Annotated in this window: 41 protein-coding genes, 1 other RNA gene and 2 pseudogenes (1 of these 44 only partly in view); 13 read left to right on the top strand and 31 right to left on the bottom strand. The window is 37.9% G+C overall.

The window, feature by feature from the left end; genetic code table 11:
• Positions 1 to 480: 480 nt before the first annotated feature.
• The 3 genes from GHC26_RS10350 to GHC26_RS10340 all read right to left on the bottom strand — a co-directional run bounded on the left by GHC26_RS10350 (position 481) and on the right by GHC26_RS10340 (position 4,479).
• Positions 481 to 1,437: an alpha/beta hydrolase gene (locus GHC26_RS10350; RefSeq protein ID WP_163971186.1), complete on the bottom strand. Its 957-nt coding sequence runs from the start codon at positions 1,435 to 1,437 to the stop codon at positions 481 to 483.
• Between the two features lie 90 nt (positions 1,438 to 1,527).
• Positions 1,528 to 2,346 carry a cytochrome c oxidase assembly protein gene (locus tag GHC26_RS10345; RefSeq protein WP_163971185.1) on the bottom strand — a complete coding sequence of 273 codons (819 nt, stop codon included), beginning with the start codon at positions 2,344 to 2,346 and terminating at the stop codon, positions 1,528 to 1,530.
• 834 nt (positions 2,347 to 3,180) lie between these two features.
• Positions 3,181 to 4,479: a M20 family metallo-hydrolase gene (locus tag GHC26_RS10340; protein ID WP_163971184.1), complete on the bottom strand. Its 1,299-nt coding sequence runs from the start codon at positions 4,477 to 4,479 to the stop codon at positions 3,181 to 3,183.
• Between the two features lie 527 nt (positions 4,480 to 5,006).
• Here GHC26_RS10340 and GHC26_RS10335 point away from each other — a divergent pair.
• Entirely contained in the window at positions 5,007 to 7,106 is a 2,100-nt protein-coding gene (locus GHC26_RS10335) for a metallophosphoesterase family protein (protein WP_163971183.1), read from the top strand.
• Between the two features lie 98 nt (positions 7,107 to 7,204).
• Here the strand turns inward: GHC26_RS10335 and GHC26_RS16220 are convergent.
• The 15 genes and pseudogenes from GHC26_RS16220 to sspL form a co-directional block, all read right to left on the bottom strand.
• Positions 7,205 to 7,267 (bottom strand): annotated as a pseudogene (locus GHC26_RS16220) (DUF6958 family protein); the annotation flags it as partial.
• A 72-nt stretch (positions 7,268 to 7,339) separates the two neighbouring features.
• On the bottom strand, positions 7,340 to 8,200 hold the full coding sequence (locus GHC26_RS10330; protein ID WP_163971182.1) for an alpha/beta hydrolase: 861 nt from the start codon (positions 8,198 to 8,200) through the stop codon (positions 7,340 to 7,342).
• 23 nt (positions 8,201 to 8,223) lie between these two features.
• Complete coding sequence (locus GHC26_RS10325; RefSeq protein ID WP_163971181.1) at positions 8,224 to 8,502, bottom strand: hypothetical protein; 279 nt, start codon at positions 8,500 to 8,502, stop codon at positions 8,224 to 8,226.
• A gap of 36 nt (positions 8,503 to 8,538) precedes the next feature.
• A complete protein-coding gene (locus GHC26_RS10320) occupies positions 8,539 to 8,799 on the bottom strand; it encodes a DUF4190 domain-containing protein (RefSeq protein ID WP_163971180.1) in 261 nt (86 codons plus the stop codon).
• 27 nt (positions 8,800 to 8,826) lie between these two features.
• Positions 8,827 to 9,066, bottom strand: a complete 240-nt coding sequence (locus tag GHC26_RS10315; protein ID WP_163971179.1) for a DUF3953 domain-containing protein — start codon at positions 9,064 to 9,066, stop codon at positions 8,827 to 8,829.
• Between the two features lie 16 nt (positions 9,067 to 9,082).
• Positions 9,083 to 9,412: a chaperone CsaA gene (csaA, locus tag GHC26_RS10310; RefSeq protein WP_163971178.1), complete on the bottom strand. Its 330-nt coding sequence runs from the start codon at positions 9,410 to 9,412 to the stop codon at positions 9,083 to 9,085.
• An 82-nt stretch (positions 9,413 to 9,494) separates the two neighbouring features.
• Positions 9,495 to 9,971 carry a GyrI-like domain-containing protein gene (locus tag GHC26_RS10305; protein WP_163971177.1) on the bottom strand — a complete coding sequence of 159 codons (477 nt, stop codon included), beginning with the start codon at positions 9,969 to 9,971 and terminating at the stop codon, positions 9,495 to 9,497.
• A gap of 81 nt (positions 9,972 to 10,052) precedes the next feature.
• Positions 10,053 to 10,277: a hypothetical protein gene (locus GHC26_RS10300; RefSeq protein ID WP_163971176.1), complete on the bottom strand. Its 225-nt coding sequence runs from the start codon at positions 10,275 to 10,277 to the stop codon at positions 10,053 to 10,055.
• 120 nt (positions 10,278 to 10,397) lie between these two features.
• Positions 10,398 to 10,802 (bottom strand): hypothetical protein, encoded by a 405-nt coding sequence (locus GHC26_RS10295; protein WP_163971175.1) that lies wholly within the window; start codon positions 10,800 to 10,802, stop codon positions 10,398 to 10,400.
• 16 nt (positions 10,803 to 10,818) lie between these two features.
• Positions 10,819 to 11,475, bottom strand: a complete 657-nt coding sequence (locus GHC26_RS10290; protein WP_163971174.1) for a hypothetical protein — start codon at positions 11,473 to 11,475, stop codon at positions 10,819 to 10,821.
• A 197-nt stretch (positions 11,476 to 11,672) separates the two neighbouring features.
• A complete protein-coding gene (locus GHC26_RS10285) occupies positions 11,673 to 12,641 on the bottom strand; it encodes a phosphotransferase (protein ID WP_163971173.1) in 969 nt (322 codons plus the stop codon).
• A gap of 975 nt (positions 12,642 to 13,616) precedes the next feature.
• Positions 13,617 to 15,051, bottom strand: a pseudogene (locus GHC26_RS10280) (DHA2 family efflux MFS transporter permease subunit).
• A gap of 287 nt (positions 15,052 to 15,338) precedes the next feature.
• Positions 15,339 to 15,523: non-coding RNA, 6S RNA (gene ssrS / locus GHC26_RS10275), on the bottom strand.
• Between the two features lie 53 nt (positions 15,524 to 15,576).
• The gene (locus GHC26_RS10270; RefSeq protein WP_404821785.1) at positions 15,577 to 15,828 is read right to left on the bottom strand and encodes a sporulation protein; all 252 of its coding nucleotides are present in this window, start codon (positions 15,826 to 15,828) and stop codon (positions 15,577 to 15,579) included.
• 30 nt (positions 15,829 to 15,858) lie between these two features.
• Positions 15,859 to 15,993 carry a small, acid-soluble spore protein L gene (sspL, locus tag GHC26_RS10265; RefSeq protein WP_163971172.1) on the bottom strand — a complete coding sequence of 45 codons (135 nt, stop codon included), beginning with the start codon at positions 15,991 to 15,993 and terminating at the stop codon, positions 15,859 to 15,861.
• A 692-nt stretch (positions 15,994 to 16,685) separates the two neighbouring features.
• Between sspL and GHC26_RS10260 the strand changes: the two genes are divergently transcribed.
• On the top strand, positions 16,686 to 17,171 hold the full coding sequence (locus tag GHC26_RS10260) for a spore coat protein (RefSeq protein WP_163971198.1): 486 nt from the start codon (positions 16,686 to 16,688) through the stop codon (positions 17,169 to 17,171).
• 273 nt (positions 17,172 to 17,444) lie between these two features.
• Here the strand turns inward: GHC26_RS10260 and GHC26_RS10255 are convergent, their stop codons facing one another.
• Both GHC26_RS10255 and GHC26_RS10250 read right to left on the bottom strand, forming a co-directional pair.
• Entirely contained in the window at positions 17,445 to 17,984 is a 540-nt protein-coding gene (locus GHC26_RS10255; RefSeq protein WP_163971171.1) for a nitroreductase family protein, read from the bottom strand.
• A gap of 114 nt (positions 17,985 to 18,098) precedes the next feature.
• Positions 18,099 to 19,532: a DHA2 family efflux MFS transporter permease subunit gene (locus GHC26_RS10250; RefSeq protein WP_163971170.1), complete on the bottom strand. Its 1,434-nt coding sequence runs from the start codon at positions 19,530 to 19,532 to the stop codon at positions 18,099 to 18,101.
• Positions 19,533 to 19,951: 419 nt separating this feature from the next.
• Between GHC26_RS10250 and GHC26_RS10245 the strand changes: the two genes are divergently transcribed.
• Genes GHC26_RS10245 through cydS form a run of 3 tightly spaced genes read left to right on the top strand, consistent with a single transcriptional unit; the run spans position 19,952 to position 22,426 of the window.
• Entirely contained in the window at positions 19,952 to 21,319 is a 1,368-nt protein-coding gene (locus GHC26_RS10245) for a cytochrome ubiquinol oxidase subunit I (RefSeq protein ID WP_163971197.1), read from the top strand.
• Positions 21,316 to 22,356, top strand: coding sequence for a cytochrome d ubiquinol oxidase subunit II (locus tag GHC26_RS10240; RefSeq protein WP_163971169.1), 1,041 nt, complete (start codon positions 21,316 to 21,318; stop codon positions 22,354 to 22,356). Before GHC26_RS10245 ends, GHC26_RS10240 begins: the two co-directional genes overlap by 4 nt.
• Entirely contained in the window at positions 22,349 to 22,426 is a 78-nt protein-coding gene (gene cydS / locus GHC26_RS16215; protein WP_404821783.1) for a cytochrome bd oxidase small subunit CydS, read from the top strand. Before GHC26_RS10240 ends, cydS begins: the two co-directional genes overlap by 8 nt.
• 68 nt (positions 22,427 to 22,494) lie before the next feature.
• Here the strand turns inward: cydS and cydC are convergent, their stop codons facing one another.
• Both cydC and cydD read right to left on the bottom strand, forming a co-directional pair.
• Positions 22,495 to 24,228, bottom strand: coding sequence for a thiol reductant ABC exporter subunit CydC (gene cydC, locus GHC26_RS10235; RefSeq protein WP_163971168.1), 1,734 nt, complete (start codon positions 24,226 to 24,228; stop codon positions 22,495 to 22,497).
• Positions 24,225 to 25,955 (bottom strand): thiol reductant ABC exporter subunit CydD, encoded by a 1,731-nt coding sequence (gene cydD / locus GHC26_RS10230; protein ID WP_226376914.1) that lies wholly within the window; start codon positions 25,953 to 25,955, stop codon positions 24,225 to 24,227. The genes cydC and cydD overlap by 4 nt, the downstream gene beginning before the upstream one ends.
• A 320-nt stretch (positions 25,956 to 26,275) precedes the next feature.
• Here cydD and GHC26_RS10225 point away from each other — a divergent pair, with 320 nt between their 5' ends.
• Positions 26,276 to 27,040 carry an NRDE family protein gene (locus tag GHC26_RS10225; RefSeq protein ID WP_163971166.1) on the top strand — a complete coding sequence of 255 codons (765 nt, stop codon included), beginning with the start codon at positions 26,276 to 26,278 and terminating at the stop codon, positions 27,038 to 27,040.
• Positions 27,041 to 27,093: 53 nt separating this feature from the next.
• Here the strand turns inward: GHC26_RS10225 and GHC26_RS10220 are convergent, their stop codons facing one another.
• The 3 genes from GHC26_RS10220 to GHC26_RS10210 form a co-directional block, all read right to left on the bottom strand.
• Positions 27,094 to 28,539 carry an MDR family MFS transporter gene (locus GHC26_RS10220; protein ID WP_163971165.1) on the bottom strand — a complete coding sequence of 482 codons (1,446 nt, stop codon included), beginning with the start codon at positions 28,537 to 28,539 and terminating at the stop codon, positions 27,094 to 27,096.
• Positions 28,540 to 28,591: 52 nt separating this feature from the next.
• Entirely contained in the window at positions 28,592 to 29,458 is an 867-nt protein-coding gene (locus GHC26_RS10215) for a TetR/AcrR family transcriptional regulator (RefSeq protein ID WP_163971164.1), read from the bottom strand.
• Positions 29,459 to 29,641: 183 nt separating this feature from the next.
• Positions 29,642 to 30,400 carry an SDR family oxidoreductase gene (locus tag GHC26_RS10210; RefSeq protein ID WP_163971163.1) on the bottom strand — a complete coding sequence of 253 codons (759 nt, stop codon included), beginning with the start codon at positions 30,398 to 30,400 and terminating at the stop codon, positions 29,642 to 29,644.
• A 189-nt stretch (positions 30,401 to 30,589) separates the two neighbouring features.
• Here GHC26_RS10210 and GHC26_RS10205 point away from each other — a divergent pair, with 189 nt between their 5' ends.
• Positions 30,590 to 31,198 (top strand): TetR/AcrR family transcriptional regulator, encoded by a 609-nt coding sequence (locus tag GHC26_RS10205; protein WP_163971162.1) that lies wholly within the window; start codon positions 30,590 to 30,592, stop codon positions 31,196 to 31,198.
• 690 nt (positions 31,199 to 31,888) lie between these two features.
• On the opposite strand, the gene GHC26_RS10200 is transcribed toward GHC26_RS10205, so the two are convergent.
• The 3 genes from GHC26_RS10200 to GHC26_RS10190 are packed head-to-tail and all read right to left on the bottom strand — an operon-like array spanning position 31,889 to position 34,027.
• Complete coding sequence (locus tag GHC26_RS10200; RefSeq protein WP_163971161.1) at positions 31,889 to 32,830, bottom strand: nucleoside hydrolase; 942 nt, start codon at positions 32,828 to 32,830, stop codon at positions 31,889 to 31,891.
• A 42-nt stretch (positions 32,831 to 32,872) separates the two neighbouring features.
• The gene (gene rbsK, locus GHC26_RS10195; RefSeq protein WP_163971160.1) at positions 32,873 to 33,766 is read right to left on the bottom strand and encodes a ribokinase; all 894 of its coding nucleotides are present in this window, start codon (positions 33,764 to 33,766) and stop codon (positions 32,873 to 32,875) included.
• A 24-nt stretch (positions 33,767 to 33,790) separates the two neighbouring features.
• Positions 33,791 to 34,027: a hypothetical protein gene (locus tag GHC26_RS10190; RefSeq protein WP_226376913.1), complete on the bottom strand. Its 237-nt coding sequence runs from the start codon at positions 34,025 to 34,027 to the stop codon at positions 33,791 to 33,793.
• A gap of 270 nt (positions 34,028 to 34,297) precedes the next feature.
• On the opposite strand from GHC26_RS10190, the gene GHC26_RS10185 reads away from it, so the two are divergent.
• Positions 34,298 to 35,074 (top strand): SDR family NAD(P)-dependent oxidoreductase, encoded by a 777-nt coding sequence (locus GHC26_RS10185; protein ID WP_163971159.1) that lies wholly within the window; start codon positions 34,298 to 34,300, stop codon positions 35,072 to 35,074.
• A 54-nt stretch (positions 35,075 to 35,128) separates the two neighbouring features.
• On the opposite strand, the gene GHC26_RS10180 is transcribed toward GHC26_RS10185, so the two are convergent.
• The gene (locus GHC26_RS10180) at positions 35,129 to 35,563 is read right to left on the bottom strand and encodes a universal stress protein (protein ID WP_163971158.1); all 435 of its coding nucleotides are present in this window, start codon (positions 35,561 to 35,563) and stop codon (positions 35,129 to 35,131) included.
• A gap of 367 nt (positions 35,564 to 35,930) precedes the next feature.
• Between GHC26_RS10180 and GHC26_RS10175 the strand changes: the two genes are divergently transcribed.
• Entirely contained in the window at positions 35,931 to 36,530 is a 600-nt protein-coding gene (locus GHC26_RS10175) for a class I SAM-dependent methyltransferase (RefSeq protein ID WP_163971157.1), read from the top strand.
• A gap of 356 nt (positions 36,531 to 36,886) precedes the next feature.
• On the opposite strand, the gene GHC26_RS10170 is transcribed toward GHC26_RS10175, so the two are convergent.
• Both GHC26_RS10170 and GHC26_RS10165 read right to left on the bottom strand, forming a co-directional pair.
• Positions 36,887 to 37,585, bottom strand: coding sequence for a CBS domain-containing protein (locus tag GHC26_RS10170; protein WP_163971156.1), 699 nt, complete (start codon positions 37,583 to 37,585; stop codon positions 36,887 to 36,889).
• A 536-nt stretch (positions 37,586 to 38,121) separates the two neighbouring features.
• Positions 38,122 to 39,189: a YkvI family membrane protein gene (locus GHC26_RS10165; RefSeq protein WP_163971155.1), complete on the bottom strand. Its 1,068-nt coding sequence runs from the start codon at positions 39,187 to 39,189 to the stop codon at positions 38,122 to 38,124.
• A gap of 334 nt (positions 39,190 to 39,523) precedes the next feature.
• Between GHC26_RS10165 and GHC26_RS10160 the strand changes: the two genes are divergently transcribed.
• The 4 genes from GHC26_RS10160 to GHC26_RS10145 form a co-directional block, all read left to right on the top strand.
• Positions 39,524 to 40,771 carry a PucR family transcriptional regulator gene (locus tag GHC26_RS10160; RefSeq protein ID WP_226376912.1) on the top strand — a complete coding sequence of 416 codons (1,248 nt, stop codon included), beginning with the start codon at positions 39,524 to 39,526 and terminating at the stop codon, positions 40,769 to 40,771.
• A 105-nt stretch (positions 40,772 to 40,876) separates the two neighbouring features.
• Positions 40,877 to 41,995, top strand: a complete 1,119-nt coding sequence (gene ald, locus GHC26_RS10155; protein WP_163971153.1) for an alanine dehydrogenase — start codon at positions 40,877 to 40,879, stop codon at positions 41,993 to 41,995.
• A gap of 905 nt (positions 41,996 to 42,900) precedes the next feature.
• Positions 42,901 to 44,076 carry an alanine racemase gene (gene alr / locus GHC26_RS10150; RefSeq protein ID WP_163971195.1) on the top strand — a complete coding sequence of 392 codons (1,176 nt, stop codon included), beginning with the start codon at positions 42,901 to 42,903 and terminating at the stop codon, positions 44,074 to 44,076.
• 499 nt (positions 44,077 to 44,575) lie between these two features.
• Positions 44,576 to 44,941, top strand: the 5' portion of a protein-coding gene (locus tag GHC26_RS10145) for a LysE family transporter (RefSeq protein ID WP_163971152.1). 264 nt of this gene lie beyond the right edge of the window; only the first 366 of its 630 coding nucleotides appear in the window; it begins with the start codon at positions 44,576 to 44,578; its stop codon lies off the right edge, out of view.

Raw genomic sequence — 44,941 nt, 5'->3', positions numbered from 1 at the left:
CAAGCCAAGTTTTCTAATCGGGTGTGACCAAGGCGCTTACGTTTTTCTATGAGGAGGCTGAAGCGTTCCCGGAGGGAAAGAAAACACTGTGAAAACGACCGTTGGGAGTTTGAACAGATGTTGCCCTTGTGCCCATGGTGAAAGCGAGTGTTTTCCGCTGCGATGGTTGACCACTCATCCTATAAAGGATATAAGGAAACATGTTAAAACTATTGCGCATAATACATCTTATATGCAAGACATTTCATACTAGAAAGCAACAATCTTTTAGAAAACAGCCTTAAAAATAAATAAAATCCAGAAGTATTTTTTAAACATCCACGACTTATTAGAACAACTCGCACTCGCTCGTCCTTTAACGAATGTGTTAGTTTTTCTTAATTAAAATTTTAGCAACGTCGAGTCTTCTTCTTAGTTAAAATTTTATACTTTCCTAACGTGAAACAAAAAACTTCCTGCCATCTATGACAGGAAGTTGAACTATTTCATATATGTTTGTAAAAAACTTGTTAATTCTTCAATATAACGTTCTTGATGAATGACAAATGCTTCGCCATGACTAGATCCATCAAATAATACTAAGTCAGCCTCACTACCTGTGTGTTTATATAGTGTTTTGGCATTTTCAGTGGGAACAAATGTGTCGTCATTTCCATGAATATATAAGATTGGTACTTCTGCTTTTTTCACCTGATCTAAGGCAGAGGCCTCTGTTAACGAGTAACCCGCACGTAGTTTGGTTACCAAGCTCGTAGTTGGTAATACAGGGAAGTCAGGCAAATGAAACATTCGTTCAAGCTGATAGGAGAAAAGTTCTTTCACGTTTGTATAAGGACTATCTGCAACGATCGCTTGGACATTTGCTGGCAAGTCTTCCCCACTTGTCATTAATACGGTCGCTGCTCCCATTGATACACCATGAAGAATAATTTCTGAATCTGAACCAACCTTTTCGATTACTTGATCAATCCAATCCAAATAGTCTAAACGATCATGCCAACCAAAGCCGATATAATCTCCGCCACTTTGACCATGACCACGAGCATCTGGCATCAATAGATTATACCCTAGCTCTTCATAATAATGCTGACCATAAAGACCCATCTGCTTTGCATTCCCAAGATAGCCATGTGCTAATATAACCGTTTTATTCGTTGGCTCTTTTGCCTCTAGATAATAGCCTTTTAATGTTAGGTCATCATAAGAGGTGATTTCCCACTCGTCGAAATCTTGTTCACCGACCCAATCACGCCAAGTTCCTTCTGTAAATTCACTCATGGCTTCTGCAGATACTTCTAAATCTTCATTTCCATTTAAGAAATCTTTCGGACCACGCTCAATCGCTAAAGTATAAAAATAAAAACTCGCAATACCATTTATGATAAATAATAGAATTATAATCCCGATTCCAATTTTCCACCAAATTTTACGTTTCACAAACGCACTCCTTCCTAATAATAAACTTTCTTATTATAATTCTATTATACAGAAAACTAAGAAAGAATAGGGGAAACAATATTTGGTAGATTACATTTCCTCCTTATTAAACTTATTGATAAAAAATAACAATCCATTAAATAATAGGATCTGAATAATAAGGAATATCCCTCCACCTAATCGTTGCTCATAAACAGGTGCGATTGGTAATAATGCTTCCACATATTCTACAGGCAATGTCTCTCCTGGTGGCAAACAATATTCAAGGGAGGCAACAAATTCCGAGAAATCCGTGTATACGTTATAGAGACTGGTATTCATCATAAGTAACCATACACTAAACGGAATCAATAAGATACTTGTTGTGATACCATAAATCCCTTTTTGCTTTCGTGTTAATCTAGTCTGACTAATTAATGGATACCAGAGTAATAGTGCGCCAATAAATAACGCTAATAAATAGAAATAATTTAAAAATAGATCTACTCTAGCATTATCAAATACAAACGGGATATGGTATCCGTAAAACAAAACGTTAAACAATATAAGTGTAAAGACTGGGGACGTTATAATTCTTTTTATCTTTTCTACCACTGGATTTTTTAAAAATGATGCTGGTATTTTTGTTTTTAGTCCAAGTAATATTAATGGAGGAGCAACTAATAATAACAAAATAACCTGTCCGATATGATAGCTAAACAGTAACCTTCCGTAAATATTCAATGGGCTACCAACTGCAGCAAACAGAATGATTAGGCCACTAATGAAGAGAATAATCCTCTTCCATGAGTGATTTTTACTAGCTGGTAAAAGTAAAACATATATAATAGCAGAAAAGCTTAAAAATAAAAAGATTCCCCCATTCCACAATGAAGAAAAATGAAACTCATCCAATATTACATCGATCATCAATTTCGGACACCTACTTCCCTATACTTCTACCTCCAGTATAAAGGATTGAGGAATGAATGGATGATTAAGATATCACAATTTATTGAACAGACAATGTCGCATAATTCATATTATGCGCAATAACTAGGATATGAACATAGCTTCGCTACGGAAAAACACTACGCTTTCACCAGGGGCATAAGTGCGACATCTGTTCAAACTTATGTTTTCACAGTGTCTTCTTTACCGCGGGGGAGTGGTGAGCCTCCTCGGACTAGCGTCCTGTGGGGTCTCACCGATCTCCCACTTCCCGCAGGAGTCTACGTGTTTTTCCTTCGCTGATTTGAGCAGCGGACAGTCAACTTCTATTTTTGAAGAGACTCGCATTTTCCAGATCTTAGTATAATTTTTTTCTGGCTTAAGTAAGATGAACTTCACGACATGTTAATTTCATGGGTTTTAATTAATTCTTGATTAGAAAACCTCTACTAGTGGAGGCAGAATACGTAGACTCCTATGGAAACAACACGTGTCCGAAGACCCCGGAAGAAGCGGTTTTTGCTTCTGAGGAGGCTGAGGTCGTGTCCATGGTAAAGAAGACACTGTGAAAACGAACAAGTTTGAACAGATGTCGCACTTATGCCCATGGTGAAAGCGAAGTATTCAGCCGGAACGAATTCAAACGCTTGACCCTTATTGAATGAGCAAAAGTGAGTGTCCGAAGCGGAAATCAACAGCACTTTTTTATTGCGTATAATCCATCTATTATTCATTAAATCTTATACTTAAAGGAGCGAAAACTGCCTAGAAAAAAAGATAAAGCTCTGTGTTCGAACTTTATCTTTTTTTCTATCATTGTGCATTTTCGAGAAATCGTTTTAACACATGAACGGTCTGAACACAATCGGCTAAATCGGACCATTCCTCAGGATTGTGGCTAAGACCGTCTTTACTCTTTGTAAACAACATCGCGATTGGTAGTTTTCCCCCAACAATCTGTGCATCATGGCCTGCACCACTTGGCAATTTATAGGCTGACATTCCCTTATCCTGAAATGACTTTTCTAATAATTGTTGCGTTTCTTCGGCAATTGGTACAGGAGAAACACGCATTTTCACAAAATGATCAACGTCTATATTATGTTTTTTAGCGATATCATCTCCTAGTGCTAATACTCGATTGACGACTTCATCTCTAGAGTCTAGATAAATATCACGAATATCAACATAGAGTTTCACTTCACCAGGAATAACATTGACACCATTTGGTTTCACATGTAGCTTTCCAATTGTCGCAACTGCAGAATCGCTTACTTGAGACGGGATTTTTTCTGTTTCAAAAATAAACTCACTAGCAGCAACAAGAGCATCGTTTCGATCATTCATTGGAGTATTTCCCGCGTGTCCTGCTTCTCCACTGAATGTAAACTCAATCCAGCTTGGTCCTGCAATCCCGGTTACAATTCCACATGGCAAGTTTTCTTTTTCCAACCGTTTTCCTTGTTCAATATGTACCTCTACAAACATTTCAAGCTCATCTAGATTTCGTTTTGAAGCCTTGTATCCTTCAACACTTAAACCAACATCTTCTAATACCTCTGCAAAACGTAGACCATTTGTATCCGTCAATTCTAACTTTTCATTAATATCACCAGTACCCATCATTCCTTCACTACCATGAAGACCACCATTAAATCGTGCACCTTCCTCATCAGAGAAAATAACGACTTCAAATGGTTTTTCAGGCTGATATCCTGTTTCTTTCCAAGCCTCTACTACTTCTAAAGCGGATAGGACTCCAAGCACGCCATCAAAATGCCCACCATTTGGAACACTATCAACATGAGAACCACTCATAATCGCTTTTGCGTCATTTTGTTTGCCAGCTAATCGACCAAACACATTTCCAGCTCCATCATGTCGTACCTCTAAGCCAGCTTCTTCCATCCATTTAGCAACTAAATCTTTCGCTTGTTTTTCTTCATGTGAGAAACCAGGACGATTAGAACCATTATCTTCGGTTAACCCAATTTTAGATATTGCATCTAAACGTTCCGCTAACCGGTTACCAGAAACTCCATCGCCATCCTGTTGCCCATTATAATCGTTTAATAACAACTCTTTTAACGAAAAACTATTCTCATCACTCATCTCTCATCCTCCTTGTCTATGCTAATAGTTTACCAGATAAAGAATAAGTTTGAAATTGTATACTCTTCACACGTTTTAGATGTTTTTTAGTTATATCGTACTACGATTAACCGAATCGTATTAAATCATTGGATTAATAGGAGTAAAAACATAAATAAAGTAACGAGGATTACAAACCACACTCCAAACATGGGTTTTTCGGCAAATAACGGAATGACGATTCACCCATAAAACTAGGCGGTTTCTCGTTCCGCTATGTTAATAAAGTGAAACTTCAATCAGTGGGGTTTCCTTTCCTCCCCCACTGATTGTTAGTTGAACGAATCGGACATTTACGGGCAGTTTGATCCAACACTTATCTTTCTTGGATCTCCTAAGAAATCTTGAAGTGGGGGTCTTACTGCCCGTTACATGCGGAATAAAGGTCATATATTACGATTATCTGTTCCAATCACCTAAACAATCCATACCACCAAAACATAGAATAGTATAGTATAACTTCTTTCATCAGAAAGTGGTGGTATATCATGCAACTTCCCACATTACTAACAGGACCAATACTACGACGAGTAGAACCAACCAATATTTATATATGGATTGCGACTAGTGAGTTCTTCCAAATCGAAGCAGCACTTTATCATGTGAAAACAAACAGTGATACGAAAGAATATGTCCAGCTTGAAACCAAAACAAAAACAGAAACCATGCAATCAGGAGAAAACCTATATATTCATTTAATAAATGTTGTTCCTGTAAAAGGTTTATTTCCAACCGATGTGTTGTTAGGCTATAATCTATATTTCTCAAACTATATGGAAACGGTGGATCTAGATAATTATCAGCTCCTTTCACCTGATAATCCATACTCGATAGTTTATCATGACTTCAAATACCCAACCTTCTATATTAATGAACAGGAGCAGCAAACCATTCTTTATGGCTCATGTCGAAAACCCCATGGCAAGGGAGATGACAGTTTTACAAGTGCTGACTTAACGATTCGACAACATGCGAATAATTTAAAAGATCGACCTAGCTATCTCTTTTTAATGGGGGATCAAATATACGCTGATGATGTGGCAGATCCCATATTTTATTTCATTTCAAAATGGAGTGACCAACTAGCAGGATCAAAATCAGAAAAGCTTCACCATATAGACAAACGACTTACCAAAAAGCCATTCAAACATGGAATAAGGCAAATCCATGGAAGACAATATATTTCAGACGAATTCTGTCAGTTCACTTCTAATCATGCAGCCAATCATCTTATGACATTTCATGAATTTGCGACCATGTATCTCTTGACATGGAGCCCCTCTATTTGGGAAGCAAATTTAGAAAATAATGCGTTTCCAACCTTTGAAGATTTAATGGAAGAGGATGCTTATTATTTCATCTATCCAAATCAGAAGCATTACGAAAAAGACCGTAAAAAAGAGCGGAAACAACACTATAAGCGATACGAAGAAGAAAAAAGAGAAGTCACTCATTTTCTTAGAGTACTCCCACTTGTACGAAGAGTACTAGCTAATACACCGACGTATATGATTTTTGATGATCATGATGTAACAGATGATTGGAATATTTCCTCTGATTGGAAGGAACGTGTTTATGATTCACCATTAGGAAGGCATATCATTGCAAATGGATTAACTGCCTATTGGCTATTTCAAGGTTGGGGGAATGATCCAGAAACTTTTGAAAAGCCGTTCATCCACACAATAGCTCGTTATTCTGAAACATTTTCAGTAGAATCTACCATCTACGAGGAATGGATTGATCGATTATGGCATTTTAATCGCTGGAGCTTTGTTGCACCTACCTATCCTTCGAGTCTATTTCTAGACACCCGAACAATGCGATCCTTTGAATTAAAACCACAACCAGTACGTATTGGAAATATCATCGATGAAGGCAAACACACTGCACAATTAATCTCTGAAGAAGGGTGGAAAATCATTAATCAAACAGTAACACGAAGTCATTGGACTAAAGGGGATCCACTTATCATTATTTCGCCGACCCCGCTTTATGGGATTGGTATTACGGAATCTTTTTTATATCGATATGTCTATCCTTTTCGTATTCTTGGCATCCCAATACAGTATGACCTAGACTTTGAAGCATGGAAATATAATGGCAAAGGGTTTAATCAATTTCTTCAGCAGCTGACCGAATGGAATCCAGCAAATTGTTTCATCTTATCTGGAGATGTCCATTATGCAAATGCTGTCCAATCCAACGTATCGTTTCAAAATAAAAAGCAATTAACCATTAATCAATTCACCAGTAGCCCGATTCACAATATGAGCTTTTCTGGTATCTGGGGATTATTATTAAAAATAATGGTTTGGTTTAATAGTTTAAAACGGAAAAACCGTACACTATTCCGTTGTTGTGATACGCACAATAATCTGATAAATCATGATGGTAGGCATCAACAGGATATGAAATGGTATGAAGAAATTAACTATCAAATGAATAGTCGTGGTTCCATCATGGAGACAGATAATAATATTGGACTTCTATCCATTCAGCAATCTTATGTGACAAATAAACTTCTGCAATATCGTAATAATCAGAAACAAGAAGTCACCTATGATTCTATTTCCTTATCTGATTAGTAAAACAAAGGCATTCTCTACATTTCACAGGGAATGCCTTTGTTAGTTATCTGCCTTATTTTTGGAAACCAGTTGCAATTGCTGTGGATTAGATTGATTCACTCTATTACCTTTCTAGTCTCTAAATCTAATTTAACTGCCGTACAATACCAAGATGGAGATCCATTACGGCACCTTTTTTATTTGGATCTGAATTTAACAACTGTATTTTTCTGACATCTCTACACCTCAACTTATGTCGTCCCTTTTTCTAGACGGTAAATGTTTTCTGTTTGTTCGTCTAGCCAACTTACCATATCTTGCAAGAACGTTTCTTTATCTGTGTCATCAAACGGACGATGTTTAACACTTTGATATTCATATTTTTCCTTTTCATCTGATCCAACTTCCTCAAAAAATGTTCGTAATATCTCAGGTGGTGTAATAGTATCATCTAGACCGAATTGCAGTAAAAAAGGAATTCTAATCGTTTTTACTTGTTCCATCATGCGAGGTAATGTCTTCATGAGGCTTTTTCCTAATCCAGGTGTAACGGTACTATGACGTAGAGTATCATTTTTTAGAGGTTGTAATTCATTTTCATCCTTTGTTAAGTACGCTAAATCATCACCTTGATCAATCGTATAATCTGATTTCAACTTTCCCATTACCGTTATTAACAACTTTTCCATAAAAGATGTTTCATAGGATATTGCGGGCGATATGGTAATTAGTCCTCCTAATTTACTAGCATTATTTATTGCATAATCAACTGCAATAACACCACCAATGCTATGCCCAATTAAATATACTGGTAAATCTGGATTGATTTCTGTTACTAATTTACAGAATGCGTGTAAATCATTTCGATATTCTTCCCAATCTCGAATAAACCCACGTGTACCAGGACTTTTTCCGTGTCCACGTAAATCATGTACATAGGAACGATACCCATTCTCGACTAATGCTTCACACAAATTACGAATTCCACCACTATGATCCCCAAGACCGTGAACAATAATGACGACACCTTTTGGATCTTTTTCTGGGGAAAATTCCCGATAAAATATCGTTAATTCTTGAAAACCTTGAAATGTTCCTTCCGTTACCTTCATCCAAACACCTCCTACAAGGTGTACTACCCAAAACTAATCACTAAAGAATATCGCCATGACCAATACCAAACGAGAACAATACTAACGCAAATCGTAAATAGGAAAAAGCCTTTATTTTTATCTAATCGGTACTTTTCCAGACCAGATAAAAAAATAATCACAGCGACTAAATAGTTTGCAGAAACAATAAATTCTGGTTGATAATCACGTATCCATCCGATAATGACTAGAATGATAGCGATAATGCCTAACAAAGCTTGTACGATAAACATGGATTTTAATCGATGTTGGAAAAACTTCATATTACTCATCACTTTCTATTGAAAACTAAGTCCCTGTTAAAAGGTCAAAAATAACACAACACCTAACACAACAAAACATATAAGAAGGGTTTGCAAGCAAATGCCTACTATACTACAAACCCTTCCAGCCACAGCTATGCCTCTCCCCGTCTGATTAGCATGGTTATCTATCTCGCGTAATCCTTTCGTTCCTAAAACGATACCAATAATCCCTAATACCAATCCGATATACGGGATCACAATCGATAAGATCCCAAGAATTAGGGCAGCAATGGACTTTTGATTGGTTTCTTCCATTCCGATAACACCTTCTTCAACTATGACCTACATGTATAAAAAACTTTGTATTGAAACAAAAAATACAAATAGGGAAACAATAATACTGGTATATCCCCAGTGTTTATTTTGTTTTCGCTGCAGTTCATCAAAGCCAACGGATAACAATAAAAACCCTAAGGATAGCATCATTAGTGGCATTAACGCTTGATTCCCACTTATTAAAATATAACCAGATAGGAGGACACCAATGAATGCAAATACCAAACGACTACTTTTCCAAAACATCTATATCACTCCTTCATTAGGAAATAGGAGTTCCATTTGGTACCTGTTCATCTGGTCCTAATAGCACAACATCTTCCTTATCTGGTGTCCCGCCAATGACTAATACCTCTGATTTATAGCCAGCAACACGCATAGGAGGGAAATTGACAACCCCTACCACTTGCCTGCCAATCAATGTTTCCGGATCATATCGCTTTGTAATTTGTGCAGATGATTGTTTAATGCCCAACTCACCGAAATCAATTTCTAGCTTTATCGCTGGTTTACGTGCTTCTGGAAATGGTTCTGCTTTTACAACCGTTCCAATCCGTAGATCTAATTCCATAAAATCCTCTATCGTTGCCACCATGATTACCTCCATTTTTCAATGATCTTATGCTTAATCGTACCAAAATTCCGAACAAGAGCGCAAACCCTGCAGATGGAAGTTAGAGCATTATTGTTGCAATATACATCTCCGCCTCACCTGAAAGGACATCTTCCGGCTCCCAGCATTCCATATCATAGCCTAACGGAATCAATCTATTTTCCTTCAACCACTCTCCATAAATATATCCTAGTTGGTTTATTACATTCCGTTCTGTCCCTTTATGAGTATAGCTTGCGTAATTACCACTAGGCATGGTATGACTGATCGCACCATCTGGTAATTCTTCTACATTCTCTACTTCATACCCTATTATTTGTGTAAACTTATCCTGCAAGAAATCAAAGTCTTCCTTCATTGGATAAATTCGAATAATGTAAATGGTATCCCCGACTCGATTTGGGATGTTAGCTTGGTTTGCTTGTAACCTTTCTAATGTTTCCTTTTCAATATTGTTTCTACGTATTTCATTGGTATTGGCAACAAAGTGGTAACCGATCACCTGAAAGGCATCTTTTGACACAATCGTTGGATCCAATAAAAATCCTCCCTTTTCGTGAATGTATTTTACTTAGATGGTATTCACAGTCGAAGAGAGATATCCTTCCATACACCACATTTATGTTTGTCCATCATGCTTTTTTTCTATATATGCTTCATAGGCCTGTTCTACCTTATCAGACTGAGTAGGTAAATTATTATAAATCTGTTGAAGCAAATATAATCCTCTAACAATACACCCTAAAACAATTCCGAAAGCCAAGAAACCTCCAACAAGTGGTCCTGACATAAATAAGATAAAGCCCAATAGCGTGCACAATACAATCGATAATGCTAAATACATCTATTTCCCTCCCTTTTCTACTTCAATTTTGTCCCGCATGTAACGGGTATTAAGACCTCCATTCAAGATTTCAAGGAGAAACAAGAAAGATAAGTGGCGCACCCACTGATTGAAGTCACTTTATAATAAGAGATCTTTTAACTGCTCTGTTGCTTCGTCTGTTAACGTATAAATGGTGTGGGTGTCATCAACATGCATGATGATCCCTGACTCCAACTCATCAGCCAACCATAAGTGGAAGCCGTCTTCTGTTCCATCATCCAGTATGATCCGTATATCAAAATCACCGCGAGCAATATCTACTGAACCATCTTCTTTATGCGCAGTATTTAGAGCAGTAACAAATAGGTTGATTTCATCCTCACTGGTATAGACCTCTTCGTCTGATCCATTAATCTGACCGAAATCTTCAAACTCTGAGACTCTAATTTCTGTTACATCCTCCTCTTCAAAGCCAAATGGTGACATGCATCCAACAATAAGTACTAGCATCAACAGAATCACTATCGTTTTTGGTAACCTCAATTTATTCATTTCCTTTCTATAACTCTCGTATTCTATTTTGATCAGAATAAATGCGAATGTGCACGCCATTTGTTGTTCCATTCTCTATCACATTTTCTAGTTCAGAGACATCCAAATTGGTTTCCAATCTTACATTTTTCTGTTCATTTCCTTTAACGGACACCTCATATGGTGCATGTTCGTTCATTAATGTTTCCATCTTCACACTACTCGGATATGGATCACGAAACTCCAACAAGAATGTAACCTCTTCTTGACTATGATTTTCAAAAGAGAGAAAGCATTCCCCATGAAGAGTTGTGGCAGCAACCTTATCAAACACACAATGACTAGATTCACGTTCATATCCAATAGCATAAATATCCGAAGCGAATGTTTTTTGATATAAATCCGCTAACGATTGGGGCATGATGCTAACTAAAACAAGTGTTAATACCACCATTCGTACATGATATTTTTTTAACGCCATCATGAGAAAATACAATCCAATAATAACGAGTAAAAGTGAAAATAACCCGATAACATAGAATCCATTTGTTGTCCGCACAGGTACCCCTAATATCCATGCTACTGTTTCACCCAATGGCTCATGATGAGGAAATGGAATATTTAAGCCCACCGCTACAACTAATATAAGAATCGCTCCATATAACGTCTTTTTTTGTTCAATCATGCTAACAACTCCCACTTATTGCTAGACAGTTTTATCCCGCATGTAACGGGCAGTAAGACCCCCACTTCAAGATTTCTTAGGAGATCCAAGAAAGATAAGTGGGGGATCAAACTGCCCGTAAATGTCCGATTCGTTCAACTAACAATCAGTGGGGGAGGAAAGGAACCCCCCACTGATTGAAGTTTCACTTTATCTTATTAATCTCTTATTCGATCTCCTTTTAAATGTAATAAAAATAATTCAAACACATTCTTACTCATCCAATTGGTACCCCGAATCATTTCTTCTTCAACCATTGTACCTAATAGCCATACTCTTCTAGTTGTAATGAGTAGTGGAATTGTTTTAAGAGCATCATCAGATAAAGGTCGTTGTGCAAGATATCCATTAAGAAAGGCTTCATAACTTGGCTTTTCGTCTGCTTGATAATTAGCATGCAAATTCCACCACGCTACAGCCACATCGTAAAGGCGATAGCCAATAGCACAATGATTAAATCCAAATACCTCCAACTTATTCTCATGCTTATGCATATGATGCGGATAAAAATTACCATGGCAAAATCCTACCTCGAGACTTTTTCCATCTAAGGTGGTTTTCAACTCATCAACCCTTTCATTCATTACCTGTACTGCACTTTCCCCTAAATATCGTTCGATCACAGGGGCTAATGATGCACATGGTTGATCCAACAAATAGTCTGTATCAATTTGAAATGCACGTTGATAATTGGATTCAAATGTCTGTGATGCGTTATGTAAATAACCAAGCGTATCCCCGATCAACCAGGCATTTTCTTCATTAACTGGTGGGCGTATTCCTTCTGCAAACGAAAATAAAACACCATAACGAACTCCTTCAGGTACTTGGATTTCACATATATAGGATCCGTCTTTTTTAGGAATGGGATAGGAAACAGGTAGTCCCGCTTGTTGTAAATGGAGAATGGCTTCCAATTCAAATAGGATAGAAGCTTCATCTCGGTAATCTTGTCGATATATTCTAAAAATATAACAATCTTCTTTTGTTGTAATTTTATATGTATCATGTGTGTGCCGCGACAACAGCTTACAATCCTCAATTGGTGCTAAGTCATATTCGACAAACACCTCTTGGATAGAACTAGGGTGAATAATACTATGTGCTATTTTCATAATGTGCTTCATATTTCCCTCCAGATTGTAAAATTATTGCTCCTAACCATTTCGTGACACTAGAAAATGTATCCTGCTTTTACATGAGAAAACTTGCTACTTGAAAAAATTTAGAGATAAAAAGCATCAAATAAGAGGGGATCTCGACTCCCTTTTGAAGACTTACAGGCTAATCTTGACATTGAAAGGCACGCCCGATTTACTTTTAGTATCCCCTCTTTTTGACTTTTGATCTGACATGCGTGCTCAGTTCACTTTTAGTGCGTGTTCAAAAAGGAGGATTAAAAGGACCGAGTCGGCTAAGGTCTCAGCCGTCCTGTTACAACGCCGACACTAGTACGTCCTGTACGTCGGAAGTTCGAGGCAGCGTAGCTTTGAGTAACGGACTTCCACAGGATGTGGTGACTTCTACGTTGGTCACAGGACGTGGACGGTTTTAGTAGAAGTTCCTTAGTTCGTTTAATACATGAGTAACGGAAAAGCAAGCTAACGAAGAAATTCGATGTGTCATTTTCACCGGACTTTTTGAACAACCTCTTTTACATCTTTTCTTTCTGATTTTTGTATCGACAAACATTCTCGATTCACTTTCACATCTCATCATGATAATTTGTGTACTGACAAGCACTTTCGATTAACATTCTTCCTCTCTTACCACTTATTTACAAACCGATCATATCATTTAATGCTTAAAATCAAGAACAAAAGCGCAAGCGCCTTGATCACCCCCGATTAGAAAACTAGGCTTTTCGCCGAGTTCTTATGGCAAAAGCCTTAGTTGCACTTATGCAGTAAGAACGTTTTGTTTCCTATCTGCCAAGTATAAACCAAGCCTCGACGTGGCGTTTTTTGCTCGTAATGTGGATTGACTTATGACCTCGAGGGGGTAGGCGCTGGAGCTGGACATGGCCTTTCCTATATAAGACAGTAATGAGGCCAACTTTTTATACTTACTCCCTAACGTGCAAAAAAAATCGTTAAGCCTCTTTAGGCATAACGATTTTTTCTTTTTTCTAATTCTAATTCTGTTTTGGCTACCCTAGCACGATCTTCAGCTGGCGTTGAACGCTTAATATAAAAAGATAATACGAGTGCAACCGCCGTTAAAAAAGTTGCTACATAAAAAGCAATGTTAACGCCGCGAATCATATCATTCGGATTTGTGCTTGCACCAGTATCCAGTTGGGTTGCCGTCATTACGGTGATTAAAATAGCTGTTCCAATGGAAGCTGCTACCTGGCGCATCGTATTGTTCATCGCTGTACCATGTGGGATAAGACGTTTTGGTAACTGATTCAACCCAGCTGTAGTTACAGGCATCATGACCATCGACATCCCTAACATTCGTATCGTAAATACAATCGTTAAATAAGTTAAAGACGTATTAGCTGTTAGATTAGTAAACATAAACGTTGTTATCGTCATGATGCTTAGACCAATAATCGCTAAATAACGAGCTCCTATCTTATCAAATATCCGACCAGTTAACGGAGACATCATTCCCATTATTAGAGCCCCTGGCATGATCATAATACCTGTTTCAAATGCAGAGAATCCTGCCATTTTTTGCATATAAATTGGTAAAATCGTTTCTGAACTAATTAATCCCATGAACACAATCATCCCAATAACGGTCGTAATCGTGAATATTTTATTTTGAAATACCCGAAATTCTAAGATAGGCTGCGCTAACTGAAATTGTCTTAGAATAAACGAAACTAAGGATATGGGTCCAATCACAAGTGGGACAATAACATATGGACTAGACCATCCATAATCACCAGCACTACTAAAGCCAAATAATAACCCACCAAAACCGATGGTAGATAAAATGATAGAAGGAATATCCACCTTTTGGGAATGTTCGCTCTGTTACATTTTTCAACACAAAGTAGGAAATGATGATATCAATAATCGCCAAAGGCAAAATGATATAAAAAAGAGCTCTCCATGGGTATTGCTCTACAATCCACCCAGAAAGAGTTGGGCCTATAGCTGGTGCAAACGATATAATTAACCCTACCGTTCCCATTGCAGTACCTCTACGTTCCACTGGAAAAATTAATAAAAAGATCGTCATCATTAAAGGAAGCATAATTCCAGCACCAGCAGCTTGAACGACCCTCCCCGTCATTAACAATGAAAAATTAGGGGAAATTGCACAAATAAGTGTTCCAACTGCAAAAATGCTCATTGCAGTTAAAAATAATCTTCTTGTCGTAAAAGTTTCAATTAAAAAAGCTGTTATTGGAATCATAATACCATTAACGAGCATAAAAATTGTTGTTAACCATTGTGCCGTATTCTCCGTAAGATGTAAATCTTCCATAATTGGTGGAATAGCAGTAGCTAACAACGTTTGGTTTAAGATTGCTAAAAACGCTCCAGCTAATAGCACAGCAACAACCGGAAGCTTATTCATCTGATTTATATTTTCAGAATTACTCACAATCCACACTCCCTTCGACGCATAGCACGTGCTAGTACTGGCGTTGTGATTGACGTGACGGTCTATAGCCAATAGTCAAATAGGTCGATCTATACTTTCTGGCCTGCTAAAGAAATACAGTGTACTGAAATTATATGGAAGATTCACCTGAAAAGCAATATTTGAAATTTTTTGGGCAAGCCTTTTTTTCCAAGGTATATGTAGTTTAAACAATTTAAAAAACCAGCCTCTCTTTAGAGAAACTGGTTTCATTATCTAAGTAAGTAGCCACAATTGCCGTATTTGTTAATAAAAAGTTTTAAACCACCACTTCACAAAGTGGGTGTTTGCAGAAACTTTCCTGTCTTCCGCTCACAGACGGCACGACATTAGAGTTCCAATGTAAAACTCCCTATTATCCAATTAGAGGTTAAAACTTAATTAAATACGAACATCGTAGCTTGTACTTATATACTATATCTTTTCCCATTAGATTTCAATGGTAATTTTAACCTACTGTTAAAACAGGAGTTCATATACCTCGGTTAGCTCTTTTACACGAATATCATTTTCTACATTTTTTGCATATCTCAATTCTCGTTCTAACATACTATCCAAATATTCCATTTCCTTGTCATCCAACGCTGTGACAAACTCTTCTTCACTTTCATAGTCATGATTTTCGATTTTTTCCACTATTTCTTGACATAAGTCATGTTCCATATAATTAGATAACGATTCCCGTAAGTAGTTTAACGTATTATCGATGATATTCACCCTCTATCAAAGAAAATTTCACGTTTAAATTTTGGTATTTTTCTTTTTGGCACGTTGTTCTAATTGAGACTTTGGACGTTGGTTTGCTCGATCTTCAGATAACCCTTGTGGATTAACACTAGAATGTTCTTGTCTATTTCGATTATTTTTTTTACTCATCAAAACACCTCCATCCCTATTATTTCTCTAAGTCATGACTTTATCCAAGGTTCTTTTCGTATACTTTGTTGTATTCTACGTCGCATAATCCATATTATGTGCAATAGTTAGGATATGCACATTGCTTCGCTACGGAAAAACACTACGCTTTCCGCGGGGGAGTGGTGAGCCTCCTCGGGCTAGCGCCCTGTGGGGTCTCACCTATCTCCTACTTCCCGCAGGAGTCTTCGTGTTTTTCCTTCGCTGATGTGTGCTGTCCTCTTTCTAATCATTGCTATTGCTAATATACTAGTTGATTGGAGTGTAGGACTGTCGACTCCTGCAGGAACAGCACGCATCTAGACCTGAGCAGGAAGTGGTTTTCTTCCGAGGAGGCTGAGGCCGTGCTTGCGGTTAAGTAGACACTGTGAAACGTAAAGTTTGAACAGATGTCGCACTTATGCCCATGGTGAAAGCGAAATTTATTTCCGTAGCGGTATTCATAGATAAAACTATTGCGCATAATCCATCTTATATGCATGACGTTTCATACTAGAAAGCAACAATCTTTTAGAAAACAGCCTATTCCAAAAAGGATTGCTTTCTCAACTTCACCACTGACAACTGCCTAATTTGTTTTGTACTTGTTTCGTACTTGAACCAAATGAATATAGTATAATTGACTAATTTTAGGAGGGATACGTATGGAACAAATGGATAACAAACAACATTTAGCATGGCACGAAACACTTGAAATACATGAGTTGGTTGCATTTCAATCAATTGGATTAATGAAATTAAAAAAGTCAATTAAAGATATACAAGATAATAACCTCAGAACCATTTATGAAAATTCTATTAAACAACTTGAACAACATATTGGAGAACTCCTTCAGTTCTATTCGACTGCACCACGAGAAAAGGATCAAGACGAGGAATTTCGTCAAGTTAGTACTGATTTTTTTGCTGGGGATTTATTGGCTTTTTGCAAAACAGCAGTCCGTAATTATGCGATAGCCATAACGGAAACGGCGACCCCAGTACTCCGTCGAACATTGAATAATCATTTACAAAACGCGATCAAGAGTCATGAGCAAATTTTTAATTATATGTATCAAAAAGGCCTATATCCATCCTATGATTTAGGTGAGTTACTAAAAAGCGATCAAAAACTGGCAAATAAAGCACTAAACATGTAAGTCTAAAAGAACAAGACCTAGAAGTACTAAGCACGCCACATCCCTATGTCTAATTCCCGTTGTTTTAGTTTGTCCAAAGGTCTATTTTAGCAGATAGGAAAGTATAAAAAATTTTCCTACTGTATAAGTGCAACTAAGGCATTCGCTCGTCCTTTAGCGAATGTGTTCGTTTTTCTTATACTTGGGACATTAAAATTTTAGCAACGTCGAGTCTTCTTCTTAGCTAAAATGTTATACTTTCCTAACGTGAAAAAAAGGAGAGAAGTGTCACCACTACTCTCCTTTTTCATTAGATACAGATTCATAAAAAACAACTTGGTCCCGAGGTGTATGCTTCTTAGGTTTAGGCTCTTCTTTCGGATATCCTAACCCTAATCCTGCAACAACGTGATCTTCCTCAGGTATGTTCAAAAGATTTCTAACATAGGATTCTCTTTTCTCTGACTCCCGTTCATCATGCGCATTATATACTGCTCCAAATGCTGAACCTAACCCCACTTCGACAGCCTCAAGCCAAATAAAGGCACAAGCTATCGAAGCATCCTGCAGCCAATACTTACTTATGTGTGACTTTCCAGTAACAACAATAGCTGCAGGAGCTTGTTCCAACCATTTCATATAAGGGGTTGTTTTTGCTAACTGGTCCAAGGTTTTACGATCTTGCACAACAATGATATTCTTTGAAGGTAAATTATTTCCAGTTGGTGCAAAAACGCCCGCATCTACCACTTTTTCTAATACGTCACGTTCAATCTCCTGTTCAGTATATGCAGTTATTTCACGTCTTGCTTGAATAGCATCAAACACATCCATTCTATCGCTCCCTTTCATATAAAGTTTATCACTAATAACAAATTATTCCAATGTGTTTACTTTGAATAGAAAAACGAAAAACGACTACAATAATGTAGCCGTTTAAGATACTGTTTATTTCGTAGTTATGGACTTAATATCGTCAACCCCAGGTCGAGAGTTTTTAACAAAAAATGCTAATATCAATCCAATGATGGCTGCTACACCTGCAACAATAAAGGACACATTCACACCATGGATCGCGCCACTAACTCCTTCATCTGGAATCGCATTATTTGTCATAACGGTTACTAATAGCGCAGTTCCTACTGCACCAGCAATTTGTCGCATCGTATTGTTCATTGCTGTACCATGTGGCATTAAATTAGATGGAAGCTGATTTAATCCTGCTGTGGTTACTGGCATCATAACCATCGCAACCCCTAGCATACGAACTGCATTTACCGTAGCAATATATGCAAAGGTTGTTTCAATACTAATGACCGTAAATAGAAACGTTGTAATTACAACAATGGTTAACCCAATAATAGCCAGCCATCTTGCACCAAATTTATCAAATAGTCTTCCTGTAATTGGATTCATTAACCCCATCAAAATGGCACCTGGTAGTAAAGCAAGTCCTGATTCTAATGCAGAGAACCCAAGCATGTTTTGCATTAATAATGGAAGGATTACCGCACCACCAATCATCGCGATAAACACAACCATACCAAGTGCAGTCGTTAATGTAAATATCGTATATTTAAATATCCGAAATTCTAGTATTGGATGATCTAATTTTAGCTGTCGGTTAATAAATAAAATAAGTGTAATAGCACCGACAATTAACGATGCAATAACAGGTGTACTTCCCCAACCAGTTCCACCAGCTGAACTGAAGCCATATAATAATCCACCAAACCCTAAGGTAGACAAGATAATGGAAATAACATCCACTTTTGGAAAGGTTTGTTTTGTAACATTTTTTAAAATGAAATAAGCAACAATAATATCTATTATTGCGATCGGTAAGACAATATAAAATAAACTACGCCACGGGAATTGATCCACCAGATACCCAGATAAACTTGGTCCAATTGCTGGTGCAAACGCAATGACTAATCCAAACATCCCCATAGCTGTTCCTCGTTTTTCAATTGGATAAACCAAAAATAAAATGGTCTGCATCAATGGCAGCATAATTCCTGCGCCAGCTGCTTGTGCGACTCTTCCTACCATTAAAAAGGAGAAATTTGGGGATAGGGCACATATTAGCGTCCCAATCGCAAAGAAACTCATCGCACTAAGAAATAATCCCCTTGTTGTAAACCGTTCGATTAAGAATGCCGTGATAGGTATCATAATTCCATTTACAAGCATGAAGATAGATTGTAACCATTGGACCGTATTCTCATCTAAATTCAAATCTTCCATAATAGGCGGTAATGCCGTACCTAACAGTGTTTGGTTGAGAATTGCCACAAAAGCTCCTGAAATTAACACCATCATGAGTGGTCCACGATTAACAGTGGTAGGGTCTGTTTGTTCTTGTGTCTGTTGATTAACCATCTTTTTTTCCTTCTTTCTATTAAATCACCTTAAAATATACTCATTTTATCGATACCCCAGAAAACACTTATTATGACAAAATATAATCGTAGTTGATGACTAGGATTTTGATACACAATAATTCATACTATCACATTCCACTTCATGCGAAAAGAAATTGGTTTGTAGATGTAATGAATATGACGAATAAACACTGAAGACATACATAGTCCCATTATAGATTTACACCCTGCCGACAAAATTCGGGTAGTGACAGGCACCTTTTGTTATAAAATTGTCATAAGATTGGGGTGCCAGGGAGGGTGTTCGAGGTTAAAATAGGTTAATAAGATGGTTATAGTGAAAACTCATATTACAGACTTTTCAAGTACCTAGCGGATATCACTATGCCATCGATTCCAGGATTATTCAAGGAATCAATGTTAGTTCATATAAAGGAGAGATGGCATGTGTTTTTTGACGACCCGGTAATTAGCAGTCGGATGTTGACCTTGCTCACCCTGTCATTTCATATCATTTACGCCACGATTGGTGTTGGAGTACCCCTTATGATAATGATTGCGCAATGGGTAGGCATCAAGAAGAACGACCAGCATTATATTCTTTTAGCAAGACGGTGGGCACGTGGATTTGTTGTAACCGTTGCTGTCGGGGTAGTAACAGGTACAGCGATAGCACTGCAATTATCCCTCTTATGGCCGAATTTTATGGAACTGGCAGGGAACGTCATTGCACTCCCATTATTTATGGAAGTCTTTGCATTCTTTTTTGAAGCTATTTTCCTTGGAATTTATTTATATACATGGGATCGATTTGAAGATCAGCGCAAGCATTTAATGCTATTGATTCCCGTTGCTATTGGTGCAGCGATGTCTGCATTTTTCATCACAACCGTTAACGCTTTTATGAACGCACCACAAGGGTTTGAAATGGTGAATGGAGAATTGGTCAATGTCAATCCTTTAGCCGCCATGTTTAACCCAGCCACTCCAACAAAAATTGCACATGTTATATCAACAGCGTTTATGACATCAGCGTTTGTGCTTGCTTCCATTGCAGCATTCCGTTTAGTTAAAGGTTCGAATCACGATTACCATAAAAAAGCACTCTTTTTAACAATGAAAGTCGGGCTTGTTTTTTCTATAGCAACCGTAATAATAGGTGATTTTTCTGGAAAATACTTAGCAGAATACCAGCCTGAAAAACTCGCTGCTGCTGAATGGCATTTTGAAACAGAAGAACATGCACCACTCATTTTGTTTGGGATATTAAACGAAGAGTATGAAACTAGGTATGCAATAGAAATCCCATCCGCATTAAGTATATTGGCACACGGAAATCCATCAAGAGAGGTAATTGGGCTGAACGAGTTTCCTGAAGAAGAAACTCCTCCCCTATTTATCCATTATCTTTTCGATCTTATGGTAATGATTGGGATGTTTATGATTGGCTTGTCCTTATTCTATTGGATTGGCGTAAAACGAAATTGGTCATTTATTCAAACCAAACCATTTCGCTGGCTTCTCGTTCTAGGCGGACCATTATCACTCCTTGCAATTGAAGCTGGCTGGTGGATGACAGAATTTGGGCGTCAGCCATGGATTCTTCGTGGAATCATGACGACAAGTGAGGCTGCTACAACTAGTGATCACGTCGGGATAATGTTTATTCTGTTCGCTGGTCTTTATGCGATTCTTGGAATTGGTACAGTTGTGATTTTGACACGAATGTTTCGCCATCATCCCGTGGAAAAAGAACTTGCCAAACAAGGTGGTGGAGCCAAATGAGCCTTGAAATTATAGGAATCTCGGTACTCTGGACATTTTTATTTGGTTATGTCATTGTCGCATCCATTGATTTTGGTGCAGGATTTTTTAATGCCTATAGTTCGTTTACTGGAAAAAAACATATCCTAACAAAAATTATTCAGCGCTATCTATCACCTGTCTGGGAAATTACCAACGTATTTCTCGTATTCTTTTTTGTGGGTATTGTAGGCTTTTTTCCTAAAACCGCATTTTACTATGGAACAACCTTACTAGTCCCTGTCAGTATTGCCATCATCTTGCTGGCTATTCGCGGCTCCTACTACGCTTTTGAAACATATGGTTCAAAGGGCCATCGTGGATATGCCTTTATGTATGGATTATCTGGATTATTCCTGCCAGCTTCCTTATCCGTTGTTTTAACCATTTCAGAAGGCGGATTTATAACCATGGTAGATGGTGCTCCTGTTTTAGATTACTGGGCTTTATTCACAAGTCCTTTAACATGGAGCATCGTTGTATTAAGTGTCACTGCTGTCCTATATATATCAGCTGTCTTTCTTACATGGTATGCCAACCAAGCTGGGGATAAACATGCAGCCAATCTGCTGCGAAAATACGCTTTATTCTGGTCGTTACCAACCATTATTACAGCAGGTGGGATTATTTATGAGTTGCGCTTTCATAATGAAGCACATTTTGAGCAGCTCATGAATGTCGGATGGATGTTCGGCATCTCCTTTCTATTATTTATCGGTACCGTTTGGCTCATATGGAAACGACGTCATTATGGGATTGCATTTGGACTGTTAGTTGGCCAATTTGCATTTGCGTTTTACGGCTATGGGATTTCCCATTATCCGTATTTACTGTACCCCCATTTAACGATTTATGATGGGTTCACAAATGAAACAATGGCCATATCGTTAATTATAGCGTTCTTAGCAGGGTTTCTATTACTGATACCTTCTCTTTATTTAGTGTTACGTCTGTTCCTGTTTGATAAAGATTATGTAAAGGGATTGTCTGAAACGAAAGGTGGGAGCCAGAATGAATGATTTCCTAATATTTATCGCTCCAATACTGGTCTTAATCGCTGCCATCATCATCGCCTTCCGCATCGCATAGGTGCCTGTCACCACCCGAAATTTGTCGAAATAAAAAGAAGCAAGCACTTGAAATCTGCTCGCTTCTTTTTACATGGTAAAGACATCTTTTTCGATTTGTTTCAATTCATATAAATATCCTTTTTTGGTCATTAACGTTTTATACGACCCTTGTTCAACGATCCGTCCCTGCTCCATCACAATAATTTGATCCATCTGCTCCAGACTAGTTAATCGATGACTGACCAATACGAGTGTGTTTTCATTTGCAGCTTCTCGGAAATGCTGAAAAACTGTCTGCTCTGTTACTGCATCAATGGAAGAGGTTGGCTCATCCAATAACCAAAGACTGGCCTTTCGTAATAGCACCCTTGCTATCGCTAGCCTCTGCTTTTCTCCACCGGATAAATTTTCACCTTTCTCTAGAACAGCATCATCTAACCCTACATACTCAAGCTCCACTTTGTTTAATATACGTTTCATCTCATCGTCACTTGCGCGCTCATTTGCAAGTAGCAAATTCTCCCGTACGGTTCCATAAAAGAAATGATTCTTTTGGAGAACGACATTCGTATGAGACCATAATGTCTCTTCTTGTATCCTGTCTATATTTTGCTTATTGAAAAAAATTGCTCCTTCTGTCGGGGAATACATCTGCAGCAGCAAATACAATAAGGTTGATTTACCGGAACCACTTGGTCCTACAATTGCTGTTTTTGATCCAGGTGGTATGGTTACACTAACATGATCAATGGTTGGACGTGGATCATTTGGATACGAAAATGAGACATTTTCCATTTTCACTTCTATCCCCTCACCATCCGCAAAAATAGATTTCCTTTCTTCTCGTTCATCCACTCCCTCTTGTAAAGGTTCTTTTTCCACTACGGAAAACAATCGGGTTGCAGCTTGGCGACTATCTTCTAGGTGGCTCGGCAAAACAGCCATTGCACCTGTATTTTCAAATACTGTTAACGAGATCATAACTAACATTGCCAAGAAGATGCCATCCAATTGTCCTTCCGCTACATAAAAAGCTCCTAGTGCAATGACAAACCACGACACAAGAAATGAAACTAACTGATTTACAGACTCCCCCAAGATATGCTGGGTACTTTCTTTTTCCTGTTCTTGAATATAGCCATCTGACATACGCATCAATTGCTTTTTCTTTTGCCCTAATTGCTGATATAACTTTAAATCACGAAAACCATATAAGAACTCAGTTACCTCTGTAGACAGATTTCCTCGACTCTTCCGTACATGCTGGTCCACTTTCCGCTGTCTCCAAGCAAAAAATACTGGAATGACAAACGATGTCAAGACCATTCCAATCAATAATATGAACGCAATAGCAACTGAGAAGTAAGCAGTAAAGAAAATCGTACTTAAGAAAACGATCACTAACACAATTGGTGGATATAAAACACGTAAGAAGAAATTCTGCAGTGTTTCCACATCGCCGACAATTCGTGCTAATAAATCTCCACTTCGATAACGTTGAAAAATGGTAGCAGCTAACGGCTCCAGCCGCTTGTAAAAGTAAACGCGAATATGACTTAAGAGACTAAAGGTTGCACGATGGGAGAAATAACGTTCTCCATAACGACTAAACGCTCGAGTCATTCCCAATAGCTTTACACTGGCAATGACAATAGTCAACGTATATAAAGGGGGTGCTAATGCTGCCTTGGAAATTAAATACCCACTTGAGGCGAACAATCCAACAGCAGCAAGACCTGTAACGACACCAAAAAGAATGGAAAGCAAAATATCCTTCTTCTCGGTCATGACTAAACTTATGACATATAAAAGTTCCTTCACGTGATCGCACCTCCCCGCTGGATTGTTACCATCTTATGATAGGCCCCCACTTGCTTAAGTAACTCCGAATGTGTACCAACAGCTAACAGTTTCCCATCTTCCAAAAACATAATCTGATCAGCTTGCTGAATCGTATGAAGACGATGCGCAACCGTGATCATCGTTGCTTCTTTTGCTAGTTCTGCTATAGACACCTGTAAAATACGTTCAGTTTCCAGGTCAAGGCCTGTTGTTGGTTCATCAAATAACACGACAGATGGCTGTTTGAGAAACGCTCTTGCTAATGCAATTCGCTGTTTTTCGCCTCCTGATAACCCTCTTCCCCCTTCACCAATTGTCGTATCCAGACCCTGATCTAGTGACACAACAAAACGCATGATGCCAGCTTTTTCTGCTGCTCTTTGCACCTCATGGCGAGATGCCTTTCTGGTTGTCCCAATTGAAATGTTTTCTTCAATCGTTCCCGAAAAGAGATAAGGATCTTGTGAAATATAACTTATTGCATCAAACCAATCTGCTTCCTGATAAATAGAGCGAGGTCTATCATTGATGAAATAATCCCCTTCCATTGGTGTCACAACTCCAGCTAATACTTGGAGCAATGTCGTTTTACCAGAACCACTTTTTCCAACAATTGCAACTTGCTGATAGGGCAAAATATCTGCACGAATCTGCTGTAATGCAAATCCTCCCTCCTGATATTGAAATGATACATTCTGTAGACTAAGTTTTGGAGGCTGTACAGCCGTATCCAGTTGTCGATTTCCCCAACTAACCGCTTCATCAGACAGCTCTAATTCAGCTTGTATTTTTTCGGCTGCTCCCATACTTCCACGGCCTGCATGAAAAGCGTTCCCTAATTCTTTTAAGGCTGTATAAAATTCAGGCGCAAGCACCAGCATAAAGAAAGCTGTAAAAAAGGAAATATCCTGGAATATAATAAGCCGAATAGCCACTTCAAGTGCTATAAGTCCCATACTAAGCATGGATATTAACTCAAGCATTAATGAATTGGTAAAAGCAACTTTCAAAACATCCATGGTCGCTTCTTTAAAACCATTACTCGCCTTTTCTATTGACTTTTCCTGTTGCTTCGATCTTCCAAATAACCTCAAGGTCATAATCCCTTGCAATGTATCTAAAAACTGCCCCGAAAACGAAGCCATTTCATCCATTTTCTCGACAGACTTATCATTGGTTTTCTTACCAATTAAGAACATAAACAGTGGAATGAATGGAGCAGTAATCAAGATAATAATACCTGTATAGATATGCTGTGTGAATGCAACGATCAGTATAATTAATGGAATGATAGAAGTTTGAATAACCTGTGGAATATAGGTTTTAAAATAACTGTCCAGTTCATCTACGACATCCATTACAAGACTAACCCGCTGTCCAGATTGACCTTGTAAGGCTGCTTGAATTGGATTCTTGGTATAATGGCGAATGAGACTCTCTCGAATATGCTGTTTTGCTTGACTGGCTAGTTGAATGCCCATTTTCCCATTCACAAAATGAAAGACAGCTCGGAGCAGTAATACGACAAGTAAGCCAATTAACAATGGGATAATTGCTTGAAAACTTTCCTGCTGCAAAAAAACATGATCAACAATGGCTACCATATAATACGCTTGCATGACAATTGCTAATCCAGTTAATAGTGCAAACAAAATAAGAGGATATAACAATCTCTTTTGCCGAATGACTAAATCCTTTAATTGCACGCCAATACACCTTCTCATTATCGCTTATTGTAAAAATACTTTCGCATAAGTATACAGTATCACCGCGTTATTCGTAAATCATAAGAGCACCGTCTAGGATAACTGTCGATTTTCCGTCAAAATTAAAAATGACCCAAGGAAATTTTATCCTTGGATCGTATTGGAAAGTTGTGGATACATATGCTGTTGGCAAATTTGCTGGATTTGTTATAACTGAATTTGAATCCATGCTAATAGCAGTAATATGGTAAAAAGCAACAAAAGTGATTGAATTGCATGTATAATAAAGAATAATGAATTAAAATAAAGGGGAAATAACGATGTGCTTAATTAATCTACATTTTCAGGATCATCCAACTTATAAATTGATTGTTGCCGCAAATCGGGATGAATTTTACAAACGGCCGACTGCACCTGCACATTTCTGGGAAGATGAGCCAAACATATTAGCTGGACGTGATTTAGAGCATAAAGGAACATGGCTCGGAATAACAAAAAGTGGACGCTTTGCAGCATTAACCAATTACCGGAATCCGAAGCAGCCAATAAAAGGTAAGATATCCCGTGGTGCGATTGTCCGAAATTATTTGTCTGGCCACGATGCACCAGAAGATTATGTTAAAACACTTCACAAAAACAAGGATAACTATGTAGGATTTAATGTAATTGTCGGCACCCCAGACCAATTAGTGTACTACAATAACATTCAACAGGGGATCACCACTTTGTCACCTGGTACTCACAGCCTTAGTAATCAATTTTTAAATACGCAATGGCCTAAAGTCGTAAAGGGAAAAAATATGTTGCATACCTATGTGAAAAACAATGATCAGCTGCATGCAGATGCTTTATTTGAAATCACATCAGATGCAGAAGAAGCGCAGGATGATGAATTGCCACAAACAGGAATTGGAATCGAATTGGAACGGAAATTATCACCTCTATTTATCCAAACACCTGATTATGGAACTCGATCTTCCACAGTGGTTTTGGTTGACCATCATAATCGTGTAACCTTTATAGAACGAACGTTTCAACATGGCCAATTTGAGAAAGAAGCATCCTTTTCTTTCGATATACAATAACTCCCCGTCAACCTTCCTCTTGTAAAGGAAGTGATGGGGAGTTTCTATAACAGTTATGCTTGTTGTGCCTCTTTGCTTTCAACCGTTTCCTCTTTTGCTGTTTCTATATTTTTGGGCTTAATAAAGAATGTCATGACAAGACCAATAATTGCAAACATACCAGCCACTATAAATGATACGTTCACCCCATGTACAAGTCCCTCTACACCTTGATCTGGTTGTGAACTAGTTGTCATTACCGTTACGAGTAATGCAGTCCCAACCGCACCTGCTACTTGCCTCATCGTATTATTCATTGCTGTACCATGTGGAATCATCGTTGAGGAAAGCTGATTTAAGCCTGCTGTTGTCACTGGCATCATGACCATCGCAACCCCTAACATCCGAATAGCATTTACCACTGCAATATACGTAAAGGATGTGTCAGCACTAAGAGCGGCGAACATAAAGGTTGTCACAACAACAATCGAAAGACCGATAATCGATAACCACCTAGCTCCATATTTATCAAACAACCTACCTGTAATAGGGTTCATTAAGCCCATTACAGCTGCACCAGGTAACAATGCAAGACCTGACATCATTGGCGAAAAACCTAACATATTTTGCATGAGTAATGGTAAAATGACAGCTGCTCCAATCATGACGATAAATACAATCATCCCAAGTGCTGTCGTTAACGTGAATATTTTGTTCTTAAACACTCGAAATTCTAGAATCGGTTGTTCTAACTTCAATTGTCTAGTAATAAACCAACTTAATGCAATCGTTCCAATGATTAAGGAGCCAATCACTTGCCAGTTTACCCAACCCATATCACCAGCAACACTAAAGCCATACAATAGACCGCCGAATCCAAACGTCGATAAAACGATTGATAATGGATCAATTTTGGGGAATGTTCGTTTCGTAACATTTTTAAGAATATAATACGCTACAATGATATCTACAATGGCAATAGGTAAAACGACATAGAATAGGCTTCTCCATGGATAATGCTCTACAAGCCAGCCTGAAAGTGTAGGACCAATTGCAGGGGCAAATGCAATGACTAACCCAAACATCCCCATTGCCGCACCGCGTTTTTCTATAGGGAAAATCAGAAATAGAATCGTTTGCATGAGTGGCATCATAATCCCAGCACCAGCCGCTTGTAAGATTCTTCCTACCATCAATAATCCGAAACTGGGCGCAATCGCACAGATCAAAGTACCAAAAGCGAATGTAGTCATTGCTGTTAAGAATAACCTTCTTGTTGTAAAACGGCCAATTAAAAAGGCTGTTATTGGTATCATAATTCCATTTACCAACATAAAAATGGATTGGAGCCATTGTACTGTATTTTCTGTCAATCCTAAATCATGCATAATTGGTGGCAGTGCTGTACCTAATAAAGTTTGATTTAGAATTGCCACAAAGGCACCCGAGATTAATACAATCATAATTGGTATTCGGCTGATTGGTTGATTACTCGGTGTATTGTCTACGTTTTCCCCCATATGTTTCCCTCTCTTCTCATTTTTTCATGGTGTACCGTAAAACCTGCCCATTTTAAAGCTTTCCACTGTGATTAATAAAAATATTTTCTAAGATTATCACTTGTTCTTCCAAACTTTTTTCTGTTTTAAGATACGTAAAGAGTGCTTCGATTAAGAATGATTTTGGCTTTTCCTTGATTAATTCTTCCTGTAGTGCATGGACAGCATCTAATAATTTTTGTTTATCAACCGTAAGTACAGAAGAGCTTTCAATATCTTTCTGTACCTGTTCTAAACGTTTTTTTAATTCTGCTTCAACATTGATCTTCTCTAGATGGACAGTTTCCTCTACTAATACTGGTTCCATTTCGTCTAAAGACTCAACGATTGCATCAATACTCGAAACAATAAAATCAGCTAATTTAGGAATCGAAATATTTTTTTGTTGAAATATCACAAATATAATATATTCCTTTAACATCCCTCTTAGAATGACGACAAGGTCAAATATAAATGGGTTAATAGCACTTCCATAGGCATCTAATAAGCGTTTGCGGTGATTTTCCATTAAGGAAGTATTTAACTTCTTCATAATTGCAGTAATATCTTCGTTTTCATTTGGTGGAAAATCACGAAATAGTACCGTGAAAAACTCACGATTAGCAAACCATTCTTCTAATTCAGCCTCAAGGTTTTGCTTCATCATTTCTTTTTTTGATAAATTGGTAGATGTATTTTTAGAAGTAGCATGTTCTAATATTTTTTCGTAGTATTGATTTAAAATTGTAATGAGGATATTTTCTTTTGATTGAAAGTGTTTATAAAAAGCACCCTTTGAAATTCCTGTTGCTTGTGCTATTTCTTGAACTGAGGTTTGATGAAAACCTTTTTTGGAAAATAAATGGGTGGCTTGATTCATTAATTCTGTTCGTTTACTCATCTGAATCCCCCTAAAGACCAGTAAGTCATATATGTAACCAATTGGTCATGTTGTATAGATTATTAGGTTTTATCTAAATTGTCAATACATAAATAAACTCCCTACATAGTGGAAACCTTTATTTCACTATGTAGGGAGAGCCACAAAATTTCTATTAACTTTATCAAACTTCACCAATATTATCTAATATGCCAACCATCCAGCATCTACTCGAATCACGTCTGCATTAACAAAGGACGCATCATCAGACGCAAGGAAAAGAGCAATATTGGCAATTTCTTCAGGTTCACCACTTCTCGGATTTGCACTTGCTCCAATAGTTGCTCGTTCCATCCCAAATTTATTCGGATCCGCCATAGTCGTACCAATGTTCGTATTAACACCACCTGGTGCAATAGCATTACAACGAATTCCTTTAGTTGCATATTGGAACCCAACATTTTTTGTGAATCCTACTACTGCATGTTTGGAAGCTGTGTACGCTGCACCTGCTCTCGAACCAGCAAGTCCTGCTGCTGATGCGATATTTACAATCACTCCACTTTCTTTTTCCATAAAAATAGATAATGCTTTACGTGTAGCACGCATGACACCAGATGTATTAATACTTAAAACTCTGTCCCATAACTCATCAGTCAAGTCACCAGCAGGGACCATATTATCCATAATACCTGCATTATTAACTAAAATATCGAGTGTCCCATATGTATTAACTGCTTCATCAATCATATGTTGGACATCATCTTCTTTTGCTACGTTCGCAACAACCGCTTTGGCTTTTCCACCATCTGCTTCAATATCTTGTACGGTTTGATTCGCACCTTCTTCGTTAATATCAGATACGATAACACTTGCGCCTTCTTTGGCATACAACTTTGCAATTTCTTTTCCCATTCCGGATCCTGCTCCAGTTACAACAGCGACCTTTCCTTCTAACCTCATACATTTTCCTCCTTTTTGAAATCGTTTTCACTTTTGTCAAAAACGTTTGTATAATCTGACTTCTATTTATAGTATAATTCTACTAAGGAGTCCTATCAATAAGCAAATAAACTCTATTTTGTTCAATAAGCATCAATCTTTGGTAGTTTTGTATAATAATAGGTAAATAAAGGACAGGTGAAGGGATATATGTCGACTAATGTTTCGAATTGCAAAGATCGAAGGGTTCTTCGTACACAAAAGCAATTAAAAGACGCACTCCTCATTCTTATGGAACAAAAACCTTTCCAGGCCATTTCGATTTCAGAAATTGTCCAACAGGCAGATGTAAATCGTGGAACATTTTATAACCATTATCAATACAAAGAAGAATTACTAGAAGCCATGATTGACGATGTGTTGGAAGATTTAGTCAATGCTTATCGGCAACCATATCAAAATATAGATAGGTTTGATATCTCCACTCTATCTACTTCTGCTATTAAAATTTTTGATCACGTACAAAGCCATGCAACCTTTTATTCCTTAATGCTTACATCCCCAGACTTACAAGAGTTACAAAATAAACTAGGTGATGTCATAAAAAATCTACTATTACAAGATTTATTAATCAATAACCATCAATCCAACCTAAAAAGCGAGTTTTTGGCAAGTTACCATGCACATGCACTACTTGGGCTGATCATTGAATGGGTTCAAGGAGGGTTCCGTTATTCCTCTAAATTCATGACAGAGAAGTTATTAGAAATTATCCAGGGAAAGAATAGTAGAAAAGTATTTAAAACGTCTATTACGTAAACTAAAATAAAGGCACTTTTCGTATACTTTGTTGTTTTTACGCATAATCTATATTGTGCGCAATAGTTTTAATATATTTCCTTATCATCCTTTATAGGATGAGTGCTCAACCACCGCAGCGGAAAACACTCGCTTTCCTCGGGGAACGCTTCAGCCTCCTCGCGAGCAAAGTACGCTCGCTGTGGGGTCTTCAGACTGTTCCTTTTCCCGTAGGAGTCTCGCATTTTCCGCAGCTTGGAATAGCTTCCCAACAATTATTAGGCTGACCATAACTCCATAAAAACGATTACTATAAATAATGACTTAGCCAAAAACATATCACAAGCGTAGGAAATATACGGAGACTCCTGCAGTTCGTCGGCTAACGTCGGTCACGTCCTGTGACCAACGCCGACACTAGAACGTCCTGTTCGTCGAAGAGGCATAGGTGAGACCCCTAAAGACGAGTAGCACGAGGAGGCTCAACAGCCACCCGCGGTAAAGTAGACACTGTGAAACGAACAGTTGAACAGATGTCGCACTTATGCCCATGGTGAAAGCGAAGTATATTTCCGTAGCGATTTTCATAGCTAAAACTATTGCGTATAATACATCTTATATGCAGGATGTTTCATACTTGAAAGCAACACGCTTTTATAAACTTTGCAATAAAAACCCCCAAGACATTTCTAACCATCTTGGGGTATCATTCTATTTATTTTCGTTTACTCGCAGTGTCTCTATAAATAAATCAATAAATCGCTTATGATCTACATCTAAGCAAATTTCCACATTCGGCTCTTTTCCTAAGAGGTTGCGAAAGTCACATACCGTTTGCCCGTAGCTTATTTCTCCTTTTGTCTCCACATCAACGTAGTAGGTCTCTGTTTCCACCAATGTTGGATCAATGACCACTCCAACCGTTAATGGATCATGTAAGGCACAGCCTTCTAAATCGAACTTTTTACGAGCCATCTCCCTGTAAATTTCTGTACTTTGCATGACAAACTCGTAATATTTCGTTCCCTTTAATTGCTCGATACGTTCCTTTGTAAGAAACGCCTTTAAGGTTACATCTAAACTAACTAATTGAATGCGAAGACCAGAATGAAATACCATCTTAGCAGCCTCTGCATCAGCATATATATTAAATTCAGATGTTGGTAATGTATTCCCTTTGCCACCTTCTGACACAAGACCACCCATTACGACTACTTTTTTGACCCAATCTGATAACCTAGGCTCCTTTTGTACAGCTAAGGCCAAATTGGTTAAAGGACCGACCATAATAAGTGTGAGCTCTCCTTTGTGTTTACGAGCCTGTTCAATGATGAAATCAGGTGCATACATATCCTCATTTTTTGCTACTTCCATATCCTGCAATGCTCCACCTAATCCATCTTCTCCATGAACATGAAATGCATAATGTGTCGAGCGCAAAATTGGCTGATGAGCACCTTTATAAACAGGAATCGTATTCATGTTATCAAATAACTGCAATACCTTTTTCGTGTTCGTTACAACCGTATCAATTGGAACATTTCCATTTACAGCTGTTACTCCGAGTATATCTAATTGTTTACTTTCTGCTGCTAAGAGAATGGCTAATGCATCATCAATTCCTGTATCGACATCTAAAATAACCTTTTCCAATATGATCGCTCCTTAGTTAATACCCACGTAAAATAGTAGGGTCTACTCTTGATTTTGTTCTTTGATAAATTTTTCAACTTCTTCTTTGGTTGGCATGCCACCTTGTGCACCTACTTTTGTAACAGAAATGGCTGCCGCAGCATTAGCTTTATAAATAGCTTCCTTCAGCGAGGCGCCTTCTCCAAGAGATCTTGCCAATGCACCATTAAAGGTATCACCTGCACCAGTGGTATCTCTCACCTCCACTTGAAAGCTTGGTATTGTAAATTGCTGTCCACCATCAATATAATCAACGCCATGTTCGCCTTTGGTAATAATTTGTTTATCAAGAATCGATTGAATCCCACTATGTTCTTGCATTGCTTGTGCTTCAATTTCATTTGGAGTTACATATGTTGCACCTTTTAGAAGTGCATCTGGTAATTCCTGATAAGGTGCAGGATTTACAATAACAGGAACCCCATAACTAGAGGCAAGTTCAACCGTGTGTAAAACCGTTTCTATTGGAATTTCTAATTGCAGTAACACCATATCACTTTGTTTAATCAGCTCTTGATATTGGTCAACAAGTTCTGGCGATACAGTTTTATTTGCACCAGATGCCACAATGATACGGTTATCCTGTTCAGAAAGAATAATATTGGCAACACCTGTTGAGGCTTCGTTGCTACTTACTATTCCATCTACATGAATACCTTCTGTTTTTAAATGGTTTAAAAGGGATGTTCCAAACTCATCTTGCCCAACAGCTCCAATCATATGGACGTTCGCCCCAAGTCTAGCAGCAGCAACTGCTTGGTTCGCTCCTTTTCCGCCAGGATATGTTGCAAAATCCCCACCTAATACAGTCTCGCCCTGTTTTGGCATTTTTGTCGTCGTAATAGTCAAGTCCATGTTGATACTACCGATTACACAGACAGTTGCTTGTTTCGTCATTTCATACTTCCTCCAATAGTTTGATTACATGACATATATAAGAAAGACAATTAATGATAACACAATGGTAATACTATAAATCCATAACAGCCTAGGTACATTTGATGATAATGATTGTGTTTCATATTCATGTGAGCGCTTCAATTCATTTTCGACCGTATCTTCGTGTTCATACTGCTTTAATTTCTTTTCTTCCTGTTTAAAAACATACATTGTTCCAATTAAGGCAATCAGAAATAAGACAACCAAAAAAATGATCAATTCAACACTAACGATTGAGATAACCTCCTACCCAAATGAAAAATCGGTACTTACTCTTATTTTAAGAGATTCCCAGTGAAATTGCCATATCAATTGGAAGATTCATGGATTAAAATCCTGACTCCTATACTCAAGATACAATTAGAGGTTATTATCACTTAAAACTTCCTTCACTATTTTTCTACCATAGATAGACATAATTGATAGATAATTCTATCAACTTACTATACTATTATATTAAATCTTTTTTATTCTAAAGGAGGAGATACAATGACAACACGTTTTACGAATAAAGTAGCACTTGTAACTGGGGCAGCATCAGGGATTGGTTATGCCATCACAAAGCAGTTAATAAACGAAGGAGCGACTGTTGTTGGTGCTGATCTAAATGAAGAAGGATTACGTCAGCTTGAGTCACAATTAAAGGATAAATTTATTGGTGTAAAAGCTGATGTAACCAAGGAAGAGGACCATGAACAACTTGTTTCAAAGACTGTTGGGCAGTTTGGAAAGCTAGATTTTGCGTATAACGTTGCTGGTGCTAGTAAAGCCGGCGTTATTACAGATCTTTCCAAAGAAGATTGGAATTTCACAGTGGATCTCGTATTAAATGGTGTATTCTTAGGTATGAAACATCAAGCACGCCAAATGAAAAAGCAAGAGTCTGGTGGAGCGATTGTGAATGTTTCATCCCTTAATGCACATGTACCAATGTATTCTGGAGCTGCCTATACCTCGGCAAAAGCTGGTGTGGAAATGTTAACGAAAAATGGCGCACTAGAACTAGCTCGACACAATATACGTGTAAATGCTATTTTACCTGGCTTGGTAGATACCCCATTAACCGAAGGGTTTAATTCGAATGCTGAAATAAAAGAGGCATTTATGGAAAGAATTCCAATGAATCGCGCTGCCGATCCAAAAGAAATTGCAGCACCAGCACTATTTTTGGCTAGTGAAGAAGCTAGTTATGTAAATGGTGCAAGTTTATTAGTAGATGGTGCCTGGGCAGTCAGTGGATATCCAGATTTAAGCCGTTGGTTCTAAAAACAATTTGGAGGTGTAGTACCCATTTCATACTACACCTCCTTTTTATACTAACTATTTAATGATTAAAATCGGGCAATGGGCATGTTGGACGATATGATTGCTGACACTTCCTAAAAATATTTTTTTCACTCCGCCAAGTCCACGACTACCAACCATGATTAGATCGATTTCATTTTCCTCTGCATACTCACAAATTTTTCGGCCTGCATTGCGTTGATAATAGTCAATCACAACTTGTGTGTAAATCGTAATATCCTCTTTTTCGAACGCTTCCTCAATCTTACCCATCTCTGGTTCTAATTGCTCTGCTATTTGTAGTTCAATACTTAATGCGACACCAATATTGGTTGTTGGCCCAGCTTGTGTCACAACAGATACGATATGAACCTCTGTTTCTGGTACTCCTTTGGCTTGTAGCTTGGCCTCTTCAAGGGCCTCTTTACTCAAATCCGAACCATCATAGGCTACTAAAATTTTTCTTTTCATAACAAGCACTCCCCCACAATAGATTAAGGAAGGTTCTACTTCCTACTTCTATTATACTACTAATTGGTACTACCAAATTTGAACCTTCTATAACAAATAGATTATAACTACAGTTACTACGCTTAATTTATGAATTATGCATTAAGATTTATACTTAAAGGTTCTTTTCACACACTTTGTTTTTTTCTACGGAGCATAATCTATATAATGTGCAGTAGTTTTATCTATAAAAAACCGCTACGGAAATCAACGGTTTAGTTTACTGGTATAATCTATCAAATACGTATTAAAAAAGAATAATCTTTTAAAACAGCCTTGCAAAATATATCTAATTTTATATAAGCTATAATGAAAAGGAGTGAATAAGATGTCAAAGGAACTCTGGAATAACCGTTTTTCCGAAGAGGGGTATGTTTACGGTACACAAGCTAATCCCTTCATCATAGAGAAAAGTGACATAATTCCCAAAGCGTCTGAGATTGGCTGTTTTGCAGAAGGAGAAGGACGAAATGCCGTTCACCTAGCCAAACTCAGTCATCACGTAACAACGTATGACCAATCTAAGGTAGGCCTGCAAAAAACGAAGCAATTAGCTACCCATCATAATGTAGATGTCAATACGATAGAAATGGACTTAACAGCCGAAAAAGCGCCTATTAAACAATATGATGCTGCTGTTTTAGTGTTTGGCCATGTACCGAAACAGAGTCAACACTTTTTCATCGAAAATATTATTCAATCTGTAAAACCTGGTGGTTATGTGATATTGGAGGTATACTCAGAAGAACAAATAACGTATCAAACAGGTGGACCACCTACTGTTGATAATTTATATTCTCCTATCGATATTCTTTCTTGGATCAAGCCATATCAATGCCTTCATTTTTACTATGGAGAAGCAGAACGAAGTGAAGGAACACGACACACTGGAGTTGGCCATGTTATCCAAGCTGTTATCAAACGATAAAGTGCAACTTCAATCAGTCCTACCAGAACATTGTCAGCCTGCCAGTTAACATGTAAGAACAATAGCTAGAAGCGCCTTGATCACCCCCGATTAGAAAACTAGGCTTTTCTCCAAGTGGCGAAAACCTTAGTTGCACTTATGCAGTAAGAAAGTTTTTCTTATCTGCCAAGCATAAGCCAAGCCTCGACGTGGCGCTTTTTGCGCGTAATGTGGATTGACTTATGACCTCGAGGGGGTAGGCCCTGGAGCTGGACGTGGCTGTTCCTGTATATGAACAAAATAAAGCCAACTTTTTATACATTCTTATCTTTTAAAATAGGCACGAAGACGGAAGATGAGTATACGTCTTCGTGCCGCTAAGGTATTTCTAAAATATCCCATGCTGTAATTATTCCCTCTAATTGAGTTGATGGATTTCCATCTTCTGTAATGAGTAATGCTTCAAAGCGATTCCCTTCCGTAACTTGTTCTCTAAAATATGCAACTGCTTCATATACTGGTGTATCACGGTTGATAAACCGATAATTATCTTTTTCCTCATGTTCTAAAACATCATCCAATGTAATGGTTTCTGTAGGCAATTGTTTATGCCTCGCATGTGTTGCCATCCAATTGGTTACCCCTTTTTGCGTAATTAACCCTTTAAACTCCTTCCCATCATAAATCGGAAACTTAGAAAATGCTTTTTTGTGAACGATTTCTAATAAACTTGCTAATGAATCTTCTGCTTGAAAGGTATACACATCACTTTTAAATAAGGGAATCACCTTTTTTGGTTGGGTAAGCTCCCGTTCGATTTCCTCTATTTTTTCGACAACCGAATCATGTGGCTCCGCGATTGCATAAGCCATATCCACTTTATTGTGTACAATAGCATTTCGTAATGCAGCAAATTCTAATAAATCATCGCAATAGCGATTAACAATTCCGTTTACCTGACTTAATAATTTCACAGCACGAGCAAACCCAATATCTTTTCGGTTATATACCAAAGACTTTAATATCTTTTCTATTCGTGTAAATGTCGTAATAAACTTTTCTGAATTAGAATACATGCACAGCTCTCTCCCATTTGAATATATGTCTATCCTTAGCATAACCATTTTCTAGTATAATTGAAACATATTAGAAACCAAAAGCGCGGTGATGTAGTGTTTTTGCAAAAGCTGCTTTTTAAAATATTGTTGCTTTTTCAAATATGAAGCTTAATGAATAGTGAGGTTATACTGCGAAGTAACTAACCACCATGGAAATACACGATTTCGGAAAATTGGATCAAGTAGTCTTCTCTTTTACACAATCGATTATGAAATGCTGTCGAAAGTAAGTCGAGGCCGCTTGTCTGTGCACACCTAAGTGCAACTATGCTATTGCCACGCCTAAATGCTTTGCAGGTGCCAAGTTTTTCTTTACGAGTAGCTGAAGTGTTGTCCGCTAAAAAGCGACTTTCCGAAGCGGAAAACAAAGATATTTAGTTATGTCGCAATATAGGCAAATTACAACGGTAAAAAAACAACATAGAATACAGCAAAATCCCATAGAAAAAAGACTAGGCTTTGTGCTGTGCCCAGTCTTTCACGAACAATATTTACTAAACTTGTGAACGTTCTTTTGTTTCTTTTTTTAATCGGAATGGTGCGGCCAAGAGTGCTACGATTAGGAACAATCCTAAGAAACCAATTAATGGATAGAAGAAGGAAACAAGATCCGTAAACCCAACAAATCCTAATCCAAACGCTACAATCCCTGTAATAATGACGAATACTTTGTGATTCTTCGTTCCAACTGTTGTAAATCGTGCTGAGAATGAGAAGAACATACTGATTGCTGTGTTAAAGATCATCCCGAATAATACGAGCGAATAGAAAGTTCCTAGTAAAGGAGAAATATCATCCACAATTTTTAACATCGGCATGTCCGCTGTTGCAACCACATCAATTTTAGAGAAAATAGCGAGATGACTTAATACAATAAGAAGCCCCAAACCAAAACCACCAACAAGTCCACCGATTGAGGACGTTCTTTCATCTGTCTCATTCCCCCCCATTAATAATGCCATCGATGCACCTACTGCAATGTTAAACGATACATAGTTTATAGCAGACATTAGCCAATGTGACAGTGCTGATGGTTGTTCTTTTGCAAAAGGTTCCAATGATGCGAAGGTTGAATCCATTGTTGTTAAGCTATAAACGGAAATGATAATAACACCGATAATCAAAAAGGGTGTAATACTACCTATAATATTTACGACACGTTCTACATTCAACATGATGGTTAAGACGACAAGAACAGTCATTAACGTAATACCGACGATTGGCGGCATCCCGAACTGTTGATTCGGTATAGAACCTGCTCCTGCGATCATCACGACCCCAACACCAAACAAGGTAAAGATAATGATATAGTCAACAATCACCCCAAGATAACGACCACTAACACGGTATATCGCTTCTTTGTGTGATGTAGCCTTCATTCGTGTACCTAGCTTTGTTAACCACATACCTAAATAGGCAAAAAGTGCGGTACTAATAACAGCACCAATTGTTCCAATATGCCCAAAGCTTGTAAAATATTGCAAAATCTCCTGCCCTGATGCAAAGCCTGCCCCAACGATAATCCCGATAAAAGCGCTTCCAATTCGTAATATATCTTTCATATGTTTACCCCCTAGTTGTGTATGAATTTACGAGAAGAATATAATTTTTCAGGTAATTTTTTAGTAAAATAAACTCTATAAAAACTACCCCTTTGTGGATATTTGATAAAACGTTTTCATTTTGGTAGGATGAGGCATTATTGAGTATACCATACCTTTTAACTTTTTTAGTTTAGTATTTCGACAAAATTTTTATGCTTCCTTTTGTTTAATTTCACAAACTAAACGAGACTTTTCGATCCATTTCTAGGTGTGAAATGTGGTATCCTTTAGAGGATGTTTCCTTTTACTATCAAGGTAGAAAGGATGATTTTGAGGGAAGGAGTAATGGATGATGAGTCGTTCTACCCATTCAGATCTATTTAAAGATACATTTGACTCCCCTGAAGGTTTGGCAGATCGGATTGCGGAAATCTTAGGGTGCCCCATTACAATAGAAGATGCGAACCACCGAATTGTATCCTACAGTAAACACGAGGATAATGTCGATGATGCAAGAATCGCTACCATTATGCGTAGAAAAGTACCAAATCATGTCATTAATGGCTTATGGAAAAGTGGTGTGATGTCCAAATTATTCGAGAGTGATGAACCTGTAATTATCCCTGCAATTAAAGAAGTTGGACTCGGTAACCGAGTAGCTGTCTCTGTCCGTAAATATAATGAAATTCTTGGTTTTATATGGGCTCAAACGGATAACAAACAAATTGACCCCGAAAAGTTGCAACTCTTAAAAGAAGCAGCCAGTCTTGTCAAACAGCAACTATTACAATTAAAGGTCAAAAATAGAAAATCGGATAAAAGTTATCAAGAATTTTTCTGGCAATTATTAACTGGACATATCCAGGAACAAAGGGAAATTGAGCGACTTGCCAAGCAATATAACATGGAACTAGATGGCGATGTAACCATTGGTATCATCGATTTTAATACAGATATAACACAATCTATTGAAAAGCATGCCTACTATTTAACCGAAACATTGCAACAAGCACATGTCGTTTGTCGTGTATTTGACCAAAATCAATTATTATTACTCATTCGGGTACCCGAATCAAACGCGTCGATTTCTGTTGTGAAAGACCTCATCACAGATTTCATCCGAAAAATAAGCGAACGATTGCAATTACAAGATATCACAGGATCCTTTGGAATCATTTATCAAACACCGATCTATATGCAAAATAGTTATCGACAAGCATTAAAAGTACTCGAGTTAAAAGCGCAATTCCCACAGCAGTTAAACGATGTATACAGTTATCATGCACTTGGTATTTTTCAATTTCTAGATGAGCTTTCACTTGTACAAGAACGGGATCATTATCAAAACTATTCGATTGAAAAATTAAGAACCTATGATAAACGAAATAATGCAGATTTACTAAAAACAATGAAGGTATACCTCCAATGTGATAGTAATGTGCACCAGGCGGCAAAAGCCATGCATGTCCATACAAACACGCTCAATTACAGGTTAAAACGAATTGCTGAAGTTGGCTCTATTAATTTAAAAGACCCAAATCAAAAAGTAACGATATACCTTGATCTATTAATAGAAAACATGAAGCGGGATGATTTGTGATTTCAAACAAATCGTTCCGCTTATTTTTAGTTTTCTCCATGAGGAAATATTTTTATTTTGGTTTTATAATGAAATTAATATGAACGAATAAGGGGGATCTTATCAATGATCATTGGAGTACCTAAAGAAATTAAAAATAACGAAAACCGTGTTGCCATGACACCAGCTGGCGTTGTGAATTTAGTAAAAGCTGGTCATTCTGTATTAATTGAATCTGATGCAGGTCTTGGTAGCAGTTTTACAAACGAAGAATATAAACAAGCAGGTGCTGAAATTATTGAAAGCGCTTCAGACGTATGGGGAAAAGCTGAAATGATCATGAAGGTTAAAGAGCCATTACCTTCTGAATATGGTTATTTCCGTAAAGGTCTTATCCTATTTACGTACCTACATTTGGCTGCAGAACCAGAATTGGCAAAAGCACTAGTAGAAAAAGAAGTAACAGCAATTGCATATGAAACAATTACAGTAAATGGTACTCTACCACTGCTTTCTCCAATGAGCGAAGTGGCAGGTCGTATGGCAGCGCAAATTGGTGCACAGTTCCTTGAAAAAACAAAAGGTGGCAAAGGAATTCTATTAAGTGGTATTCCTGGTGTGAAACGTGGAAAAGTAACGGTTATTGGTGGCGGAATGGTTGGTACCAATGCTGCTAAAATCGCAGTAGGACTTGGTGCAGATGTAACCATTATTGATTTAAATCCAGATCGTCTACGTCAATTAGAAGATATCTTTGGATCAAGCGCACAAACATTAATGTCCAACCCATTTAATATTGAAGATGCAGTTAAAGAATCAGACTTAGTTATTGGGTCTGTCTTAATTCCTGGTGCTAAAGCGCCTAAATTGGTTACAGAAGAAATGGTTAAATCCATGAATCCTGGATCTGTAGTGGTGGACGTTGCCATTGACCAAGGTGGAAACTTTGAAACAAGTGATCGCATTACCACACATGATGATCCTACGTATGAAAAACATGGGGTTGTTCACTATACAGTTGCTAACATGCCTGGTGCGGTACCACGTACAGCTACGATCGGATTAACAAATGTTACGACACCATATGCAGTACAAATTGCTTCAAAAGGTGTAAACCAAGCAATTAACGACAACCCTGCAATAAAAACTGGGGTAAACATAATGAATGGTAATGTAACCTTTGAGGCAGTAGCAAAAGACCTAGGATACAATTTCGTTACAGTAGAAGACGCAATGAAGAAATAGACCATTTTCAAAAAAATATAGCACCCTTCAATTCTTACTTGAAGGGTGTTTTCATCCTGTACGTTTCAGTGTCCTTTTCCAACTAAGAACCTTAGCGGCTGTCTGGAATTGATATCAAAATAAAAGTAACATAACTCTTTAAATAAAGCCTCTTTTCGCATACTTTGTTGTTTTCTACGACGAATAATCTATATAATGTGCAGTAGTTAGGATGTGCACATTGCTTCGCTACGGAAAAACACTTCGCTTTCCGCGGGGGAGTGGTGAGCCTCCTCGGGCTAGCGCCCTGTGGGGTCTCACCTATCTCCTACTCCCCGCAGGAGTCTTCGTGTTTTTCCTTCGCTGATGTGTGCTGTCCTCTTTCTAATCATTGCTATTGCTAATATACTAGTTGATTGGAGTGTAGGACAGTCGACTCCTGCAGGAACAGCACGCATCTAGACCTGAGCAGGAAGTGGTTTTCTACCGAGGAGGCTGAGGCCGTGCTTGCGGTTAAGTAGACACTGTGAAAACGTAAAGTTTGAACAGATGTCGCACTTATGCCCATGGTGAAAGTGAAGTGTATTTCCGTAGCGGTTTTCATAGCTAAAACTATTGCGCATAATCCATCTTATATGCAAGACATTTCATACGAGAAGGCCTAAATAAATTGAAACTTCAATCAGTGGGGGGGTCCTTTCCTCCCCCACTGATTGTTAGTTGAACGAATCGGACATTTACGGGCAGTTTGTATCCCCCACTTATCTTTCTTGGATCTCCTAAGAAATCTTGAAGTGGGGGTCTTACTGCACGTTACATGCAGGATAAATGACGACAAAGCTATAACGTACAAAATTGGCCTTTTAGTTAGTAAACAGGCGAATTATAATCATGGTATAATAGATACAAAGAGGGGGTATATAATGATGAACCATGGAAGTTACCGTGACACATGGGTAGAAGTTTCGTTAGACGCCATTGAACAGAATGTCCACGCATTTAAACAACACATCAATCCTGCTAGTAAGTTAATGGCAGTTGTGAAAGCAGATGGCTACGGACATGGAGCAGTAGAAGTTGCCAAAACAGCATTAGATGCAGGTGCTGAATATCTTTCTGTCGCATTACTTGATGAAGCAATCCAATTACGTCAAGCAGGCATTACTGCACCAATCTTAGTACTAGGCTACACAGCCCCCGACGCAGTAGAAGATGCGATCCAACATGATATTACATTAACCGTATTTCGGAATGATGTATTGGAACGTATCATTGAAGTAAGTGAATCATTGAAAAAATATAGTTATATCCATTTGAAAATAGATAGTGGCATGAATCGAATTGGAATCCAAGAAAAAACAGTAGCATTACAATTTATCCAGTCCATTACATCTGAATTTGTCAAACTAGAGGGTGTGTTTACCCACTTTGCAGATGCTGATAATCCAGATCCAAGCTATACAAGAAAACAATTTGCCCATTTTTCAGATGTCGTCAACTACTTGGAGCAACATGATGTAACGATTCCAATAAAACATTGCTGTAATAGTGCAGCAACCATTGCCTTTCCAGAAATGCATCTAGATATGGTTCGCGTTGGTGTTAGCTTGTATGGTCTTTATCCTAGTGATCATTTAGAATCCTACATTAAGCTTAAACAAGCGATGACATTTAAGACAAAACCAGCCTTTATTAAAACAGTCGAATCAAATGAGCCAATTAGCTATGGTTGTACATTTACACCAGAAGAGCCAGCTAGAATTGCGACTATTCCAGTTGGCTATGCAGATGGATTTTCTCGACTACTTTCTAACAAAGGAAATGTAACGGTAAAAGGGAAAAAAGTGCCTATTGTAGGTAGAATCTGTATGGACCAATCCATGATTGATGTTACAAACATTGCCGATGTAACAGAAGATGATGTATTTACCATTTTTGGTGATCCAAAAGAGGGCTATATTTCATTAGGAGAAGTTGCAGAACAAATGCAAACGATCCATTATGAAACAGCTTGTTTAATAGGAAAACGTGTGCCAAGAGTATATGTAAAAAATGGAACTACTATCAAGGAAAAAGGTTTAGTAGAAAAGGTTGTCCTGTAACACGGCAACCTTTTTTACGTTGTCTAAAGGATAAGTATGCTGAGGTGAGGTTTCATAATGCTAAAGTTCGATCCAAGTTAGTCAAAACCTACCTAAATCAATGTTGATTTGTTATTAGCTGTGCTTAACAACTCTTGTGGATGCAGAAAGTCACGTTGCAGCTCCACAGTTCCAGAATACCCATTTCCCATGACTTCCTGGAATAATTGTTATGCTTGTAGCAATGTTTACTGTGCCTGTTTAAAATCTCCTGTTACATCTGTCATTACATATTCTGCTTCATAAATCGCATCAATAGCTGCTTGAAATCCCCAGTTTTCGTATACAATGATCACCTTCTCTAGCAATTTTTTTCTTACATTGTCCTATTTTCGTGAAGTTATACAATTTTTCCAATGATTTAGCCAGTAAGGATTATAATTAATTTCATCCTTTTGTGGTACAAGCAACCCACCTTGAATATATATGGATAGACAAGCTAATTGGTGGGGTGAAATTTGTGAATGTATTTCTTAGTTATGTGTTATTAGGCTTATCATTAGCAGCTCCAATTGGACCCGTAAATGCAGCACAGCTTGATAAAGGGATTAAAGGGGGATTTTTCCCAGCATGGTTTGTAGGGCTTGGTGCTATTGTGGCAGACGGCATATACATGCTCATTGTTTACTTAGGAATTTTCCATTTGATCGATACACCGTTTATCCAAACCTTTTTATGGTTATTTGGTGCGTTTGTCCTCATTTATACAGGGATTGAAAGTATGGTTAGCACAAAAGAAATAAAAGCAAATAATAGTCGAAGTGCTGTCCGGCTGCATAGATCATTCTTCACAGGATTTATGATGTCCATTACAAATCCCTTAACC

The sequence above is a fragment of the Oceanobacillus halotolerans genome (assembly GCF_010993955.1).
Classification (GTDB): Bacteria; Bacillota; Bacilli; order Bacillales; family Amphibacillaceae; genus Oceanibacillus_A; species Oceanibacillus_A halotolerans.
This window is presented reverse-complemented; position numbering and strand designations above follow the sequence as displayed.

Coding starts and splice junctions, on each gene's coding strand:
- GHC26_RS10345 (WP_163971185.1), bottom strand. CDS start 2,346: ATGATCGATGTAATATTGGATGAGTTTCATTTTTCTTCATTGTGGAAT.
- GHC26_RS10340 (WP_163971184.1), bottom strand. CDS start 4,479: ATGAGTGATGAGAATAGTTTTTCGTTAAAAGAGTTGTTATTAAACGAT.
- GHC26_RS10335 (WP_163971183.1), top strand. CDS start 5,007: ATGCAACTTCCCACATTACTAACAGGACCAATACTACGACGAGTAGAA.
- GHC26_RS10330 (WP_163971182.1), bottom strand. CDS start 8,200: ATGAAGGTAACGGAAGGAACATTTCAAGGTTTTCAAGAATTAACGATA.
- GHC26_RS10325 (WP_163971181.1), bottom strand. CDS start 8,502: ATGAAGTTTTTCCAACATCGATTAAAATCCATGTTTATCGTACAAGCT.
- GHC26_RS10320 (WP_163971180.1), bottom strand. CDS start 8,799: ATGGAAGAAACCAATCAAAAGTCCATTGCTGCCCTAATTCTTGGGATC.
- GHC26_RS10315 (WP_163971179.1), bottom strand. CDS start 9,066: ATGTTTTGGAAAAGTAGTCGTTTGGTATTTGCATTCATTGGTGTCCTC.
- GHC26_RS10300 (WP_163971176.1), bottom strand. CDS start 10,277: ATGTATTTAGCATTATCGATTGTATTGTGCACGCTATTGGGCTTTATC.
- GHC26_RS10290 (WP_163971174.1), bottom strand. CDS start 11,475: ATGATTGAACAAAAAAAGACGTTATATGGAGCGATTCTTATATTAGTT.
- GHC26_RS10285 (WP_163971173.1), bottom strand. CDS start 12,641: ATGAAGCACATTATGAAAATAGCACATAGTATTATTCACCCTAGTTCT.
- sspL (WP_163971172.1), bottom strand. CDS start 15,993: ATGAGTAAAAAAAATAATCGAAATAGACAAGAACATTCTAGTGTTAAT.
- GHC26_RS10260 (WP_163971198.1), top strand. CDS start 16,686: ATGGATAACAAACAACATTTAGCATGGCACGAAACACTTGAAATACAT.
- GHC26_RS10255 (WP_163971171.1), bottom strand. CDS start 17,984: ATGGATGTGTTTGATGCTATTCAAGCAAGACGTGAAATAACTGCATAT.
- GHC26_RS10250 (WP_163971170.1), bottom strand. CDS start 19,532: ATGGTTAATCAACAGACACAAGAACAAACAGACCCTACCACTGTTAAT.
- GHC26_RS10245 (WP_163971197.1), top strand. CDS start 19,952: ATGTTAGTTCATATAAAGGAGAGATGGCATGTGTTTTTTGACGACCCG.
- GHC26_RS10240 (WP_163971169.1), top strand. CDS start 21,316: ATGAGCCTTGAAATTATAGGAATCTCGGTACTCTGGACATTTTTATTT.
- cydS (WP_404821783.1), top strand. CDS start 22,349: ATGAATGATTTCCTAATATTTATCGCTCCAATACTGGTCTTAATCGCT.
- GHC26_RS10225 (WP_163971166.1), top strand. CDS start 26,276: ATGTGCTTAATTAATCTACATTTTCAGGATCATCCAACTTATAAATTG.
- GHC26_RS10220 (WP_163971165.1), bottom strand. CDS start 28,539: ATGGGGGAAAACGTAGACAATACACCGAGTAATCAACCAATCAGCCGA.
- GHC26_RS10215 (WP_163971164.1), bottom strand. CDS start 29,458: ATGAGTAAACGAACAGAATTAATGAATCAAGCCACCCATTTATTTTCC.
- GHC26_RS10210 (WP_163971163.1), bottom strand. CDS start 30,400: ATGAGGTTAGAAGGAAAGGTCGCTGTTGTAACTGGAGCAGGATCCGGA.
- GHC26_RS10205 (WP_163971162.1), top strand. CDS start 30,590: ATGTCGACTAATGTTTCGAATTGCAAAGATCGAAGGGTTCTTCGTACA.
- rbsK (WP_163971160.1), bottom strand. CDS start 33,766: ATGACGAAACAAGCAACTGTCTGTGTAATCGGTAGTATCAACATGGAC.
- GHC26_RS10185 (WP_163971159.1), top strand. CDS start 34,298: ATGACAACACGTTTTACGAATAAAGTAGCACTTGTAACTGGGGCAGCA.
- GHC26_RS10180 (WP_163971158.1), bottom strand. CDS start 35,563: ATGAAAAGAAAAATTTTAGTAGCCTATGATGGTTCGGATTTGAGTAAA.
- GHC26_RS10175 (WP_163971157.1), top strand. CDS start 35,931: ATGTCAAAGGAACTCTGGAATAACCGTTTTTCCGAAGAGGGGTATGTT.
- GHC26_RS10170 (WP_163971156.1), bottom strand. CDS start 37,585: ATGTATTCTAATTCAGAAAAGTTTATTACGACATTTACACGAATAGAA.
- GHC26_RS10165 (WP_163971155.1), bottom strand. CDS start 39,189: ATGAAAGATATATTACGAATTGGAAGCGCTTTTATCGGGATTATCGTT.
- GHC26_RS10160 (WP_226376912.1), top strand. CDS start 39,524: ATGAGTCGTTCTACCCATTCAGATCTATTTAAAGATACATTTGACTCC.
- ald (WP_163971153.1), top strand. CDS start 40,877: ATGATCATTGGAGTACCTAAAGAAATTAAAAATAACGAAAACCGTGTT.
- alr (WP_163971195.1), top strand. CDS start 42,901: ATGAACCATGGAAGTTACCGTGACACATGGGTAGAAGTTTCGTTAGAC.